The organism is Rhizobium sp. R693, from assembly GCF_002211315.1.
In the GTDB taxonomy this organism is placed as follows: Bacteria; Pseudomonadota; Alphaproteobacteria; order Rhizobiales; family Rhizobiaceae; genus Rhizobium.
Genome location: NZ_LOKY01000049.1, coordinates 115,344 through 171,610, shown reverse-complemented (window position 1 = coordinate 171,610; position 56,267 = coordinate 115,344). Strand labels below are relative to the sequence as shown.

General features: G+C 59.3%; 55 protein-coding genes (2 of these 55 cut by a window edge). 23 read left to right on the top strand and 32 right to left on the bottom strand.

The genetic code is table 11. The features are described 5' to 3' along the window. On the top strand, positions 1-453 hold the final stretch of the coding sequence (locus ATY79_RS29830; protein WP_088705757.1) for a response regulator transcription factor. 459 nt of this gene lie to the left of the window's left edge; 453 of the gene's 912 nt are visible here — the last part of the coding sequence; its start codon lies beyond the left edge, outside the window; its stop codon occupies positions 451-453. Between the two features lie 30 nt (positions 454-483). On the opposite strand, the gene ATY79_RS29825 is transcribed toward ATY79_RS29830, so the two are convergent. The 7 genes from ATY79_RS29825 to ATY79_RS29795 form a co-directional block, all read right to left on the bottom strand. Next, the gene (locus ATY79_RS29825) at positions 484-1,455 is read right to left on the bottom strand and encodes a D-glycerate dehydrogenase (RefSeq protein ID WP_189638099.1); all 972 of its coding nucleotides are present in this window, start codon (positions 1,453-1,455) and stop codon (positions 484-486) included. Between the two features lie 125 nt (positions 1,456-1,580). Beyond that, positions 1,581-2,705, bottom strand: coding sequence for a branched-chain amino acid ABC transporter substrate-binding protein (locus ATY79_RS29820; RefSeq protein ID WP_088695057.1), 1,125 nt, complete (start codon positions 2,703-2,705; stop codon positions 1,581-1,583). Between the two features lie 119 nt (positions 2,706-2,824). After that, a complete protein-coding gene (locus ATY79_RS29815) occupies positions 2,825-3,178 on the bottom strand; it encodes a DUF6867 family protein (protein ID WP_088695058.1) in 354 nt (117 codons plus the stop codon). A 24-nt stretch (positions 3,179-3,202) separates the two neighbouring features. Next, positions 3,203-3,931, bottom strand: coding sequence for an ABC transporter ATP-binding protein (locus tag ATY79_RS29810; RefSeq protein WP_088695059.1), 729 nt, complete (start codon positions 3,929-3,931; stop codon positions 3,203-3,205). After that, positions 3,931-4,785, bottom strand: a complete 855-nt coding sequence (locus tag ATY79_RS29805) for an ABC transporter ATP-binding protein (RefSeq protein WP_007533640.1) — start codon at positions 4,783-4,785, stop codon at positions 3,931-3,933. The genes ATY79_RS29810 and ATY79_RS29805 overlap by 1 nt, the downstream gene beginning before the upstream one ends. A 20-nt stretch (positions 4,786-4,805) precedes the next feature. Then, positions 4,806-6,200, bottom strand: coding sequence for a high-affinity branched-chain amino acid ABC transporter permease LivM (livM, locus tag ATY79_RS29800; protein WP_088695061.1), 1,395 nt, complete (start codon positions 6,198-6,200; stop codon positions 4,806-4,808). Positions 6,201-6,204: 4 nt separating this feature from the next. Beyond that, on the bottom strand, positions 6,205-7,107 hold the full coding sequence (locus ATY79_RS29795; protein ID WP_088695062.1) for a branched-chain amino acid ABC transporter permease LivH: 903 nt from the start codon (positions 7,105-7,107) through the stop codon (positions 6,205-6,207). A gap of 422 nt (positions 7,108-7,529) precedes the next feature. Here ATY79_RS29795 and cysQ point away from each other — a divergent pair, with 422 nt between their 5' ends. The 3 genes from cysQ (at position 7,530) to ATY79_RS31820 (ending at position 9,469) form a co-directional block, all read left to right on the top strand. Then, the gene (gene cysQ / locus ATY79_RS29790; protein WP_088695063.1) at positions 7,530-8,324 is read left to right on the top strand and encodes a 3'(2'),5'-bisphosphate nucleotidase CysQ; all 795 of its coding nucleotides are present in this window, start codon (positions 7,530-7,532) and stop codon (positions 8,322-8,324) included. A 129-nt stretch (positions 8,325-8,453) separates the two neighbouring features. Beyond that, positions 8,454-8,780 (top strand): DUF2793 domain-containing protein, encoded by a 327-nt coding sequence (locus ATY79_RS31825; RefSeq protein WP_245312476.1) that lies wholly within the window; start codon positions 8,454-8,456, stop codon positions 8,778-8,780. 110 nt (positions 8,781-8,890) lie between these two features. Continuing rightward, positions 8,891-9,469, top strand: a complete 579-nt coding sequence (locus tag ATY79_RS31820; protein WP_245312475.1) for a hypothetical protein — start codon at positions 8,891-8,893, stop codon at positions 9,467-9,469. A 16-nt stretch (positions 9,470-9,485) separates the two neighbouring features. Here ATY79_RS31820 and ATY79_RS29780 read toward each other — a convergent pair whose 3' ends face one another. After that, positions 9,486-10,226: a LuxR C-terminal-related transcriptional regulator gene (locus ATY79_RS29780; protein WP_088695064.1), complete on the bottom strand. Its 741-nt coding sequence runs from the start codon at positions 10,224-10,226 to the stop codon at positions 9,486-9,488. A gap of 404 nt (positions 10,227-10,630) precedes the next feature. Between ATY79_RS29780 and ATY79_RS29775 the strand changes: the two genes are divergently transcribed. Then, entirely contained in the window at positions 10,631-10,906 is a 276-nt protein-coding gene (locus tag ATY79_RS29775) for a DUF1153 domain-containing protein (protein WP_007533628.1), read from the top strand. A 321-nt stretch (positions 10,907-11,227) separates the two neighbouring features. Continuing rightward, positions 11,228-11,509, top strand: coding sequence for a GNAT family N-acetyltransferase (locus tag ATY79_RS29770; protein WP_088695065.1), 282 nt, complete (start codon positions 11,228-11,230; stop codon positions 11,507-11,509). 103 nt (positions 11,510-11,612) lie between these two features. On the opposite strand, the gene ATY79_RS29765 is transcribed toward ATY79_RS29770, so the two are convergent. Continuing rightward, entirely contained in the window at positions 11,613-11,963 is a 351-nt protein-coding gene (locus tag ATY79_RS29765; protein ID WP_007790305.1) for a hypothetical protein, read from the bottom strand. A 442-nt stretch (positions 11,964-12,405) separates the two neighbouring features. Here ATY79_RS29765 and ctrA point away from each other — a divergent pair, with 442 nt between their 5' ends. After that, positions 12,406-13,107, top strand: coding sequence for a cell cycle two-component system response regulator CtrA (gene ctrA / locus ATY79_RS29760; RefSeq protein WP_003542362.1), 702 nt, complete (start codon positions 12,406-12,408; stop codon positions 13,105-13,107). A gap of 135 nt (positions 13,108-13,242) precedes the next feature. Here the strand turns inward: ctrA and ATY79_RS29755 are convergent, their stop codons facing one another. Both ATY79_RS29755 and ATY79_RS29750 read right to left on the bottom strand, forming a co-directional pair. After that, the gene (locus ATY79_RS29755; RefSeq protein ID WP_007790307.1) at positions 13,243-13,605 is read right to left on the bottom strand and encodes a response regulator; all 363 of its coding nucleotides are present in this window, start codon (positions 13,603-13,605) and stop codon (positions 13,243-13,245) included. 111 nt (positions 13,606-13,716) lie between these two features. Then, the gene (locus tag ATY79_RS29750) at positions 13,717-14,364 is read right to left on the bottom strand and encodes a histidine phosphotransferase family protein (protein WP_088695197.1); all 648 of its coding nucleotides are present in this window, start codon (positions 14,362-14,364) and stop codon (positions 13,717-13,719) included. A gap of 190 nt (positions 14,365-14,554) precedes the next feature. On the opposite strand from ATY79_RS29750, the gene ATY79_RS29745 reads away from it, so the two are divergent. Both ATY79_RS29745 and ATY79_RS29740 read left to right on the top strand, forming a co-directional pair. Then, a complete protein-coding gene (locus tag ATY79_RS29745) occupies positions 14,555-15,154 on the top strand; it encodes an EipA family protein (protein WP_088695067.1) in 600 nt (199 codons plus the stop codon). 120 nt (positions 15,155-15,274) lie between these two features. Next, on the top strand, positions 15,275-16,435 hold the full coding sequence (locus tag ATY79_RS29740; RefSeq protein ID WP_088695068.1) for a hypothetical protein: 1,161 nt from the start codon (positions 15,275-15,277) through the stop codon (positions 16,433-16,435). Positions 16,436-16,437: 2 nt separating this feature from the next. Here the strand turns inward: ATY79_RS29740 and ATY79_RS29735 are convergent, their stop codons facing one another. Both ATY79_RS29735 and ATY79_RS29730 read right to left on the bottom strand, forming a co-directional pair. Beyond that, positions 16,438-17,256: an RNA methyltransferase gene (locus ATY79_RS29735; RefSeq protein WP_088705756.1), complete on the bottom strand. Its 819-nt coding sequence runs from the start codon at positions 17,254-17,256 to the stop codon at positions 16,438-16,440. Positions 17,257-17,260: 4 nt separating this feature from the next. After that, the gene (locus ATY79_RS29730; RefSeq protein WP_088695070.1) at positions 17,261-17,647 is read right to left on the bottom strand and encodes a hypothetical protein; all 387 of its coding nucleotides are present in this window, start codon (positions 17,645-17,647) and stop codon (positions 17,261-17,263) included. A gap of 42 nt (positions 17,648-17,689) precedes the next feature. Here ATY79_RS29730 and ATY79_RS29725 point away from each other — a divergent pair, with 42 nt between their 5' ends. Then, positions 17,690-18,715, top strand: coding sequence for an RluA family pseudouridine synthase (locus ATY79_RS29725; RefSeq protein WP_088695071.1), 1,026 nt, complete (start codon positions 17,690-17,692; stop codon positions 18,713-18,715). A 169-nt stretch (positions 18,716-18,884) separates the two neighbouring features. Continuing rightward, entirely contained in the window at positions 18,885-19,793 is a 909-nt protein-coding gene (gene rpoH / locus ATY79_RS29720; protein ID WP_088695072.1) for an RNA polymerase sigma factor RpoH, read from the top strand. Positions 19,794-19,868: 75 nt separating this feature from the next. On the opposite strand, the gene ATY79_RS29715 is transcribed toward rpoH, so the two are convergent. Together ATY79_RS29715 and ATY79_RS29710 are read right to left on the bottom strand one after the other, a co-directional pair. Continuing rightward, entirely contained in the window at positions 19,869-22,193 is a 2,325-nt protein-coding gene (locus ATY79_RS29715; RefSeq protein ID WP_088695073.1) for a hypothetical protein, read from the bottom strand. 60 nt (positions 22,194-22,253) lie between these two features. After that, positions 22,254-23,552: an adenylosuccinate synthase gene (locus ATY79_RS29710; RefSeq protein ID WP_088695074.1), complete on the bottom strand. Its 1,299-nt coding sequence runs from the start codon at positions 23,550-23,552 to the stop codon at positions 22,254-22,256. A 197-nt stretch (positions 23,553-23,749) separates the two neighbouring features. Between ATY79_RS29710 and ATY79_RS29705 the strand changes: the two genes are divergently transcribed. After that, complete coding sequence (locus ATY79_RS29705) at positions 23,750-24,667, top strand: DMT family transporter (RefSeq protein WP_088695075.1); 918 nt, start codon at positions 23,750-23,752, stop codon at positions 24,665-24,667. Here the strand turns inward: ATY79_RS29705 and ATY79_RS29700 are convergent. Both ATY79_RS29700 and greA read right to left on the bottom strand, forming a co-directional pair. Next, the gene (locus ATY79_RS29700; protein ID WP_088705755.1) at positions 24,664-25,509 is read right to left on the bottom strand and encodes a GNAT family N-acetyltransferase; all 846 of its coding nucleotides are present in this window, start codon (positions 25,507-25,509) and stop codon (positions 24,664-24,666) included. The two genes, ATY79_RS29705 and ATY79_RS29700, sit on opposite strands and share 4 nt — an antisense overlap. Positions 25,510-25,797: 288 nt before the next feature. Further along, a complete protein-coding gene (gene greA / locus ATY79_RS29695) occupies positions 25,798-26,280 on the bottom strand; it encodes a transcription elongation factor GreA (protein ID WP_088695077.1) in 483 nt (160 codons plus the stop codon). Between the two features lie 327 nt (positions 26,281-26,607). Here greA and ATY79_RS30700 point away from each other — a divergent pair, with 327 nt between their 5' ends. Beyond that, entirely contained in the window at positions 26,608-27,087 is a 480-nt protein-coding gene (locus ATY79_RS30700; protein ID WP_141105776.1) for an SGNH/GDSL hydrolase family protein, read from the top strand. A gap of 390 nt (positions 27,088-27,477) precedes the next feature. Here the strand turns inward: ATY79_RS30700 and ATY79_RS29685 are convergent, their stop codons facing one another. The 4 genes from ATY79_RS29685 to ung all read right to left on the bottom strand — a co-directional run bounded on the left by ATY79_RS29685 (position 27,478) and on the right by ung (position 30,639). Next, a complete protein-coding gene (locus ATY79_RS29685) occupies positions 27,478-28,077 on the bottom strand; it encodes a hypothetical protein (RefSeq protein ID WP_088695079.1) in 600 nt (199 codons plus the stop codon). Positions 28,078-28,246: 169 nt separating this feature from the next. Next, positions 28,247-28,855 carry an alpha/beta hydrolase gene (locus ATY79_RS29680; RefSeq protein ID WP_088695080.1) on the bottom strand — a complete coding sequence of 203 codons (609 nt, stop codon included), beginning with the start codon at positions 28,853-28,855 and terminating at the stop codon, positions 28,247-28,249. 11 nt (positions 28,856-28,866) lie between these two features. Further along, positions 28,867-29,799, bottom strand: coding sequence for a VOC family protein (locus ATY79_RS29675; protein ID WP_088705754.1), 933 nt, complete (start codon positions 29,797-29,799; stop codon positions 28,867-28,869). Between the two features lie 138 nt (positions 29,800-29,937). Beyond that, positions 29,938-30,639 carry a uracil-DNA glycosylase gene (ung, locus tag ATY79_RS29670; RefSeq protein WP_088695082.1) on the bottom strand — a complete coding sequence of 234 codons (702 nt, stop codon included), beginning with the start codon at positions 30,637-30,639 and terminating at the stop codon, positions 29,938-29,940. A 155-nt stretch (positions 30,640-30,794) separates the two neighbouring features. Between ung and ATY79_RS29665 the strand changes: the two genes are divergently transcribed. The 4 genes from ATY79_RS29665 (at position 30,795) to ATY79_RS29650 (ending at position 36,113) form a co-directional block, all read left to right on the top strand. Then, positions 30,795-32,219: a phosphomannomutase gene (locus tag ATY79_RS29665; protein WP_088705753.1), complete on the top strand. Its 1,425-nt coding sequence runs from the start codon at positions 30,795-30,797 to the stop codon at positions 32,217-32,219. Positions 32,220-32,254: 35 nt separating this feature from the next. Continuing rightward, positions 32,255-33,682, top strand: a complete 1,428-nt coding sequence (locus tag ATY79_RS29660; RefSeq protein ID WP_088695084.1) for a mannose-1-phosphate guanylyltransferase/mannose-6-phosphate isomerase — start codon at positions 32,255-32,257, stop codon at positions 33,680-33,682. Positions 33,683-33,777: 95 nt separating this feature from the next. Continuing rightward, the gene (locus ATY79_RS29655) at positions 33,778-35,094 is read left to right on the top strand and encodes a UDP-glucose/GDP-mannose dehydrogenase family protein (protein WP_088695085.1); all 1,317 of its coding nucleotides are present in this window, start codon (positions 33,778-33,780) and stop codon (positions 35,092-35,094) included. Between the two features lie 2 nt (positions 35,095-35,096). Beyond that, positions 35,097-36,113 (top strand): NAD-dependent epimerase, encoded by a 1,017-nt coding sequence (locus ATY79_RS29650; protein ID WP_088695086.1) that lies wholly within the window; start codon positions 35,097-35,099, stop codon positions 36,111-36,113. 15 nt (positions 36,114-36,128) lie between these two features. Here ATY79_RS29650 and ATY79_RS29645 read toward each other — a convergent pair whose 3' ends face one another. The 6 genes from ATY79_RS29645 to ATY79_RS29620 form a co-directional block, all read right to left on the bottom strand. Continuing rightward, positions 36,129-37,910, bottom strand: a complete 1,782-nt coding sequence (locus ATY79_RS29645; protein ID WP_088695087.1) for a GGDEF domain-containing phosphodiesterase — start codon at positions 37,908-37,910, stop codon at positions 36,129-36,131. A 183-nt stretch (positions 37,911-38,093) separates the two neighbouring features. Beyond that, the gene (locus tag ATY79_RS29640; RefSeq protein WP_088705752.1) at positions 38,094-38,990 is read right to left on the bottom strand and encodes an NAD(P)-dependent oxidoreductase; all 897 of its coding nucleotides are present in this window, start codon (positions 38,988-38,990) and stop codon (positions 38,094-38,096) included. After that, on the bottom strand, positions 38,987-39,970 hold the full coding sequence (denD, locus tag ATY79_RS29635; protein WP_088695089.1) for a D-erythronate dehydrogenase: 984 nt from the start codon (positions 39,968-39,970) through the stop codon (positions 38,987-38,989). The genes ATY79_RS29640 and denD overlap by 4 nt, the downstream gene beginning before the upstream one ends. A gap of 142 nt (positions 39,971-40,112) precedes the next feature. Beyond that, positions 40,113-43,313, bottom strand: coding sequence for an efflux RND transporter permease subunit (locus tag ATY79_RS29630; RefSeq protein ID WP_088695090.1), 3,201 nt, complete (start codon positions 43,311-43,313; stop codon positions 40,113-40,115). A gap of 122 nt (positions 43,314-43,435) precedes the next feature. Beyond that, positions 43,436-44,626, bottom strand: a complete 1,191-nt coding sequence (locus ATY79_RS29625; protein ID WP_088705751.1) for an efflux RND transporter periplasmic adaptor subunit — start codon at positions 44,624-44,626, stop codon at positions 43,436-43,438. Between the two features lie 41 nt (positions 44,627-44,667). Beyond that, the gene (locus ATY79_RS29620) at positions 44,668-45,489 is read right to left on the bottom strand and encodes an alpha/beta hydrolase (protein ID WP_088705784.1); all 822 of its coding nucleotides are present in this window, start codon (positions 45,487-45,489) and stop codon (positions 44,668-44,670) included. 168 nt (positions 45,490-45,657) lie between these two features. Here ATY79_RS29620 and ATY79_RS29615 point away from each other — a divergent pair, with 168 nt between their 5' ends. Beyond that, the gene (locus tag ATY79_RS29615) at positions 45,658-46,569 is read left to right on the top strand and encodes a LysR family transcriptional regulator (protein ID WP_007790571.1); all 912 of its coding nucleotides are present in this window, start codon (positions 45,658-45,660) and stop codon (positions 46,567-46,569) included. A 240-nt stretch (positions 46,570-46,809) separates the two neighbouring features. Here ATY79_RS29615 and ATY79_RS29610 read toward each other — a convergent pair whose 3' ends face one another. Together ATY79_RS29610 and ATY79_RS29605 are read right to left on the bottom strand one after the other, a co-directional pair. Further along, positions 46,810-47,709, bottom strand: a complete 900-nt coding sequence (locus tag ATY79_RS29610) for an SDR family oxidoreductase (RefSeq protein ID WP_088705750.1) — start codon at positions 47,707-47,709, stop codon at positions 46,810-46,812. Between the two features lie 45 nt (positions 47,710-47,754). Further along, a complete protein-coding gene (locus tag ATY79_RS29605) occupies positions 47,755-48,492 on the bottom strand; it encodes an SDR family oxidoreductase (RefSeq protein WP_088705749.1) in 738 nt (245 codons plus the stop codon). 122 nt (positions 48,493-48,614) lie between these two features. On the opposite strand from ATY79_RS29605, the gene ATY79_RS29600 reads away from it, so the two are divergent. Genes ATY79_RS29600 through ATY79_RS29590 form a run of 3 tightly spaced genes read left to right on the top strand, consistent with a single transcriptional unit; the run spans position 48,615 to position 50,492 of the window. Further along, on the top strand, positions 48,615-49,505 hold the full coding sequence (locus ATY79_RS29600; protein ID WP_088705748.1) for a LysR family transcriptional regulator: 891 nt from the start codon (positions 48,615-48,617) through the stop codon (positions 49,503-49,505). A gap of 47 nt (positions 49,506-49,552) precedes the next feature. Beyond that, positions 49,553-49,873: a hypothetical protein gene (locus ATY79_RS29595; protein WP_088695095.1), complete on the top strand. Its 321-nt coding sequence runs from the start codon at positions 49,553-49,555 to the stop codon at positions 49,871-49,873. A 28-nt stretch (positions 49,874-49,901) separates the two neighbouring features. Beyond that, on the top strand, positions 49,902-50,492 hold the full coding sequence (locus tag ATY79_RS29590) for a DNA-3-methyladenine glycosylase (protein WP_088705747.1): 591 nt from the start codon (positions 49,902-49,904) through the stop codon (positions 50,490-50,492). A gap of 3 nt (positions 50,493-50,495) precedes the next feature. Here ATY79_RS29590 and ATY79_RS29585 read toward each other — a convergent pair whose 3' ends face one another. The 3 genes from ATY79_RS29585 to ATY79_RS29575 are packed head-to-tail and all read right to left on the bottom strand — an operon-like array spanning position 50,496 to position 53,713. Beyond that, on the bottom strand, positions 50,496-52,037 hold the full coding sequence (locus ATY79_RS29585; RefSeq protein WP_088695097.1) for a DHA2 family efflux MFS transporter permease subunit: 1,542 nt from the start codon (positions 52,035-52,037) through the stop codon (positions 50,496-50,498). Further along, positions 52,030-53,256, bottom strand: a complete 1,227-nt coding sequence (locus tag ATY79_RS29580; RefSeq protein ID WP_088705746.1) for an HlyD family secretion protein — start codon at positions 53,254-53,256, stop codon at positions 52,030-52,032. Before ATY79_RS29580 ends, ATY79_RS29585 begins: the two co-directional genes overlap by 8 nt. Then, entirely contained in the window at positions 53,249-53,713 is a 465-nt protein-coding gene (locus ATY79_RS29575) for a MarR family transcriptional regulator (protein ID WP_088705745.1), read from the bottom strand. Before ATY79_RS29575 ends, ATY79_RS29580 begins: the two co-directional genes overlap by 8 nt. Positions 53,714-54,123: 410 nt before the next feature. Here ATY79_RS29575 and ATY79_RS29570 point away from each other — a divergent pair, with 410 nt between their 5' ends. Continuing rightward, positions 54,124-55,299 (top strand): efflux RND transporter periplasmic adaptor subunit, encoded by a 1,176-nt coding sequence (locus ATY79_RS29570; RefSeq protein WP_088705744.1) that lies wholly within the window; start codon positions 54,124-54,126, stop codon positions 55,297-55,299. Beyond that, a protein-coding gene (locus ATY79_RS29565) for a multidrug efflux RND transporter permease subunit (RefSeq protein ID WP_088695101.1) crosses the window boundary here: on the top strand, positions 55,296-56,267 show its beginning. It continues 2,223 nt past the right edge of the window; only the first 972 of its 3,195 coding nucleotides appear in the window; the start codon lies at positions 55,296-55,298; its stop codon lies beyond the right edge, outside the window. Before ATY79_RS29570 ends, ATY79_RS29565 begins: the two co-directional genes overlap by 4 nt.

The following is a 56,267-nucleotide window of genomic DNA, read 5'->3' as shown; positions in this document are numbered from 1 at the left end:
CACTGGTCAACGCCGCAGGCAACACGTCTCGTCAACGCTGCAATGGACAGAGACGACGCTATGGACACGGTGGTCAGCAAGATTGCCGAATGGATGAAGACCCGCCCGGCTTCAGCCCGCGACGGCGCGATCTCGCTTTCGCATGCCGGCAAGGACGTGCTTCAACTTGCCTTTCTGGGCGCGATCGGTGCTGACGAGTATCTGTTTCGCCTGACAGCAAATAACGCACGCGCCGACGACGAGGTGCTGCGCCGGCATTTCTCGCTGACGCAGAGAGAGTCCGAAGTGCTGTTATGGATTGCGAAAGGCAAGGCCAACCGCGATATCGGCGAGATTCTCGGCCTGTCGGCGCGCACGGTGAACAAGCATCTCGAACAGATCTATGTGAAGCTCGGCGTCGAAAACCGCGCCTCCGCGGCGGTCAAAGCCGCTCATGTCCTGCATGAGACGTGATCCGACCATCCGGCGGATCAAACCGACAGCTCAAACAACGCGATCAGGTGGCGATTTGCCCTCGAAGAAGGCGGTAACATTGTCCACCACCCTCATCCCCATGGCCGTGCGGGTTTCCTCCGTCGCGCTGCCGAGATGAGGTAGCAGAACGACATTCTCCATGGCCCTCAATGCGTCTGGTACGTGCGGCTCGGCCGCATACACGTCAAGCCCGGCACCGCGGATGACGCCGCCCTTCAGGGCCGAAATCAAAGCGACCTCGTCGACAACATCGCCGCGTGCCGTATTGATCAGGAAAGCACCGGGCTTCATTGCCGCAAGCCGCTCTGCATTCATCAGGTGCCGGTTTTCCGCGCCGCCTGGGCAATGCAGGGACACGAAATCGGATTGCGCCAATACGTCCTCGACGGTTGGCAATTGACAGGCGCCATAGCGCGCGGCTTCCGCGCGATCGACGGGAGACCTGTTGTAGAAAATCACGTCCATGCCGAAGCCGAAATGACAACGCTGCGCGAACGCCTTGCCGATGCGCCCAAAGCCGATGATGCCCACCGTTTTGCCGGTGACCTTCGTCCCAATCATATGCGTCGGGCACCACCCGTCCCACTCGCCGGAGCGGACCTGACGCTCTCCCTCGCCGCCCCGCCGGGCAACCGTCAGCAGCAGCAGCATGGCGATGTCAGCCGTGCAATCGGTCAGCACGCCGGGGGTATTTGTCACCACGATCCCGCGATCCCTGGCGGCATTAGTGTCGATATGATTGTAACCGACGCCGAAATTGCCGAGTATGCGTGTGCGCGGTGTCACCGCATCAAAAACAGCTGCGGGCAACTTGTCCGAGACCGTCGGCAGAATTGCATCGTACTCTCCGATCGTCCGGGCCAGCGCCTCCACACTCATCGCCTGATCGTCCAGATTCAATGTTGCATCGAACCGTTCCGAAAGAATGCGTTCGACGGCTGACGGCCAGCGGCGTGTGACGAGAATGCGTGGCTTGGACATGGTCACCTGTTCAGGATGCTGTGATTGGCCTTCTAGCCAGTAGCGCAAAAAGACCGACGGGCCAAACGGAAGAAGCCCGGTCTTGCGACCGGGCTTCCAAAATCCGCACAAGCGGGAATGAACCCTTACTTGGCTTCCTGCGGGAAGTAGCTGTACTTGCCGTCCGGACCCTTCTTCCACTCGTACATGATGTAGCCGGGAAGCTTCGGGTCGCCCTTTTCGTCGAACGACATGTCGCCGAGAACGGTCGGGAACGGGCCCTTTGCCTTCAGTGCAGCGGCAACGGCTTCTGCATCCGTCGAACCAGCAGCCTTCGCACCGCCAGCGATCGACTGGAGTGCAGCGTAGGAGTAGAGCGTATACGCTTCCGGGTTGAAGCCGGCGGCCTTGAACTTCGCAACGAGGTCCTTGTTGGCCGGGTTAAGCGTCGGATCGGGACCGAAGGTGTTCAGCGTGCCGGCAACTGCATCGCCAGCGATCGATGCCAGTTCGTTCGAAACGATACCATCACCGGAAACCAGCGTAGCCTTGAGGCCCTGGTCTGCAGCCTGACGGATGATCAGACCAGCTTCGGTGTGGAGACCACCCCAATAGATGATCGACACGCCGGCTTCCTTCATCTTGGCGATGAGGGCCGAGAAGTCCTTGTCACCAACGTTGATGCCTTCGTAGAGGGCTTCGGTAACGCCAGCAGCGTTCAGAGACTTCTTGGTTTCGTCAGCGAGACCCTGGCCGTAAGGCGTCTTGTCGTGAACGACAGCGATCTTGGCGTCCTTGAAGTGGTCAGCAAGATACTTGCCGGCGATTGCACCCTGCTGGTCGTCACGACCGCAGGTACGGAACGTGTTCCAGAGACCGCGCTCGGTGAACTTCGGGTTCGTAGCGGCCGGGGTGATTTCGAGCATGCCGTTTTCAGCGTAGACTTCGGAAGCCGGGATCGAAACGCCCGAGTTGAAGTGGCCGATAACGAACTTGACGCCGTCAGCAGCGAATTTGTTCGCAACCGAGATGCCCTGCTTCGGGTCGGAAACGTCGTCGCCGAGTACGATCTTGACCTGCTCGCCGTTGATGCCGCCAGCAGCGTTGATGTCAGCGGCCGCCTGCTCTGCGCCCTTCTGGAGCTGAGCGCCGAACGCGGCGTTCGGGCCGGTCAGCGGACCAGCAACGCCAACGATAATGTCGGCCCATGCGTTGCCACTGAAGGCGACCATCGCCGTCAGAGCTACAGCCGACAGGAGAGACTTTTTCATTCTATTACTCCCAATTTTTTAGCGGGTTCTGTTCCACTACCCAGCGCATTACCCACTTTACTGCGCCAGGAAACTTGTTCCACTCGAAGGGGCAATCTGTCCCTAGATTCAACCGGCTGTCAATGTTTTGCCTTCCAGGAGAAGGGGGACGTCTTTTGGTATAGCCAGTAGTAGTTATTGACCATCTGATTGGTCCGGCGATAGCGATAGCCAGCCGTCGAGAAGATCAAAAGAAGGACGAAGTCGATCACATAGTAAAAGAGGCTGAGGACCGGACCATCGAACAGTGCGTGATGCAGGAATTGCATCGCGCCGGCGAGCAGAACCGTATAGGCGATCACCAGAGGATAGCCGCTCCAGCTCTCGGCCGCGGCTCTGCCGGCCCGCCACGCCGTCCAGAACCCGATCAGCACGACAAAAAGCCGAATGGCGCTGCGCACACCCGTATCGCCTTCAAAGAAAAGTCCCTGCATATCAAAGTCTCCTCTTCGTCATGCTCAATGACGCCCGCCTTCAAGATAGGCGGCACGAACTTCCGGATTAGCCAGCAGCTCCGTACCGGAACCGCTCATAGTGACCTTGCCGTTGACCATGACATAGGCGCGGTCCGACAAACGCAGTGCTGCAAAAGCGTTCTGCTCCACGAGGAAGACGGTCAGCCCCTCTTCCTTGTTCAACTTCTTGATCGCCTCGAAAATGCCCTTGACGATCAGCGGAGCAAGACCAAGCGATGGCTCGTCGAGGAGCAGCAGCTTCGGACGCGCCATCAGCGCACGACCGATCGAAAGCATCTGCTGCTCGCCGCCCGAGAGCGTGCCGCCGCGCTGGCCCTGCCGCTCCTTAAGGCGCGGAAACATCGCAAAGACTTTCTCGACGTCCTCTTTGAAGTATTTCAGATTGTCGAGGCCGGCACCCATCTGGAGGTTTTCCATGACGGTCATGCGCGGGAAAATGCGCCGCCCCTCCGGCGACTGGGCGATGCGCAGCCGTGCAATCTCGTGCGTGGGCAAACGCGTGATGTTTTGCCCATCGAAGATTACCGAGCCGACGCGTGCCTGCGGGCTTCCGCAAATCGTCATCATCAGCGTCGACTTGCCGGCGCCGTTGGCACCGATCAGGCTGACGATCTCGCCCCGATGGACCTCGACGTCGATTCCGGCCAGGGCCCGGATGTTGCCGTAATAGGTTTCAACGCCCTGAACGTTTAGAAGTGGCTGACCAGTCATTAGTGCGAGCCTCCTTCGAGGTTCTCTACGGCTGCAATCACTTCTTCCACTTCCTCGTCCTCGACACCGAGATAGGCCGCGATAACCCGCGGATCGTGCTTCACTTCTTCAGGCGTGCCGTCGGAAATCTTCTGGCCGTATTCCAGCACGACGACATGGTCGGAAATTTCCATGACCACCGACATGTCGTGCTCAATCAGAAGGATCGACGTGCCGCTGTCCGTACGGATGCTGCGCAGCAGCGCGTTCAGCGCAGCCGACTCGCGGGGATTGAGGCCAGCGGCGGGCTCGTCGAGGCACAGAAGCTCCGGTTCGGTACACATGGCGCGCGCGATCTCGAGCCGGCGCTGAGCGCCGTAAGGCAGATCACCAGCCGGGTCATCGGCGCGATCGATGAGATCAGCCTTCTGAAGCCAGTGGCGCGCCAGTTCGATGGCGTTCTTCGCCTCGGTCCGATACGGCCCGATGCCCACGAGACCCATCACGGTGAATCCGGACGCCTTCATCAGCTTGTTGTGCTGGGCGACGAGTAGATTTTCGAGAACCGTCAGGCCGGAAAACAGCCGAATGTTCTGGAACGTGCGGGCGACCTTAGCTTCTTTGGTGATTCGGAAGTCCGGAAGGCGTTCCAGCAAGAACTCCTTGCCGCCCTTCTGCTTCAGCGTGATCATCCCCATCGTTGGCTTGTAAAAGCCGGTGATACAATTGAAGACCGTCGTCTTGCCGGCGCCGTTCGGGCCGATGAGTGCGGTAATGTCGCCGCGCTTAGCTTCAAATGAGAAGTCGTTAATCGCCATCAGGCCGCCGAACTTCATCGACAGGTGCTCGACCTTGAGCAGAGTATCGCTGGTCATATTGATTTCCTGAGAGCTCATCAACCGTGGCCCTCCTTGGTGAAGCTTCCGGATACGGCCTTGCGCTCCTTGAGGAAGGCTGTCGGTTCACGCGATCCCACGAAACCGCGCGGCTTGATCAGCATCACGACGACCATCGCCAGACCGAACAGCAGCATGCGATAGAGCTCAGGTGTGAAGTCCGGTCCGAAAATCGCTTTCAGGAAATCCATCTCACGCAGCAGTTCCGTGCCGCCGACCATGACGATTGCGGCAATCGCAATACCCGTCAGCGAACCCATGCCGCCGAGAACGACGATGGCGAGGATGACAGCCGATTCCAGGAAGACAAACGATTCTGGAGAAACGAAGCCTTGGCGGGCAGCAAAGAAGGAGCCCGCGAAGCCGCCAAACATGGCGCCTGTTGCAAAGGCCGTGAGCTTCGTCGTCGTCGTGTTGATGCCAAGGGAGCGGCAGGCGATTTCATCCTCGCGCAGGGCTTCCCATGCGCGGCCAATCGGCATCCGGCGCAGGCGGATCGTCACATAGGCGGTCAGCATGCAAAGGGCCAGGATCAGGTAGAACAGAAAGATCTTGTAGTAGGCCGAGGACATCGGCAGATGGAAGAGCTTCGCAAAGCCGCCGGCGCTCGCATCGAAGGGAATGCCGAAAAGCGTTGCCTTTGGAATACCCGAGATGCCGAACGTGCCCTTGGTGAGATCCGTCCAGTTGATAATCACGAGACGAATGATTTCACCGAAGGCCAGCGTTACGATCGCGAGGTAGTCACCACGCAGGCGCAGGACAGGGAAGCCCAGAATGACACCCCACAGCGCTGCCAAAATACCGGACAGAGGCAGCAGCACCCAGAACGACAGTCCGAAATAGCTGGATAGAAGCGCGTAAGAATACGCTCCGATTGCGTAGAACGCGACGTAACCGAGATCGAGTAGGCCGGCGAGACCGACAACGATGTTCAGCCCCCAGGCCAGCATCACGTAGATCAGGATCTGGATACCAAAGTTATCCACCCACTTCAGCGAACCCTGCGGGCCAGCAACAGCGTAGATGAACGGGGGATAGAGCAGCAGCGCCACGAGCGCGATCTTCAGAAAATGCGTGTGAAAAAAGCCCTTCTCGGTCGAGATGTCCAGCTCGCCACTGCGTGCCTTTTTCAGCTTGCGGGCATCCAGATGCGGCTTCACAAAAACGACCATCAGGAAGCGGCCGACGGCAGCAATCGCGACGAAGATGGCCAGCAGGCCCCAGCGCTGGATGATAATGAGCTCGTTGCTGATGTTCTGATCGGTCTTCAGACCGACATACAGCACGAACATGCCGAACGCGATCAGGGCTGCGAACAGGGCTTCTTTAATACCCGTCTGGACAAGTCCGGCTTTGGCGGGCTTGTCAGCGGAACGTACAACATTTTCCATGACGTTAAACCTTCTCGACTTCCGGCCGGCCCAGGATACCCGTCGGCTTGAAGATCAGCACGAAAGCGAGGATGGCGAATGTCGCCACATCCTTGTACGCGATGGTGAAGTAAGCCGACCACAGCGACTCGATCAGGCCAATCATCAACCCGCCCAGAACAGCGCCCGGAAGCGAACCGATGCCGCCGAGAACGGCCGCGGTGAACGCCTTCACACCCGGTACGAAGCCATCGTTGAAGTTCACGACACCATAATACATCAGATACATCGTGCCTGCGACCGCAGCGAGCGCCGCACCCATGATGAAGGTGATGGAAATCGTCTGATCGACATTGACGCCCAAAAGAGCCGCCATCTTGCGGTCCTGCTCGGTTGCGCGCTGGGCACGGCCGAGAGACGTGTGATTGACAAGATACCAGAACACCGTCAGCAGCACGACCGTAATGAGGATAATGACGATCTGCTTCAGCGAAATGGAAATGCCGGCAATGTTGTAGACGGTGCTGACCAGCGGCGGAATCGGCTTGTTGCGCGGACCCTGCGTGACCTGAATGAAGTTCGACAGCGTGATCGACATGCCAATCGCGGTGATCAGCGGCGCGAGACGGAAGGATCCGCGCAGCGGACGATAAGCAACACGCTCAATCGTCCAGTTCCACAAACTCGTCATCAGCATCGCAATGAGCAGCATGACCAGGAGCAGAACTGCAACCGGAAGGCCCGCGAACATGGAAGTGAGGACGAGAAAGACAATAAGGCCGGCAAAACCGCCAAGCATGAAGATATCGCCATGGGCGAAGTTGATCATGCCGATAATGCCGTAAACCATCGTATAGCCAATAGCCACAAGGCCATAGATGGATCCAAGAGTCAGCCCATTAACGAGCTGCTGGACAAAATATTCCATATGTCATTTCCCCTGGATGCAGACCGCTTCAGCCAGCATCTCTTGTTATTAGAGCCTTTGATGAGCCCTTGTTTTAGGATTTCATACCGCTTTCAAACCAAAAGGGAAGTGCAAAATCGCAAAGCTCCAAAGTTCTTTGCCGTTTTAGTGAAAATGACTTTTTTACGGTCAGGAATTCGCTTTTTTTGGCACGCAGAGCTCAAGAAAGCGCTTTTTGACTGTAAACGGCACAGATGCCGGAGGCCAGTCGCTGCCAGCGTAGCTGGAATTCTCTTCATGGAAGCATCGCTTCGCATTTTTGAAACGCGACCAAATGCACACGGCGAACTTACGCGGGATACGATTCCCATCGCCGGAAGAATTGCCTATATAGAGCAAAGCGCTTTACACAGGCGCGACATGTGACATCCGGAAGGCGAGCAATGCTCGAAACATTTGAGCGCGCCGCTCTCGAAGCGGGCAAGGAAATCATGCAGGTGTACCTTGAGGGATGCCCGTCGGCCAGGAAGGCTGACAACAGCCCGGTCACCATCGCCGACGAGCGGGCCGAGCGCATTATCATCGCACAGCTTGAAGCAGCCTTCCCCAACACGCCGATTATCGCGGAAGAATCGGTGGCGGCTGGCAACACCCCTGTGATCGGCAGGTCGTTCTTCCTTGTGGACCCGCTGGACGGCACTCGGGAATTCATCGACAAGCGGCCCGAATTCACCGTGAATATCGCCTTCATCAGCGACGGACGCCCTCTTGCCGGGATCGTCTACGCCCCTGCCCTTGGCGTCGCCTTTGCCGGCGAGAACGACAGGGCCGAGAAGCTCTTGGTCGATGAGCATTTTCAGGTGAGCCGGCGGACAGCTATCCAGGTGCGCTCGCAACCGTCCGACCGGACGGCGTTGGCAAGCAGATCCCACAATAGCCCCGAGACGGACGTCTTTCTTGCGGCAAACGCCATCTCGCGATGCACCAACATCGGTTCTTCCCTGAAATTCTGCATGCTGGCCGAAGGGCTGGCTGACGTCTATCCGCGCTTCACGCGCACGATGGAGTGGGATACGGCTGCCGGCGACGCCGTGTTGCGCGCCGCGGGTGGCTCGACGGTCACGCTGGACGGATTGCCGCTGACCTACGGCAAGACCTCACAGGCGCATGACAGCGACTTCGCCAACCCGAGCTTCATTTCCTGGGGCAGCACCAAATCCGCGCTGCAGCGGGCGTAACCCCGTCGAAAAACCAAGCAAAATCAGCAGGACGCGCGCCTCGCGGTCCACGCCCCGTTCACGGCATCTAGGATTCTCGGTGAATGAAACCACGCCGGACAGCACCGGCGATTCCGGGAGCGGCAAGCCGTGTCTGACCAGACGAACAATCTCGCCCTGCCCTACATCCTACCGTCCCAGGCACAAAAGCACGTGACCCACAACGAGGCGCTGCAACGTCTCGATGCCATTGTCCAACTCTCGATCGCGGGCGAGCCCTCCCTTCCACCGTCCGACGCTTCCGAGGGGCAATGCTATCTCGTTGCCGAAGGAGCCGGTGGCGCATGGTCCGGAAAGGACGCGCCAGGACGGCGCCTGAATCTACATCGAGCCGAAGACGGGCTGGCGAGCCTTTTTCATGACGCAAGGCCAACTCCGTGCCCTCAGCAACGACGCGTGGCGGGCGATATCGCTTGATGACGACGGTTCCGTTCCTGTGATCGGCGTCAACGCATCGCCCGATGCCGTCAACCGCGTGTTCGGACGCAAGTCTCTTCACTCATTCTGGCACTGGACACCAGTTGAAGGTGAACAAGTCCGCCACCGCGGAAACTGGCACCCTGCTGTTTCAGACTGCATGGTCGGGTCGGGCGGAAATGGGTCTCACCGGAAGCGACGAGTTTTCCGTTAAGGTCAGCGGCGACGGCAGCGATTGGCTGACTGCTCTGACAATTTCACCCCGAGGTGCCGTGAGAACTCCAGCAAGGCCGATCGCGCGGGTGTCCTTGGCCGCAGGAACATCCACACCGGCATCCGGCAGCCGAACCGGTTTCAGCGATTTTCATGTGCTGCAGGGCGGCTTCACCCTCGGCCCGGTCGTTCCGTCCGGCGTCGGCGATCGCCTGCTTATTCCGGAGACCGGTCTCTACATCCTGCTGCTGACAGCAAGCACATTATCTTCTTACGGGCACGCGGCAGTGGTAGAAGCAAACCGCACAACGGCACTTGCATCCGCTGTTGGCCCGGCTTCGGCTGGCGCGGCGCGCCATACTGCGTGCGCGCTGGTGTCACTGACTGAAGGGGATTGGCTGGCCCTCCTGCATGACGGCAGTGCGCAATATGAGTTTGGAGCCACGAAGACCGAACTCTCAGCAATCATGCTGTAAATTAGATCGATGATGCCTAGAGCAGGCGATAGCGGAATGCGCGGGCAATTGCCTGCATGCGATTGACGGAATCGAGCTTTCGCATCGCACTCTTCAAATAGCCGACGACTGTATGGGCGGAGAGATCAAGAATAATCGCGATCTCTTCACTGCTCTTTCCCGCGGCCGACCAGCGCAGGCATTCGACTTCCCGGTTGCTGAGGCTTTCCGTGGGCTGCTCCGGAGGGTTCTGCTGTCCGTATAACTCTAGGAATTCCATCGCACGAAAAACGTGCTCCATCGCCTCCGCACGGGTTAGGCGCACGCGATCCCCCGAGAACACAAAAACGTACTGCCGCAAATGCATGTCATGCAAAGCAAACGCAAAGGTGCTTTTCAGGCCATGCACCCTGAAGAGTGTCGTCAGCTGCTGGTTCTCTTGATTTGCCGCCGCGCTCTCGAAAGGCGGGTTATCGCAAAAGACCGGCATCGCCGTCCTTTTGAGAGCAGCGATAAGCTTGCAGCAATAGAAGAGGTCTGCTTCCTCATAGAAATTGACGAGCTCTTGTGGCCAATTGCCGACAAGATAGTTGCTGACGAAGCCGCTGCGGTCTCCGCGCGGAAATTCGGCCAGCAAGTAGTGATTGAATCCAGCCTCTGTTGCTATTTCGGCGACGTAGTCGCTGAATCGTTCCATGGACATTTTCTGCCCAGACGCGATCCGCGAAAAAACAGTATCGCCCGCGCCGCCGCGGACGGCACGTTCTTGTCTCTTCATTCTCTTGTCCCTCGGCGGCAACCTTCGGCTCAACTTCTTCATCTGCCGACCCTAGAGAGGTCGCACAGCATCCGAGAAAAGCAAAAGCCTCCGTATCAAAAGGATACGAAGCAAACAGCCTTGGTCATTCCGGACACTACAGTAAGAACGGAGACGAATTCTTGCGCTCACAACTATGTTGCAGCGCTTATAAATTGGCGATTATCAATTGCCCACCGACCATTACGCATGGCTCCTATGCGCTCACCACAAATTTACGCTGGGGAAGTCTGCAACGGACGCAAATCGCTTCTTGGCCGGTCGACGCCTAAATTTCTTATCAAAGTGTTACGATGCGCTTAGGCAATTCTTAAATGTGACAAGCTAGAGTGGCTGCCGTGGTCTTGAGTTGTGTAGAGAGTCCAATGACCGAAATGATACGTCCCCGAGTAAAATATGTCATCGGCCCCGATGGCAGCCCGCTGACGATTGCGGATTTGCCGCCGCCGAACACAAGGCGCTGGGTTATCCGCCGCAAAGCAGAGGTTGTAGCGGCGGTTCGTGGTGGCCTGTTGAGCTTGGAAGAAGCCTGCGAGCGTTACACGTTGACTGTCGAAGAGTTTCTGTCCTGGCAGTCTTCCATTAACAGCCACGGCCTTGCCGGTTTGCGCACAACGCGCATCCAGCAGTATCGTCACTGACAAGCCCTTCCGGGCAACGAATTCTACGTTTCGGGCCGATCGGATCTCCTGAGGAGGATCCACAGACGGCCCGAAATCATTAACGCAGCCAGATGATGCCCTGCTTCCATCAGCTGCTAGAAGCCTCACCATAGCTTTTCTGCCCCATGGACCACTCGGCAGGAACTCGATCGGTGACCAGAAATCGCTGCCGGCCTAGTACCGGCAGCAATCTCCCCTACCGCGCGTCTCATCGAACACAGTGTCCTTGTCGGCCGGCTTGGCGCGGCTGAGACGACATGCCAATTTCCACCAATAGCGAAATATTGATGAGGAATGGCAATGGACATCAAGAACGAAGAGAATGCTTCCGGCGGCCGCTACGTCGCAGAGGTGGAAGGCCACCAGGCCGAAATGACCTACTCCCGGACTTCGCCCAAACTCGTCATCATTGACCACACCGGCGTTCCCGATGCGTTGCGCGGCAAAGGCGTTGGCCAGGCACTTGCGCTGCATGCAGTCGAGGAAGCACGCAAAGGCGGATGGAAGATCTTTCCGCTATGCCCTTTCTTCAAGGCGCAAGCACAACGTCACGAGGAATGGCGCGACGTCGTCAACGGCTAGCATTGCAAACAGGAAAAGCCATGTATGACGGACGCGACAGCCCATCATGCATGGCTTTTTTCGAGGCGATGCCCAAGCGCCAAGTAGCGCCCGTTTCCTGCCTTCAGGCTCTTGCCCGGACTGCGCCGTCGCGCTCTTCCAGCGCGGCTGCACGTGCATATTCCGCCTGCATCTCTTCGAGCGCCTGTTCCAGCGACTCTTCCTGCATCTTCAGCTCCTTGATCGAGACCTGAAGATTATCCGCGCGTTGGCGAGCTGCCTTCGCGAAAGTCGGATAGGCGAAGTGATTCGGGTCGGAAATGCCGGACTTTTTTTCTTCGACGACGATCTGGCTCTCCAGATCCTTCGTCATCCGCTCAAATTCGGACATCATCATCTGCAATTGCTGCAGTTGGCGACGTTTTTCGTTCACCTGAAATTCCTTCAGGCGAACTAGGCTCTCACGCGACTTCATACGCATTACTCCAGTGATGCGAGACCCCTGCTCCACTTTAAATCGCCCCGGCGGGCCGCTTTGACACGGACTGCCGAAAAAATTTCCGTCGGTATTAACAAAAACCTACCGCTGGTAACCTTTCGTTTACGGGCATCGTTAATGATAGTACCGATGATTTAAGGGTCGGTAAACACAACTACGCGATTTCCGATACCGTTTCATTGGTGAGTCGAATGAATCGCTTACCAGCCGTTCTTAATGTAAAAGTTAAGGATTTGGCTTTGCGAATTCTCGTTGGAAAACAGCGGAATGGACAAATTATTTAATAAATTGATTACCTCTTGCCAGAGTGAATCAGAATTTGTTAACCATTTCGTGGCAGCTTCCAAATCACGCAGTGACATATTCGGTATCGCGTAGGGGGCCAGACCACCTTTCGGCGGCGGTAAAGGGGATAAGAATGCGGGTACTACTCATCGAAGATGATAGCGCGACAGCGCAGAGCATCGAATTGATGCTCAAATCAGAAAGTTTTAACGTCTACACCACCGATCTCGGTGAAGAAGGCGTCGACCTCGGGAAGTTGTATGATTACGACATCATCCTTCTCGATTTGAACCTTCCCGACATGTCCGGATATGAAGTGCTTCGCACTCTGCGCCTGTCCAAGGTCAAGACACCGATCCTGATTCTGTCCGGCATGGCCGGCATTGAAGACAAGGTTCGCGGCCTTGGTTTCGGCGCTGACGACTACATGACCAAGCCTTTCCACAAGGACGAGCTGGTCGCGCGCATTCATGCGATTGTCCGCCGTTCCAAGGGCCACGCCCAGTCCGTCATTATGACCGGCGAGCTGATCGTCAACCTCGATGCAAAGACCGTCGAAGTCGGCGGCCAGCGCGTCCACCTGACGGGCAAGGAATACCAGATGCTGGAGCTGCTTTCGCTCCGCAAGGGCACCACGCTCACCAAGGAAATGTTCCTGAACCACCTCTACGGCGGTATGGACGAGCCGGAACTGAAGATCATCGACGTCTTTATCTGCAAGCTGCGCAAGAAGCTCGCAAATGCTGCCGGCGGCGCAAATTATATCGAAACTGTCTGGGGCCGCGGCTACGTTCTGCGCGAGCCGGATGGTGCCGAGTACGCCGAAACCGCCTGACGTTTCATCCCCTTTGCCAAGCTTAAAGAAATCCCGTCCGTTGTGGCGGGATTTCTGTTTTTGGCATGCAAGCCGTTTTGGATACATGGAGAAGCCGCCCGGAGGCGGCTTCGGTCGGTTGAGAGATCTTGGAAACTATGCGGCGATCGCACGGTTGCCGAAAACGGCCGTGAGAATCTTGCGGTCGAACGGCTTGAGTAGAAAATCGGTCGCCCCTGCCCGCTTGCCCATCATCAGCTTCTTGAGATCGGCCTCGACCACGCAATAGTAGATCTTGACCTCCTTGCCGCCTTCCATGCCGCGAATGGTCGAAATCAGCTCGAGTGCATTGTCCATACCGGAATCGACGATGAGGTATTCGGGGAGTTGAACCTGGCAGTTGGCGAGAGCTTCAACGGCACTCGAGGCTTCACTGACCATAAAGTCGAGCTCGGAAAGGATGCGCTTTCCCACCTTCCGAACGACATCCGACGAGTCGGCGATCATAAACCTCTGCATGGCTGCTCCTTGCCCCAGCTTCTGTCCCGGCTGGCGTCTTACCAGCCAAGGATAGAAACATTAGGCTAAGGATTTATTACCTCGACGAGCCGAAACGGGCCGAGGTCTTCATCAAACAGCGACAACGTCAGCGGTAAATGTCAGCTCTTCCGTGGTTGCGCCGTGGCCGAGCGCCATGCCGCATTCGTCAGCGAGCAGCACCGTATAATACGGCTGGATCGAATGGGCATCGATGGCTTCCTCGATTTCCCCGGTCGAAATCTCCACGAATTTCGGCGGCAGGCGCATCAGCTTGCCCTTCGCGACGATCTTGAATTTTGCGTCAAGCTCGGGGTTCTCAAGCGTGACTTCGATGACGCCGCCGCGTGGAATCGACGAATAGGCCACCAGGAAGAGATTGAGCAGCAACTTGACGCGGTTCTTGGCGATGATCGCACGCGGACCAGTCCAGACAACCTCGGTCTTCTTCTCGGCGGCTGCGAAGTCCTTTGCCGCGCGTTCGGCTTCACCGGTATCGATCGAAGCCCCGACCGATCCGGAAGCACCAAAGGCGAGCCGGGCGAACTTCAGACGGACAGAGGCGTTGAGCGCGCTTGTCCTGATAAGATCCATCGCGTCGGCATCGGCGCCGCCCTCGTCCAGAAGCTCCAGACCGTTGTTGATTGCACCGACCGGCGAGATAACGTCATGGCAGACGCGACTGCACAGAAGCGCTGCCAGGTCCGGGCCGGTCAGGGTGAGGTTTGGATTCTTCGACATCATCGTCTCCAGGGGCGGCAAGATCATTCCGCCGTCTATCTTGCATCATCAAAATTGCGCGAAGTTTGCGGCCGCACTCGGCGCCATAATGACACCATATTTGGTAAACCGATTGTTAAGACCATACGCGCAAAATGAATCAAACGCCGGAAACGGCTCATCGTACCGACCATGATGAACGGATGACACCATGCGCTCCCATTTCCTCGGAAGATTTTCCGCCATCTGCCGACTCTTTGTTGCGCTGACCCTTTCGCCCCTCATCCTTGTTCCGACCAAGGCAACGGCACAGCAACAGTCCAACGGTGGCCAGTATTCGATGCAGGAAATCGTCGACGCCGGGCACTCGTTTTTCGGCTCGACGAGTGGCGGGCTGGCCAAGGTGATCGAAGCGGCCTTTCAGAAATACGGCCTTCCGAACGGCTACATTCTCGGCCAGGAAGGCTCTGGCGCCTTCATCGCCGGCCTCACATACGGCGAGGGCCAGTTGAACACAAAGAATGCTGGCGAACATCCGCTCTACTGGCAGGGTCCGTCGCTCGGCATTGATTACGGCGGTCAGGGCACGCGAGTCATGATGCTGGTCTATGACCTGCCCTCGACAGACGCCATATACGCGCGCTTCGGCGGCGTCAGCGGTCAGGCCTTCGTGATCGCTGGCTTCGGCATGACTCTTCTCAAGAACGATAACGTGCTTGTCGTGCCGATCCGCACCGGCGTCGGCGCGCGCCTCGGACTGAATGTCGGCTACCTCAAGGTGACGCCGAACCCAACCTGGAATCCTTTCTGATTTCCATCCGCGCCAGCGAACTCTCGCTCGCCGTTACCTTTCCGCCACTTGCCCTACGCGTCAGGTCCGCTTAATCATTGGTCCTGACGCAAATCAACCCCTGGAAGCCGTGGCGACGCCGTGATCGAATATGCTCTCTTGTTCGGATTGGGCTTCCTGACGGCAGCGTTCCTCGTTTTCCTGGTGTCGCCTGCTGTTCACCGCCGCATTGTCTGGTACACGGAAAATCGGATGCGCGCGACGATGCCGCTCAGCCCGCAGGAAGTGCGGGCACAGAAGGATATGGTCCGGGCCCTTTATGCCGCGGAAAATGCCAAGACCACACAGGACCTCGTGCGCGAGCGCGAAAAGTCGCTGGCGCTGCAACTGAAGCATGACGCGCTGGCGCTCGATGCGGGACGGTTTGCCGCCGAGATCGGTGGGCTGCAGGCCCAAATCAGCGACATGAGTGTCGAAGCTGCGGAACAGCGCTCGCACCTGCGCAAGGACGAGAACTATATCAGCCAGCTGAAGACCAGCCTTCACATTGCCGAGCAGGCAAGCGCCGCCAAGGAAGGCGAGCTAGACGTTCTTCGCATGCGCCTCAACAAGCTTGCAGAGCAGACCGACAATCTCAAGATCGATTTGGCGGCGCGCGAGACCGAAATCGAGAGTGTGACATTCAAAGCAAACGCGATCCGCGTCGAGCGGGACAATCTTCGCCAGGACGTGAGCCTGTTGCAGAAGCGCGCGAAGGATGCGGAGCAGGCGCTCGCCCAGCACGAGCACGCAGTCATCCGGCTCAAGGACCAGGCGGACCGCGATGCGGCATCGGTGGCCGACAAGGATGCACTCCTCCGACGCCGCCAGCAGGAAATTGCCAAGCTGAAGGAACAGGTCAAGGCCGTGAACGCTGAACTGCGCAAAGCAAACCGCGCGCTCCGCGGCGCAGGCCTCCCGCCTGTAATCGCAGATTCGGTTTCGCAGGAGCGGGCAACAGAGGAAACGATGACAACCGAACTCGATACCGCAGCGATTGCAGCGCGCCTGAGCGACGAAGTGCGCAAGCGCAGTGCCGCCGTCTCAGAACAACTTCTGAAAGCGAAATCCGACTCTGGCCACGACGGCGCGATACGCGAGGAGATCGCCGGCATCGCTGCAAGCATGGTTGCGTTGACCGCCATCAACGAAGGCCCCTCCTCGCCGATCCGCGACCTTCTGCCGGACGCCACCGACGCTCAGGATGGCGAGCGCATCAACCTCGCGCAGCGCGCGGCCACGATCTTGTCCGAGCCGGGCTGAAATCAGATCAGTGCTGCAGCCGATGACATGGCGAAGAGAGCAATGCCCGTTGCCGTCGCCACGTTCAAGCTGTCCAATCCTTGCGATTGTGGGATGCGCGCGCTGCGGAAGCGCTCCAGCACCGCGGGAGGTAACCCCTCGCCTTCTGTACCCACAACCAGTGCCATGCGCTCCGCCGGTGGTATGGCCCGAATGTCGGTCTCGCCGCGGGGCGAAAGCGTCCAGATTGAAAAGCCGTTCGCCGCAAGCCGTGTCAGCACGTCAAGCGCCGTGCCCTTCCGTTCGTAAGGAACGCTGAGCACGGAGCCGACGGACACGCGCAGTGCCTTCCGGTAGAGCGGGTCACACGACGTCTCGTCTAGAAAGACACCGTCCGCCTTAAAGGCGGCCGCATTGCGGAACATGGACCCGGCATTGTCATGGTTGGAAATGCCGCATCCCACGAGAACCAACGAACGCGCCGGCAGTCGGTCGATAAGATCGAATTCAGCCACCTCGCGCCTGCCGAGCGCCAGCACGCCGCGATGCAGATGAAATCCGACGATCCGGTCCAGAACCTCCGCCTCGGCGACATAAACCGGCACATTGTCCGGTAACCTCTCGAGGATTGGAGCGACGCCATCGACACGGTTCTTGAGCAACAGCACTTTTTCAGTAGCAAAGCTGCCGCTGCGGCTCGCCTCCGCCAGCAGCCGAAGCACCACCGTACCCTCCGCGATGAAGCGGTTATGCCGGCCGGTGAGATCGCGCTCGCGAATGTCACGAAAGTCGGTGATGCGCGGATCGTCGGCACTCTCGATGGCTATGAGGCGAGAAGGCATCGCCCTAGCCGCCGTTAATCGTCACATCGGCAACAATGTGCCCCGACAGGATGTCGACGACAAGCGACTTCTTAATTCCGTTGGCTGTGGCCCCGAAGAACATGATCTGGCCTCCCGAGAGCGACGAGGACTGGATGACAAAACCCGGCGGCAGCGTTGCCGTCACATGCACCGGCGCATCGGAGGGAACGGCCGTGGATGTTGCGGCCACGGGTTCCTTCGCAGGAGCCCGCATCGTCTTGTAGACAACGGCGCCGAAGACAGCCATAAGGCTCACGAACATGATGATGCCTGAGACGATCTGCAGGCGGATCATCTTGCGCCGGACACGTTCCATCGCCGGATCAAGGGGCTTTTCGTCCTGATCGTCGTCTGGCTGGATATTCGTCATATGTGGCGTTCCGTTCTATAAATCATTCGGAGAAGAAGCGTCTTGAGCGACCCCTTTAAACAAGCATCCGGCATTAGAAAAGTCCTCACCGCTGACGAGAACGCTGAAGGCCGTCTGGACGCGTGGATGACGGCACAGCTTGGCGAAGAGTTTTCGCGCAGCCGCGTGAAGGTGCTGATCAAGGAAGGCCAGGTCTCGGTGGCCGGTAAGGTCGTCGCCGATCCGCAGAAAAAGGTGCGTCCGGGCGATACCTTTGAGATCCTGCTGCCTGAGCCTGAGGATCCGACGCCGCAGGGTGAGAATATCCCGCTCGATATTCTGTACGAAGACGACGACGTCATCGTCATCTCCAAACCGGCTGGCCTGGTGGTGCACCCCGCGGCTGGCAACTGGACGGGCACACTCGTCAACGCGCTAATCTATCATTGCGGGGACAGTCTGTCGGGCATCGGCGGCGTGCGTCGTCCGGGCATCGTCCACCGGCTGGACAAGGACACCACGGGCGTAATGGTCGTCGCCAAGAACGATATCTCTCATCGCCACCTGTCGCTTCAGTTTGCCGATCACGGGCGGACCATGCCGCTGGAGCGTGCCTACCAGGCGATCGTCTGGGGCCGTCCTCGCTCGTTGACCGGAACCATCAATGCCCCGCTCGGCCGCTCCGTCGGCGACCGTACGCGCCGGGCCGTGAAGCGGCCCGAAACGCAGGATGCCGACGAGGCAATCACGCACTACGAAGTTCTCGAGCGCTTCCATGAGAACCCCGACGCGACATCACTTGCCTCGCTTGTCGAGTGCCACCTCGAAACCGGCCGCACCCATCAGATCCGCGTGCACATGGCACATATCGGCCACCCGCTGCTCGGCGATACGGTCTACGGAGCAGGTTTCAAAACCAAGGCAAACCTGCTTCCGGATGCTGCCAGGAAGACTGTGAACGCCTTCGGAAGACAGGCGCTCCACGCCTACCTGCTGCAATTCGAGCACCCGCGCACCGGCGAGGTTATGCACTTCGAAGTGCAACTGCCAGAGGACATGGAGGAACTGGCAAACGCCCTAAGGGCCTAGCCGGAGTAACGCCTTCGTGAAAGGGCGTGCGGCCTTGAACCCCTGTTCCGCCATACTTATCTGTACATTGACTTAGTGCGGGCTTGGATAAAGCCGCACGTCCCGGTTTGCCTTTCGACGCAGGGGCGCGTTCCATCGGGAACCGGAATTCAGATAGGAGGGTGCTTTTATGGCCCGAAATAACTTGCCGTCCATTACCGCCGGCGAAGCCGGTCTCAATCGTTATCTCGACGAGATTCGCAAGTTCCCGATGCTGGAGCCGCAGCAGGAATATATGCTCGCGAAGCGCTATGCGGAACACGGCGATCGCGAAGCCGCACACAAACTCGTCACCAGCCACCTGCGCCTCGTTGCGAAGATCGCGATGGGCTATCGCGGCTATGGCTTGCCGATCGGCGAAGTCGTCTCCGAAGGGAACGTCGGCCTGATGCAGGCCGTCAAGAAGTTCGATCCGGAACGCGGTTTCCGTCTTGCCACCTATGCCATGTGGTGGATCAAGGCCTCGATCCAGGAATACATCCTGCGTTCCTGGTCCCTGGTGAAGATGGGTACGACCGCCAATCAGAAGCGACTGTTCTTCAATCTGCGTCGCCTCAAGGGCCGTATCCAGGCCATTGACGACGGTGACTTGAAGCCGGAACACGTCGCTGAGATTGCCACCAAGCTGAACGTCTCCGAGGAGGAGGTCGTCTCGATGAACCGCCGCCTGTCGGGCGACGCGTCGCTGAACGCACCGATCAAGGCCTCGGAAGGCGAGTCCGGCCAATGGCAGGATTGGCTCGTCGACGACCATGACAGTCAGGAAGAGGTTCTGATCGAGCAGGACGAACTCGACACCCGTCGCCGTATGCTGGCGAAGGCGATGAGCGTTCTGAACGACCGTGAACGCCGTATCTTCGAGGCGCGTCGTCTCGCTGAAGATCCGGTAACGCTGGAAGACCTCTCGTCGGAGTTCGACATCAGCCGCGAGCGCGTTCGTCAGATCGAAGTCCGCGCATTCGAGAAGGTTCAGGACGCCGTTCGCAAGGAAGCTCTCGAACGCGCCAAGGCCGTTCGGGTGGTGGAAGCGACGGCGTAACGCTCGATCGTAGTTTAAACAGAAAGGGCGGGACCATTTGGTCCCGCCCTTTCTTTTTGTCGATTCGATAGTCGCCTACTGACTGGTCGATACATCGCCGAAAGCGGCCCATTCCTTAATCGCGGCGTTGAACGCCTCAGCGCCCGTAGTGCCCTTCTGCATTGTCAGAAGTGCACGGCGACCGTTGCGATACGTGATCGGAATATCGATCCAGTCGCGGCTTGAAAGGAGATCGAGGTTCGCCTTGCGCGCGTCCGGATAGTCGTTAAGGGCGATCATGTGGAAATCGTCGGTAATCTTTGCAGGCACAGCAATCAGGGCGTCGCCGCGATCCTGTTCGGTGCGCTTCATCGAAATACGCTGAACGCTTTCGATGGCGCCGCCTTCAAAATTCGGCGGCAGCGAGAAGACCACCTCGACGATATGGCTGGCCGGCAGCGACGGATCGGAGTTGCGCTTGAACGTCAGCTGTGCCGACAGATTGCGTTCCGGAACGGTTACAGTCGCCTGTACCGTCGCTTCCTGCCTGCCGTCGGAACCTGCCTCGTGCTGGAGACTCCAGACGACGGACCCCTGGATGGCGGTCGGCGAACTCTGACCGATCCGCTCCTCGTATAGGAACATCTTCTCGGTGGAACCTACCGGCGCAGCTTGCGTAGCTCCAGGCGCCGCTGGCGCAGTCGCAGGCGGGGCATTCGTTGCGGGCGTCGTCGAGGTCACTGGCGGGGTCGTATCCGCCGCTGCAACGTTCTGCTCGGCTACCGACTTTCCTTCGGCCGTCGGCGTTCCCGGAACGGAAGCGGGGCCGCTGTCCACCTCTGTACCATCGACAAGAAGCCGCTGGTTGAACTTGTTGTTGACGGAAGCGCCATCATTCAAGGAAGCAACTTCCTTGTTTGCCTCAGCCGGCTTTGCCTCGCTGGTCTGCGGCGTTGTCGCACCGGGCTTGGTGGGCGTCTGCTCGTTCTTCGTGCCCTGCGAAGGAGCCGCGCTCACGAGGTTCTTCACCATTGACGACAGCGCGTCCTTATTGGTCCAGGCGGCATATCCGCCACCACCGACCACGCCCAGCGCAATGAGAATCGTAACGATGGAGCCGATGCCAAAACGGCGGCGCTTCGGCTCCATACGGAGGTTTTTGCCCTGGAACTTGGCAGCAACCGCACTGTCAAGATCGGCCGCCGGAATGCCGTCATCATCCTCGGCAACGACGCCACGATTGTCGTATCCGCGAAGTGGCTTTGCCTCCTGCCAGGCCGGATTGGTTTCCGAGGCAGATTTTGCTGCCGGCGCCCCATGAATTTCCGAGAAGAGATCGCCGTCGTCAAAATGGGCGTTGATCGGAACCTTCTTGCCGCTTTCAATCGGCGGCAAGTCGTCGAAGGCCGCGGACTCCCAGGAGAAGCCCTCATTCGCGGCGGGCATCTTCACGCCGCCTGGCGTATGGTCGATCCCTGCGATGACGTCTTCGAACGCACGTGCCGCTTCATTTGCGGGAGCAACTGGCGCTGCTTCCGAAAACTGCCTGAGTTCCTCGAGTGCCCAATCCGTCTGCGCATCCTTGGCGGGAGGCGCCGGTGTTTCCTCCACGGGCTCTGCCCACACCGGATCGAAATGCCCGGCGGCATCTGCCTGGAGCGGCTCCTCCTGGCTGCGATCCACGAATTCCTCCGGAGGACGGTCCAGCCCAAGGACCGGTTCGACCAGACGGTTGGTCAGATCGTAGTCACGCGCAATCGGCTGCGCCGATTCAGCATAGGTTGGCTCGACCGGTTCGAGCAGCGGCTCCTCGGGCGCGACAACATGCTCTTCTTGACCGCGCCGATCCTCGTAGACAACCTCTTCGGAATGAGCAGCCTGCCAATGCTCTACAGGCTCGGCTTCCTCGACGGGAGCCGCCTGCTCCTCATTCGCCCAAGGTTCCTCCTGCTGCGCCGTATGCTCCGGCTCGGCAGCGACAGGTTCCTCATAGTGAGGCGCAGGCTCGTCGGCCGGCTCTTCGTAGCCAGGTGCTGCCAATTCTTCGGCTTCCACGTGATCTTCGTGGACCGGCGTCGCATGCAACGGCTCCTCGACTACGGCTTCGTCGGCAAGCGATTCAGGCGCGGCAGCTTCCGGCTCAGGGGCGGCATCGACGCTTGACCCAACGGCAGTCTCATCTGCGAGCGAGGCACCATCGACCGGAACGGCTTCGGCATGTTCCGCTTCGACTTCGCGGATTGCAGCTTCGAGCTTTTCAAGCTGCCGTTGCAACATCGCTTCCGGTGGGCGCGGCTTCATATTCTCGAGCTGCCGCTGAACAGCACCGCGAGCACGCTCGTAGACTTTCACCCGCATCTCGGGAGTATTTTCAGACAGGCCGTCAACCGCCCGCCGGATAACTGCGATAAAATCCGCCATTCGTACTTTCTCTAAGAGTGCGGCTCGCCCTGCGAACCGCACAAATAATGACCCACGACCTTAGTCCTCAAACGGATCGGTCACAAGTATCGTGTCGTCTCGCTCAGGACTTGTAGACAAGAGAGCGACAGGCGCCCCGATCAACTCTTCGACCTGGCGGACATACTTGATTGCCTGGGCCGGCAGATCGGCCCAGCTGCGCGCGCCGACAGTCGATTCCTTCCAGCCTTCAAGTGTAACATAGATCGGCTCAACGCGTGCCTGCGCGCCCTGGCTGGCCGGAAGATGATCGATTTCTTCACCGTCGAGCTTGTAGCCGACGCAGATCTTCAATTCGTCCAGGCCGTCGAGAACATCGAGCTTCGTCAACGCGATCCCGGTAATGCCGTTGGTTGCAACCGACTGGCGCACCAGCGCCGCATCGAACCAGCCGCAGCGACGCTTACGGCCGGTTACCGTGCCGAATTCGTGGCCCTTTTCACCGAGGAACTGGCCAATGTCATCATGCAGCTCGGTCGGGAACGGCCCCTCGCCAACGCGCGTCGTGTAGGCCTTTGTGATGCCGAGGATATAGCCGAGCGATCCTGGGCCCATGCCCGAACCGGCCGCAGCCTGACCGGCAACCGTGTTCGAAGATGTTACGAACGGGTACGTGCCATGGTCGATGTCGAGCAGGCTTCCCTGCGCGCCTTCGAACAGAATGCGGGCGCCCTTGCGGCGCTCCTTGTCAAGGAAAAGCCAAACGGTATCGCGGTAGGGAAGCACGCGATCGGCGATCGACGTCAGTTCGGTCATGATCGTGTCGTGGCTGACCTCGACGACGCCAAGGCCGCGACGCAATGCATTGTGATGCGTCAGAATACGGTCGACCTTACCAGGCAGCGTGTCCAGATCAGCGAGATCCATCACGCGGATGGCGCGGCGGCCGACCTTGTCTTCATAGGCCGGACCAATGCCGCGGCGCGTGGTGCCGATTTTCGTACCGCTGTTGGACGCGGCGTCTTCGCGGTAGGCGTCGAGCTCGCGGTGCAGCGAAAGAATAAGCGTTGCGTTGTCGGCAATGCGCAGGTTCTCGGGAGAGATTTTTACGCCCTGCTTCTCCAGCTTCTCGATCTCGGCGATCAGCGCATGCGGATCGACGACGACGCCGTTGCCGATCACGGCCATCTTGCCGGGACGCACGACGCCGGATGGCAAAAGCGACAGCTTGTAGCTGGTTCCGTCGATAACCAGCGTATGGCCTGCATTGTGTCCGCCCTGATAGCGCACAACGATGTCCGCACGTTCCGAAAGCCAATCGACAATCTTGCCCTTGCCTTCGTCACCCCATTGCGAACCGACCACGACTACGTTCGTCATTCACGTCTTCCTGTTAAAGGCGGATTTAACCGCACCCTTCTCAAACCCGCGCATCTATAAAGCTTTGTCACGGGGAAAGCGACCCTGTTGTGCCGCCGGAATCGGCTTTTTACGTGACAAATCAGCCATCATCGGGCTATTGGCCAATCATACTCTGAGGTTGAGAACCGCATCGCCGTCATCTGGAAGAATCGCCTGTGCAGGTCGCCGCCTATATTTCTCTCGTCGTCGCAGCACTCTGCTGGGGCGGAAACGCGGTGGCGGGCAAGCTCGCGCTTGGTCACGTTAGCCCGATGATGCTGACGTTTCTGCGCTGGTTCCTTGCGACAGCGCTCATAGCCGCCGTTTCGGTCCCGCAGTTGAAACGCGACTGGCCGATCGTCCGCAGGAATCTGCCGCTGCTCTTCTTTTACGGCGTCATCGGCTACACGCTTTTCAACGCGATGCTTTACTCGGCCGTCAAGTATACGACCGTGATCAATGTTGCGATCGAGCAGGCCGGCATTCCGATGCTGATCTTCCTCTTGAATTTCGTCTTCTTCCGCACAGGCGTTTCTGCCGCGCAAATCGTCGGCTTCGCCATGACACTAGGCGGCGTCGCATTGACCGCAGCGCATGGCGACCTGACAACCCTGCTGCAACTTGGCCTCAACCACGGCGACGGCCTGATGCTGATCGCTGTCGCCGCCTACTCGGTCTACACCATCTTCCTGCGCTGGAAGCCGCGGCTCGATTGGCGCACCCTGATGGCTATCCCCGCGCTCGGTGCGACGCTGACCGCAGTGCCGCTTCTTGTTTGGGAGAGCACACAGGGCGCTGTTCGGCTACCTGACAACAAGGGCTGGCTGATTGCCTTCTACACAGCAATCTTCGCCTCCTTGCTTGCGCAGATCCTCTATATCAAGGGCGTCGAGGCAATCGGCGCAAATCGCGCCGGGCTCTTCATCAACCTTGTGCCGGTGTTCGGAACGCTGTTATCCGTAGCGCTGCTTGGCGAGCGCCTTCAGCCTTTCCATTTGATTGCGCTTTCGCTCGCCTTGGGCGGCATTGCCATCGCCGAAAAAGGTCGCCCCCAAAAGGCCGCCTCAACCGCCCCCGCCTCGCCTATGGACTAGCCGAGTTCCAGCGTCGTGACGCCGAAGATATTCTTCAGCGGAACGACGGGCGCTGTTCCCCGATACATCCGCGCCGTTTCGAAGACCGGCGCCAAGCCCATGCTCTCGGCAAGCTCAACCGCCTCGCCATTGCTGGTCGGAATGTCAATGAAGACCTTGGCCCCTTTGGCGTGTGGCGTGAGGGCTGAAAGCAAGGCTCCAGCGCTATCCCTGTCGGCGGCAAACAGCGGACCGATCTTGTAGCCGTCGTAACAACGACGGATAGTTCCGTACCCACGAATCTTGCCGCTCTTGCGCACCACCGCCGAATGCCGGTCCCTGCGCGCCGCACACCATGACGCCACAAACGCCGGCCGCGGTGCGGGAAAGATCGTTGCGTCGTAGCGCAGCAATCCGTCGAGTTTATCCGATACAGCCTGAGCGGCCAGTGTTGACCCAGGCACGGCCGATATCACGCCGCCGTAGCGAACCGTCCGGTAAGCCTCTTCGAAGCCGGCCTTGCGGTAATTGTCCTGCTGCGCGGGGACACCGTCCAGCCCAATGCTGCGGCCTTCCGCGGACGCCACGCCGGCATTCCAGATGGCCCTGCCATAGCCCTTACCCCGAAAATCGGGATGGACGATATAAAGCCCCAGGAAAGCGAAATCTTCGCCATATTTGACGACGGAAATCGAGGCGACCGGCACCTCCCCTAGCACGCCAACGAAAAATCCGGACGGGTCCGCATCGTGGAAAGCAACCGAGTCGTCGAGGCCGGGATTCCATCCCTCCTGACGTGCCCACTCGAGCACTAGCTCTAACTCACCGGGTCGCATCGGGCGAACGGCAAACTCCGAATTCATGCAACGTCCCTAAATCAGATCGACCGCAAGTTCGCACTTGCGGGACAAATAAAGATCAAAGTCTAACAGCCGTAAACCAACCGACGGCGAAGAAACATGTTCACGGCTAAGGCGATCTGCAGCGATCGTCATGAAGCACGACCCGAAAATTCTTCGCATCGCAACCATCATGGAACAGGGAGATTACAATCTCAAGATAATTACTTAAGAGAACATGAAGATGCGCCCAGCTTCAGAGTTCAGAGAAGCTTAAGCTGCTCGAAAATCGTACGAGCGTCATGTTCGCATCTACGCGATGGCGATGACCTCAAGCTCTTGACCACCGAGACTGACGACATCTCCGATCGTCTTGCCGATGAGAGTTCTCGCCACCGGAGATACAAAGGAAATCGATCCGGCTTTGGGATCGGCTTCATCCTCTCCCACGACCCGATATGTCTGCACGCGCCCGTCGTCCCGGCTGAAGGTCACGGTGCTTCCAAAGGCAACGGTATCAAATGAAATCGGATCAGGCATAACCTGCGCCGTGCGGACGCGCGTAGTAAAGTAGCGTAGATCCCGTAACGGGTTCGCTGCTTGCCGCCGCCGCTCATTTACATCTTCGATCGTGCTCGCGGCATCATAGGCCTCGCGCGCTTGCTGCAGTTGCAATTCCAGAGCCTTCAGGCCCGCTTCCGTAACGAGGTTCGGATGCGACGAAATTGGACGGTCAGGCAAAAGTGTCTCCGAAGCAGCTTCGGCACTTTCCTCTTTGACGAAGGCAACACTCAATTTCGAAACTCCGCTCTTTGGTCTCTGATTTCGCAACGCTCAGCCGATGGGTCGCGATTGATCGAAACAACGCATATTCCGCAATGGCGTGACACCGGTTGTTAGGCTGTCGCCGTTGCAGTCGATCTTATACCATCTCGTCCAATGGTCACAGCCGGGCAAGAACAACGACCGCACCTCCCGTTCCGAACGAACCGCCTGAGCGGCCCGATTGCCGCAAGCCGCCATGGCTAGTTTCGGCAAATGGGTTTGGCTACCCGGCTGATTTTCCCCGCTTGCTCCAATCGAAATAGGATCACATTCCCATTCATCGCTGTGGAGCCTTTCATGTTTCTCGGTCTCAGTGTCAGTCCAATTCAGCCAGCGCATCGCGCCATGCCGAAACAACGTTCCGCTGTCGCCTTCGGAGATAGCCTGACAGCGGGCGCCGGCGCATCGTCCCCCTACCACTCCTACCCCGCGTTGGCGGCCTCTTTGTTCGACCCGCCTCGTATTATCCTCAATCGCGGCATGGGTGGCCAGACGTCCACCCAGATCGCCGCTCGTCAGGGAGGCAAGCCGTTGCTGCTCGCGGTGCAGGGTCCCGAATCCAAGAACCTGTTTCCGCGTACCCGCGACTGGATGGCTTCCTTTGACGCCGGTGTCATCAACGGACTGGCTCACGAGTTGGTAGCCCTCGGGCATCGACGACGCCGGGCTCCCCTACGGCGACGTTCGCATTCATGGAACAGCGACCGCCACGTTCACGGATGTCGGACGACAGATATATGGCTCCATAGCCGCAAACCGCGAAGTCGAACCAGGTAGCCACTGGACCATATCGGGCGAGGCTCAACTCAGCGGCGGCTCGACCAGCGGCGTGAACGGCTTCAATCTCCCACTCATTCAGGCGGACGAACCCGGAGGATATCTCAACGAGATTGCATCCTTTAGCTTCCCGCTCGACGGCACGCGCAATAGCATGTCCGGAAGCGGCGAAACAACCCACACTTATATTCGATCGACATTTCTGCTGAGCGTCACGACCGGCAGCGCCATCGACATAAAGCTCCGCATTTTCCCCGGTCAATTCGAGGCTGGCCCGCTGCGCACATCGCTGGAGCCCACACCCGGTGACGGCACAATCGCGCCCTACAGCCCCCCATTCTCGATGAAATCTCGTTTCGTCAACGGCACGGAGGGTTGGGCCCCTCGCCTTCAGGATGGCAACGCGACGCCACTGCGGATACCGGCCGAAACAGCGCTCGCCACTTTGGCTTCAACCTGCTTCTTGATGTAAACGGCCGTCACAAGATTCGCGAGCCGCGCGGCTTTCTCCGCATCGTCCGATGCTACTCCCACGCCGATGAGGTAGGTCAAGCCTTCGCCGCGAACCCGAACGGCGTCCTTGAAAGTCGACAATACCTCCCCAGCCGCCGTGTCGCCTGAGGCCGCGTTAGCACCGAATCCAATCCTGGACAGTAGCCGGTCCTTGAAGCGGTTGGATGCGAACTCCGGGTCAGCAAGCAGATTGCCGTCCTTGATCGCCTCCACCAACGCCGCATCGGATTGAATGATACGAACCTCGCCTTCCACTCGGGAGTTGTCGGTAAGCCCGTTTGTGGTGGCGGCGTCCAGGTCGAGGAGATTCTTTGAACTTGTATCGACAAGAACCACGACTGCGCGGTGTAGCGAGGCGTGAGCGAGAAGACCAGGGTGATGCTCACCAGGAAGATTGGTAGTCCCACTAGCAATATTGTCCGAGCTTGCCGGTGGGCCAATCCAAATCAGTATTCGGAGGTCTGCGACATCGTTCATGCGAATGCAAACCCTCAACAAGCTACAGCTGAATACTCGCTTAGGTTTTATCGCGCAAACAACTACCACAACAGAAACGCTTCACAACCAGAGATAAGCCTATTGGATTATCACCCTCCGCATTCGAATGGGGCCAGTGGGATGGCAATAACCAGCCCACTGGATTCGCTTATTGATACGGCTCGAAGAACCTGTGAATGGCGTCGATCTCGTTCTGCCTGATATCGTGCCCGCCTGCATGCCATTCCGTCGCGACGGAAGCGCGCTGTCCTTCGAAGTAGTCCGCCAAGGCCTTTGTCACGGGCGCCGGGCTGATCGGGTCGCGCTCGCCGGCCGTGATCAGTATCTTGCGCCCGATCAAGGCGGGATTTGCCTTCGGCTGAAACGGAATCAGCGGATGCATCAGAACCGAAGCATCGAATAGCCCCTTCTCGATCGACACGTTGGCGAGGATGTTTGCTCCGTTCGAAAAACCAAGACCGAGCACAGCGCTCGCCTCGTGTTGCTTGGCCAGCGTTGCGACAAAGGACGCCAACTTCTCCGTTGCCCGGCCAAGGTCCGCCATGTCGTAGACGCCCTCGCCGGTACGCTTGAAGAAGCGTGCGGCACCAAACTCCGAGACGTCCCCTCGCGGCGAGACAATCGTCGCTTCCGGCAGTAGGCGCCGCCCGAAATCGAAGAACTGGTTTTCGTCGCCCCCCGTTCCGTGCAGCATGAAGAGGATGGGCTTTCCGGGTGCACCGGCCTGCAGCCGGTGCACATAGCTATTATCGGTCATTGTGCGTCCCCTTAAGCTTCCAGTGGTTGCAAGTGCTGTTCAAGAAGGGCACGCAGGTGCTGATGTTGCTGTGGCAGCTTCAGTGCCTCGCCGAGATGTGCAGTGTCTTCGTCCCGGTTGAAGCCAGGCTCGTTGGTCGCAATCTCGAACAGGATGCCGCCCGGGGTCCGGAAATAAATCGCCCAGAAGTAATCACGGTCGATCACTGGGGTGACTTGGTAGCCGGTATCCATCAACGCCTTGCGGACCTCGAGCTGCTTCTCGCGATTTTCTACGGCAAAGGCCACGTGATGTACGGACCCAGCACCCGGCAGAGCGCGAGAGACATTTGGCATGGTTTCGAGATCGACGAGATGCGCGCCATTCCCACCTGGAATGGTCAGGCGCTTGACGCCATCGCGTTCTTCCTGAACTTCGTAGCCCATGAACTTGAGTAGTTCTGACGTGGCGCCATCATCGCGCAAACGCATCGCGACCGAGTGGAACCCGCGGATCGCATGATCCTCGCTGATGCCACCATGCGTCCAGGGCAGACGACTGTCATCCTTGACTTCAACCAGGGCAAAGCCATCACCATCGGGACCGGCAAAATTCAGACGCTTCTCGCCGAATGTTTCCTCGGTCTTCAGGCCGGTGACATTCAACTTGTTCAGGCGATCGCTCCAGAAGCCGATCGAGCCCTGCGGGACCGAGAAAACAGTCGTGCCGACTTCGCCGGTTCCCGGCCGACCTTGCGCCATTTTCGGGAATGGGAAGTAAGTCATGATCGTGCCGGGTGCACCGGTTTCGTCCCCATAATAGAGGTGATAGACATCGGGTGCGTCGAAGTTCACAGTCTTCTTGACGCGGCGCAGACCCAGCGTGTTGGTGAAGAACTGGTTGTTTGTGCGGGCATCCTCCGCCATTGATGTGACGTGGTGCAGACCCTTGATTTGATCAAGCATTTGAGACCCCTTTCTTGCCCGCCCAGCGGGCTTCGGATGGGGTATAGATGATCGCTGGGGACCGATTGGAATAGCCCCGACGACCGGAACGCATTGTCTCTTTTTGGTGAACGACAAAACGCAATCGTTCAGAGATGATTAGACGTCTCCCGGATTCACCGGCAATTGCCAGTCAATCGACGCCCGACCATGCGCCTGCAAAAAGGCATTGGCCTTGGAGAAATGGCTGCAGCCAAAAAAACCGTTGTGAGCGGAGAGCGGCGATGGATGCGGCGCCTTTAGCACGAGGTGACGCCTTGAATCGACGAAGGCCGCTTTGCGCTGAGCATAGGAGCCCCAGAGCATGAAGACGACGGCATCGCATTCGTCATTGATCTTACGAATGACCGCGTCGGTAAAACGCTCCCAGCCTTTGCCCTGATGTGACGCAGCCTGCGCCTCCTCAACTGTCAGCACGCTGTTCAGCAACAGGACGCCCTGCCGCGCCCAATGCTCCAGAAACCCGTGTCGCGCTGGCGTAATCCCCAGATCACTCTGCATTTCCTTGTAGATATTGACGAGCGAAGGCGGAATGCGAACGCCGGGTCGAACGCTGAAACAAAGTCCATGCGCCTGCCCTAGCCCGTGATAGGGATCCTGCCCCAGGATCACGACCTTGACATCCGCCAGTGGTGTCAGGTCGAGAGCACGGAAATATTCGGAACCCTTGGGAAATATCCGTTTGCCACCCTGCTTCTGGGCGAGGAGGAACGCCTTGAGTTGCTGCATATAAGGGCTGGTGAATTCGCCGGCGAGAGCGTTCCGCCAGCTCTCTTCCAATGCGATCGATTGTTCATTCATCGACGGTCCTCGCCCGCTCACACGCGCTTTCAGCTTGCCACGAGGCGGGAATTGGCAGACATTTTATTGTTCGCCGGGGTTCACTATTTACAAACGCTGAGTAGATTGCGGTCAAATCGTTGGCGAATTCAAGCGCATCCGGGGGCTTATTCAAAATGAAATTCGGAACGAGTGGGCTTCGCGGCCTGTCTGTCGACCTCAAGGGCCGGGCTTCGGCGCTTTATGCTACAGCCTTTGGCCGCTATCTACTCGACAGTGGGAGAGCCCACGGAGGCGATATTATCCTGATTGGCCAGGACTTCAGGGATTCCAGCCCGGAGATCGCAGCAAATTGCGCCGAAGCGCTTGATGGCCTCGGCTTCGACGTCCGCGACTGCGGCACCGTGCCAACGCCGGCGCTGGCCCTTTACGGCCTTCAAGAAAAGGCCGCCTGCCTGATGGTCACGGGCTCACACATTCCAGCCGATCGCAATGGCATAAAGTTCTACCGGCCGGACGGCGAGATCGACAAGGCAGACGAGGTTGCGATTACGACCGTGGCAACGGAACTCGATCGTGCCGGCTTTGCGTTTGCGCCTCGCAAGACAGAACCACAGGACGTTTCCGCCGAATGCCTGGCTGTTTTCCGCGAGCGAAATTACAACCTCCTTCCTGCCGACGCGCTCGTCGGCGTGAAGGTCGGCGTCTACCAGCACAGCACCGTCGCCCGTGACCTGCTGGTGGAGTTCCTTGAGCATTTCGGCGCAACGGTCGTGCCGTTTGGCCGTTCGGAAATGTTCATACCCGTGGACACCGAAGCCGTTTCGGACAAGACGATTGCCAAACTCAAGGAAGTCGCAAGACAGCATGGCCTCGATGCGGTTGTTTCTGCGGATGGTGATGGCGATCGTCCTTTGGTGGCAGACGAAACCGGCATGCCATTGCGTGGCGACCTGCTCGGACTGATCGCTGCAAACTTTCTCGGTGCAAGATCAATCGTGACGCCCGTGACTTCAAATTCCGGCATAGAAACTGCTGGTCGCTTCAGCGTCATTCGCACCCGCGTCGGTTCTCCCTTTGTCATATCGGGGATGCAGGACACAGTAGCGGCTGGCCAGACCCATGTCGCCGGCTTCGAAGCAAACGGAGGCGTGCTGACCGCGAGCGACTTCGAGGTCAATGGTCAGGTACTGCGCGCCCTGCCGACGCGCGATTGCTTCGTACCGATAGTGGCGGCGCTCGCTCTTGCCGCATCCAGACGCCAACCGCTTTCGACGATCGCCGCATCGTACAATCTGCCGTTTGCCTCGGCCGACCGTCTTGAGAATTTCCCGGTGGAGACCAGTGCCCGATTGATGACCTATCTTCGCGCCGGCCCCGCCAATCTCGCGGTGTTTCTGCAGCCGATCGGTGAGGTCGGCAGCGTCAGGGACATTGACGGGCTTCGTATCACACTGGCGGATCGGCGCATCATTCATTTCCGCCCCTCGGGTAATGCTCCCGAAATGCGCTGCTACGCCGAGGCGGAAAGTGAAGCTGCCGCGGCGACGCTGCTGCGTTCCGGTCTGGAGCGAATCCGCTGGTGGGCGCAGGCGAATTGATTAGCGAAGCAAGTAAATATTCAAGGACACTCCAAATGACACAGAAAATCGTTCCCGTGATCATGGCCGGCGGCAAGGGGACTCGCCTCTGGCCTCTGTCGCGTGCCGCAGCGCCGAAGCAGTTCATACAGTTCATCGGCGATAAGACGCTTTTCCAGGAAACGTTGCTGCGCGTGTCCGATCCATCGCTTTACGAGGCGCCCATCGTTCTCACGAACGAGGAATTCCGTTTTCTCGTCGCCGAGCAGGCACGTGAACTGGATATTGACCTCGCCGCCATCCTGCTCGAGCCGGTTGCCCGCAACACCGCCGCCGCTGTCGCAGCGGCAGCGACGGTCGTGAGCAAGCGCTTTAACGAAGACACGATCATGCATGTGCTCGGCTCCGACTATGAGATCGTCGCCGACGACAGCTATTTTGACTGCGTCCGCATCGCTGCCGCCACAGCCGCCCAAGGCAAGCTCGTGACCTTCGGCATCCAGCCAACCGAACCGGCAACCGGCTACGGCTATATCGAAGGCGGAGAAACGTTGGCGACCGGTGCACGGGTTGTGGCGCGCTTCATCGAAAAACCGCCACTCGCCAATGCGGAAGAGATGCTCGCCGCAGGCGGCTTCTACTGGAACTCCGGCATGTTCATGTTCTCGGTTTCATGTCTGCTCGATGAGTTGCGCACCCATGCTCCGGAGACGATCAACGCTGCCGGAGAGGCCGTTGCAAATGCAAAGACAGATCTCGATTTCACGCGCCTCGACAAGGCGACGTTCGCCACAAGCCCGAACATTTCGATCGACTACGCCATCATGGAGAAGACGAGCAACGCCGCCGTCGTCCCCTCGCCCTTCAAATGGTCGGACCTTGGCAGCTGGGATTCCGTCTGGAAGAGCGGCAGCCGCGACGAATATGGCAATGTGGCAGCCGGCAACACGACGGTCGTCAACACGAAGAACTCGCTCATCATGACTCATGGCGTGCATCTCGCCGTCCAGGGCATGGACGACATCGCTGTCATCGCCAGCGAGGACGCCGTCTATGTCGGGCGGTTGCAGGATAGCCAGGACGTCGGAAACCTGGTGAAAATGCTCGCTGCCGCCCCGTCGACATCGCAGCTGACAGAGACACACCCGACTTCCTACCGCCCGTGGGGCGGTTATACATCGGTGCTGAACGGCGACCGCTTCCAGGTCAAGCGCATCTTCGTCACGCCGGGTAAGAAGCTGTCGCTACAAAAGCACCATCACCGCTCCGAGCACTGGATCGTCGTCAAGGGCACGGCCGAAGTGACGATCGGCGAAAACGTGCAAATGCTCAGGGAAAACGAATCCGTTTACATCCCGCTCGGCGAAATCCATCGCCTCGCCAATCCGGGCAAGATCATGCTTGAACTGATCGAAGTCCAGACCGGGTCCTATCTCGGAGAGGACGATATCATCCGCATCGTCGATGAGTTCGGACGCAGCTGATCACTGTTGTCTTGAACTTATAAACTTCCGCCTGTAACACGATCGCGGTCCCGCCAACCGGCCGGGCCGCGATCGCTATCTCAGGGAATGAATCCATGCGTATTGTGATGATTGGCTCGGGTTATGTCGGCCTCGTCTCGGGTGCCTGCCTTGCCGATTTCGGCCATCATGTCACTTGTGTCGACAAGTCCGCCGCGAAGATCGACGCCCTGGAAGCCGGCAAAGTTCCGATTTTCGAACCCGGTCTCGACAACATCATTGAGCATAACCGCACCGCTGGTCGCCTGGATTTTTCGAAAGAGCTGGCGACATCTGTTGCGAAAGCGGACGTCGTCTTCATCGCCGTCGGCACACCATCGCGCCGTGGCGATGGCCATGCGGACCTGAGTTACGTCTATGCCGCCGCCCGCGAGATAGCAGCTGCTGTCTCCGGGTTCACCGTCGTCGTCACCAAGTCGACCGTTCCTGTCGGCACCGGCGACGAGATCGAGCGCATCTTCCGCGAGGAATTCCCCGAGAAAGACATTTCTGTCGTTTCTAACCCGGAATTCCTGCGCGAGGGCGCGGCAATCACCGACTTTAAGCGCCCTGATCGCATCGTTCTCGGCACCGAGGAGCCGCGCGCAGTCGAAATCATGCGCGAGGTCTACCGCCCCCTCTATCTCAACGAAGCGCCGCTCTATTTCTGCGAACGCCGCACCTCCGAGCTGATTAAGTACGCGGCCAACGCCTTCCTCGCCATGAAGATCACCTTCATCAACGAGATCGCTGACCTTTGTGAACAGATCGGCGCCGACGTACAGAAGGTGGCCAAGGGCATCGGCATGGACAAGCGCATCGGCGACAAGTTCCTGCATGCCGGCCCCGGCTACGGCGGTTCCTGCTTCCCCAAGGACACACTGGCGCTGGTCAAGACTGCCCAGGATCACGACAGCCCGGTTCGCCTCATCGAGACCACCGTTGCGATCAACGACAACCGCAAGCGTGCCATGGGCCGCAAGGTGATCGCCGCCTGCGACGGCAATGTTCGGGGCAAGAAGATCGCTATCCTCGGTCTGACCTTCAAGCCGAACACCGACGACATGCGCGACGCACCGTCGATCACCGTCATCCAGGCGCTGCTGGACGGCGGCGCCAACGTTCATGCCTACGATCCGGAAGGCATGGAAATGGCGAAAGAGGTCATCGGCCCGATCACCTACGGCAACGACCCATATGAGATTGCCGAAGGCGCGGACGCCATCGTCATCGTGACGGAATGGGATGAATTCCGGGCGCTCGATCTCAAGCGGATGAAATCGCTCGTCAAGACACCAACGATCGTTGACCTGCGCAACATCTATCCTGTCGCCGAAGTCACAAAGCACGGCTTCAGCTATTTCGCTGTCGGAAAGAAGAACGAGAAGAAGTAGAGATGCGTTATTTCATCACCGGCACTGCGGGCTTTATCGGCTTTCATCTCGCCCGCCGCTTGCTGCAGGATGGCCACGAAGTCGTCGGCTTCGACGGCATGACGCACTACTACAATATCAAGCTGAAGCACATGCGCAACGCGGCGCTGGCCCAGTTTCCGGCCTTTCGCCCGGTGACAGCGATGCTGGAAGATCGCAAGGCCCTGGAAGAGGCCGTGGCGAGCGCTGCGCCCGATGTCATCGTGCATCTCGCAGCCCAGGCCGGCGTACGCTATAGCCTCGAAAATCCGAAAGCCTATCTGACGTCCAACCTGGAAGGCTCCTGGAATATCCTCGAGATCGCCAAGGACGTCGGGGTCAACCATCTTATGCTGGCTTCGACCTCATCGATCTACGGTGCCAACCCGTCCATTCCGTTCCGCGAGATAGACCGGGCGGACGAGCCGCTGACCTTCTATGCGGCGACAAAAAAATCGATGGAACTGATGGCGCACAGCTATGCCCATCTCCATAAGGTCCCGACAACAGCCTTCCGTTTCTTTACCGTCTACGGCCCCTGGGGCCGTCCTGACATGGCTCTCTTCAAGTTCGTCAAGAACATGCTGGAGGATCAGCCGATCGAGATTTATGGCGAAGGCCAGATGAGCCGCGACTTCACCTATATCGACGACCTCGTGGAGGCGATCGTTCGACTGTCGTCCGTCGTCCCGTCGGAAGCCAATCGCGTGGCCGACGAACAGGTGGAGACGCTCTCGCATCAGGCGCCGTTCCGTGTCGTGAACATCGGTGGCGGTCAGCCGGAGAATCTGATGACCTTCGTCGAAACCGTCGAAAAAGCGGTCGGCCAGCCGGCAAAGCGGAAGATGCTGCCAATGCAAAAGGGCGACGTGCCGCGCACCTTTGCCAGCCCTGACTTGCTGGTGGCCCTGACTGGATACAAGCCGGAGACGACGCTGGATGTCGGCGTGAAGGCCTTCGTCGACTGGTATCTGGAAGCACGCGACGAACTCGAGCCATAGAGACACTGCAACCGGCTAGCGGCGAAGATTGGCGGCCTGCGTCGCCTTTTTCGAAACGAAAATGCTGTCGATCTCTGATGCCGGTAGCGGATGACCGAGCGCGAAGCCCTGCAGCGTTTGGCAGCCAAGCTTGGCGAGCGTCACGGCATGGTTTTCAGTCTCCACACCCTCAGCGATCACGTCGACACCGAGCGCCTTGCCGATCTCGACAATCGACTTGACGACGCGACGCTGCTCGGAGGAAGTATCCACTTCGTTGACCAATTGCCGATCGATCTTGAGCCGAGCCGGGCGCAGCCGCACGAGGCCGATGAGCGACGCGTGGCCCGAGCCGAAATCATCGATCTCGATCTCGATCCCCATTTGCTTGATGCGGTCGACCGTCTGCAGAAGTTCATCGTCGCAGTCATCCAGAAAGATGGTCTCGACCAATTCGAAAACCAGGGCACCTTCCGGTATCTCGAGCGTCTCCAGATCGTCGATCAATTGCGGATCATAGAGGCGCTGTCCCGAAATATTGACCGATATCCGAGGCAAGGTTGTACCGTGCTGCTCCCACGTCAGGCGGTCCGCGAGCACGCGTCGCAGGATCGAAGCATCGATCTCGGACGACAAGCCGAACTCGTCGGCGATCTTCAGGAATATGCCGGGCGAGAGCGTGCCGCGCTCGCTGTGATGCCAGCGCGCCAATGCCTCGATGCCCACGACATCGCGAGTGTTGGCATCGAGCTGCAACTGGTAAAACGGAATGATATCGCCCTGTTCCAGCGCAAGCTTCAGCTCTTCGGCAAGGCGCCGCTTGCCCATCAGATCGTCTTTGAGCTGCTGCGAGAAGAACTCGATGCGGTCGCGCCCTGATGTCTTTGCCTGATAGAGCGCGATATCAGACTCGGCGAGCAGATTGGAGCCAGAGCGATCTGCCGACCAGGAAATGCCGATCGACGCTCCCGATTGCAGCATTTCGTGGCCAAAGCGGATCTTCTTCTTCAGGCGCCGCTGCACGTCACGCGCCATCCGGTTCAGTTCCGTCAACCCTCCGAAATTGACGAGCAGAATAACGAATTCGTCGCCACCGATACGTGCCGCCATTGTGGCTTTCGGAATGGCAGCCTCAATCCGCAAGGCTGCGGCACGCAATACGGTGTCGCCCGCCGCATGGCCATGACTGTCGTTGATCTGCTTAAACTCGTCGAGGTCGAGATGCAGGACCGCGAGTGTGGAGACTGAGGCGTCTTCGGCCAGTTCCGCCAGGCGCTTGTCGAAAAGGCGGCGGTTGGGAAGGCCCGTCAGATAGTCGTGCTCCGCCGCATATTCGATGCGTGCGCTGCTCTGTTCCAAAGCGAGGGCCCGTGCCTCGGCGACCGCGCGCTGCCGCGCCGCCTCGTTCGCAAGGAGTACATCAGAGGTAACATCCCACTCAGCACCGATGAAGGAGGGAGACCCTTCCTCGTTCACGTAGAAATGAGCGCGCGATCGGATATGTCTTATCTCTCCGCTCGGCCAGACGATCCGGAATTCCGAATTATATTGCCCGCCTCTGGCAGCAGCGTCGTCGAACTCTTTCTCGGCGCGTTCTCGATCGTCGGGGTGAATCGCGTTTGACCAGACGGCGGTCGGAACCGGACCGTTCTGCATTCCGGTCTGGTAAAGTCGATGCATCTGGACATCCCAGGAGATCTCATTCTGATCGAGGTTGTGCTCCCATACGCCAATCTGTGACGCATCGAGTGCAAGCTCAAGGCGCCGCAGGATGTCCTGGAACTCTCGTTCGGACCGTGTGGGACTGCTCGATACCAACGCCGTCCTAGCCTCACGTAACTTCAAGTTACAGTATGGTGTCAGACCTCCAATGAGGAAGTTCATTATGCGTGCCGAACCAACCTTTTGGCGAGAGATTAATTAGAACGCACTAAAAATCCATCAACAATTGCAGGCCGAATGCGTCACCAATCTTGTCAGAGACCCGAGTGTCTAGGCAATTCAGCCTTTCGAGGAACGACCGTTCTTTTCCTCGAGCTGCAACAACAGACCACTGTGATCGGTCTCACCGCCACTGTGCTCGACAAACTCGGCAAACTCGGCACGGACCGCTTCCGTCAGAGGTAGAGTCAAAGCGAGACTTCCTGCCGTCGCCATAATGTTGTTCAGGTCCTTCAGCTGCAGTTTTGAAGGGCCGGCGGTGCCAAAGTCACGATCGACCATTCGCTGGCCGTGGACATCAAGAATACGACTTTCGGCAAAGCCGCCCCGGATCGCCCGGCGGAACGCCTCGCGCGAACCGCCACCCGCCTCAACGAGCAGCATCGCCTCGGCCACGGCACCTATCGTTATTGCAACAATCTGCTGGTTCCCGAGCTTTGCAAGCTGGCCGCAACCGCTGGGTCCAACATGGGTAACCCGGCCAAGTGGCGCAAAGACGTCAGCCAGCTCGTCGATCAAAGCGGCATCGCCGCCCGCCATGATCGCGAGCGTACCGGCAGTCGCCCCAACCACGCCGCCCGAGACCGGCGCATCGAGATGACTGATGCCACGCTCGGCGAGCTTCAACGCATGTTCGCGCGCCGCGTCCGGGGAAATGGAACTGGAATCGATGACGACCGCGCCTGCGTCAAGCGCCTCTGCGGCACCCTGTTTGAACAGTACGTCCTCCACTGCCTTTCCATCAGTCAGCATGGTGAGCACCACAGATGCCCTTCTGACAGCTTCAGCGGGCGTATCGGCCACAACCGCGCCATCGCGAACAAGGTCTTGCGCCTTCGCGCGATTGCGGTTCCAGACCGTGACGGCAAAGCCCGAGCGCAGCAGCCTACGAGCCATCGGCGCTCCCATCAGCCCGGTTCCCAGAAACGCAATACTGCGCGATTTTCCGGTCGTCATAGCCGCCCTCCCAGTTCATCCTCGATATGCACGCGAATAATGTCGTCGAACGAAGCATCGGCGACGAAACCCAGCTTCTTCGCGCGCTCGGCCTCGAATGCCTGCGGCCAGCCGGACACGATCTTCATGACCAACTCGTCGGGTTCGCGTCGGATGAGGCCGACGGCCTTCTCCCCTGCGATCTTGCGCAACGCCTCAATCTGTTCTCCGACGGTAGCGCTGACACCTGGCATCGTCAGGCTGCGGCGTGCGCCGAGTGGCTGGAGGTCGATGCTGGCGGCATGGATCAGAAAGCCGACCGCCGAACGCGGCGACGCATGCCAATGGCGGACAGTTTCGGGCACCGGCAGGATCGCCTCCTGCCCGATCAACGGCTCGCGCACAATGCCGGAGAAGAAGCCGGAGGCAGCCTTATTCGGTTTGCCGGGACGGACGCAGATCGTCGGCAACCGGATGCCAATGCCGTCGATGAAGCCTCGGCGCGTGTAGTCCGCCAGCAGCAATTCGCCCATCGCCTTCTGGGTGCCGTAGCTCGTCAGTGGCGTGAGATTGAAATCGTCAGGAATTACCTCGGGGAAAGGCGCTCCGAAGACCGCAATGGACGAGGTGAAGACGACGCAGGGCCGATAACTGTCCTGCAGATGCGCAGCACGGATCGCCTCAAGAAGAGCACGCGTGCCCTCGAGGTTGATTCCGTAGCCTTTTTCGAAATCCAGCTCAGCCTCGCCGGACACGATCGCAGCCAGATGAAACACCACATCCGGCCGCGAGGCGACAATTCGCGCGGCCTGCCCTGGGGCAGAAACGTCGGCAGCGCTCGTCTCCACACGGCCGGCAAAGCCGTCCGTGGCGGCCGGTGTGACGACGTCGACAAGGGAAAGGCGAGTGATGGCCTGGCCTGCGAGACGCCCGTCCGCGACGAGTCGCGCCGTCAATTTGCGCCCGATCATTCCCGCTGCACCGATAATCGCGATATGCATTGGCCGCCTCCATCAGTCCTTGCAGCGCGCGACTCCCCTCGCCCGCGCATGCTCTTCGAGACATAGCCGCATGGCCGGTTCATGAAAACAGGAAAGGCGGAGCAATGCTCCGCCTTTCCACGTCTCGCCGCCTGAGTGGGGGCTATTCGGCAGCGAGTCGTATGATTTCGGCTTCCTCTGCGTCGTGCTCGTGCTCTTTGTGCTGGATCAGCGGGCGGTTGCCCGACAGTTTGCGAACCAGCACGTAGAAGACAGGCGTCATGAAGATGCCGAAGAAGGTAACGCCGATCATGCCCGAGAACACCGCGACACCCATGGCGGCGCGCATCTCGGCACCAGCACCGGTTGAGACGACCAGCGGCACGACACCCATGATGAAGGCCATGGAAGTCATCAGGATCGGACGCAGACGCAACCTACTTGCCTCGATGGCAGCCTGAACCGGAGTCCGTCCTTCGAATTCCAGCTCGCGGGCGAATTCCACTATCAGGATCGCGTTTTTCGCCGAGAGGCCGACAAGAACCACCAGACCGATCTGCGTGAAGATGTTGTTGTCTCCACCGGTCAGCCAGACGCCTGTCAACGCAGCCAGCACGCCCATCGGCACGATCATGATGATCGCGATCGGAAGGGCAAGGCTCTCGTACTGTGCAGCGAGCACCAGGAATACGAGCAGCAGTGCCAGCGGGAAGACGATCACGCCGGAGTTGCCCGCCAGGATCTGCTGATAGGTCAGATCCGTCCATTCGAAGCTGATGCCCTTCGGCAAGGTCTCGTCGGCGATCTTTTCGATCGCTGCCTGAGCCTGGCCGGAGGAGAAGCCCGGAGCTGGACCGCCGTTGATATCGGCGGAGAGGAAACCGTTATAACGGTTGGTCCGCTCCGGCCCGGTTGTCGCGTTCACCTTCAGGAGCGCAGACAGCGGGATCATCTGGCCCGATGCCGAACGAACCTTCAGCTTGCCGATATCCTCGGGCTGGGCCCGGAACTTGGCATCGGCCTGGACACGCACGCTGTAGGTACGGCCGAAGGCGTTGAAGTCGTTGACATAGAGCGAACCGAGATAGATCTGCAGCGTCTCGAAAACATCGGTTACCGGGACGCCCAGCTGTTCCGCCTTCTCACGGTCGAGATCGGCATAGAGCTGCGGAACATTGATCTGGTATGCGGAGAAGATGCCCGTCAGCTCCGGCGTCTGGTAGGCCTTGGCGATCATCGCCTTGTTGGCCTCGTCGAGCACCTGATAGCCGAGACCAGCGCGGTCTTCGAGCTGCATCTTGAAGCCACCCGTCGTGCCGAGACCGTTGACCGGCGGCGGCGGGAACATCGCGATGAAGGCATCCTGGATCGCCCCGAACTTCTGGTTCAGGGACATGGCGATCGCACCGCCCGAAAGCGCCGGCGACTTGCGCTCCTCGAAATCCTTCAGCGTCACGAAGACGATGCCGGCGTTCGACGAATTGGTGAAGCCGTTGATCGACAGGCCCGGGAAGGCAATCGCATGGGCAACACCAGGCTCGGCCATGGCGATGTCGCTCATCCGCTTGATGACGTCTTCGGTGCGGTCGAGGCTCGCGGCATCCGGCAGCTGGGCAAAGCCGATCAGATACTGCTTGTCCTGCGCCGGCACGAAGCCACCCGGCACCGCATTGAATAGCCCGTAGGTCGCGCCCGCAAGCACCACATAAACAAGCATGACGATGCTCTTGCGCGACAGCAGACCGCCGACGCCCTTGCCATAGCCCCGCGAACCAGCGCCGAAGGCTTTGTTGAAGCCACGGAAGAACCAGCCGAAAACCGCGTCCATAGCGCGTGTCAGCCAGTCACGCTTGGCGTGATGGTCCTGCAATAGCAGCGAAGCCAGAGCAGGAGACAGCGTCAGGGAGTTGAAGGCCGAAATGACCGTCGAGATCGCGATCGTCAGCGCGAACTGACGATAGAACTGTCCGGAGAGACCACTAATGAAGGCGAGCGGCACGAAAACAGCGACGAGCACCAGCGCGATCGCGATGATCGGGCCAGACACTTCCTTCATGGCCTTGTAGGTGGCAGCCCGCGGGCTGAGGCCGTTTTCGATGTTTCGCTCGACGTTTTCGACCACGACGATCGCGTCGTCCACCACGATACCAATCGCCAGCACGAGGCCGAAGAGACTGAGCGCATTGATGGAGAAGCCGAAGACATACATCACCGCGAACGTGCCGATGATCGAGACCGGAACGGCAATCAGCGGGATGATCGAGGCGCGCCAAGTCTGCAGGAACAGAATGACGACGATAACGACGAGCGCGATGGCTTCGAGCAACGTGTCGACGACCTTCTCGATCGATGAACGAACGAACTTCGTCGTGTCATAGACGATCTCGTAGCTGACGCCGTCAGGCATGGCGGTCTTCAGCTCTTCCATCGTCTTCTGGACTTCGTCCGAGATGGTGATGGCGTTCGAACCCGGAGACTGGAAGACCGGGATGGCGACTGCCGGCTTGCCATCGAGGATCGAGCGCAGCGAGTAATCGGCGGCACCGAGTTCGATGCGGGCGACGTCGCGCAGGCGGGTGATCTCGCCGTTCGTGCCGGTCTTGACGATGATGTTGCCGAATTGCTCAGGCGTCTGAAGACGGCCCTGCGCATTGACGTTGAGCTGCAGGTCTACACCCGACAGGCTTGGCGAAGCGCCGATGGTGCCGGCTGCGGCCTGCACGTTCTGGCCGCGGATCGCATTGGTGACGTCGCTGGCGGCAAGCCCATGTTCGGCAGCCTTCTGCGGGTCGATCCAGACGCGCATCGAATAGTCGCCCGAACCGAAGACCTGTACCTGGCCGACACCATCGATGCGCGCCAGCCGGTCCTTGATGTTGAGGACGCCGTAGTTGCGAAGATAGGTGATGTCGTATCGGTTGTCAGGCGAGATCAGGTTCACGACCATCATCAGGTCGGGAGAGCTCTTGACCGTCGTGATACCGATAGTCTTCACCTCTTCCGGCAGGCGCGGTTCGGCCTGCGACACGCGGTTCTGAACGAGCTGCTGTGCCTTGTCGGGGTCGGTGCCAAGCTTGAAGGTGACCGTCAGCGTCATGACGCCATCCGATGTCGCCTGGCTGGACATGTAGAGCATGCCCTCGACGCCATTGATCTGCTCTTCGAGCGGCGTGGCAACGGTCTGCGCGATAACCTCCGGGTTTGCGCCGGGATAGGTAGCGCGCACGACGATTGATGGCGGAACGACCTCCGGATATTCGGAAATCGGCAATGATCGCAGACCAAGCAGACCGGCGACCACGATGAGGACCGATAGGACTCCGGCGAACACCGGACGGTCGACAAAGAATCTGGAGAAATTCATTTCAAAGCCCTCTCCGGGATGAAACTATGATGCAACGACCCTCTCCGGCGGTTGGGAGGCCGCCGGTGGATCACGTCATTTCGGATTTCCGCGGAGCGCCGAAACGCCCCGGATGCTTCGGCTTACTGAGCCGTCGCCACTTTCTCTTCCGCCTGCGGTGCAACCATGGCGCCGGGACGGATACGCTGCAGGCCATTGACGACGATCTTGTCGCCAACGGTCAGCCCGCTTTCGACGATACGCTGACCGTCGGCTGTCGCGCCGAGCTGGACCGGTCGGTAGCTGACCTTGTTTTCGGCATCGACGACGAACACGAACTTTTTGTCCTGGTCCGTGCCGATTGCGCGGTCACTGATCAGGATCTTGTTCTCGGCCTTCGGCTCGCCCATACGGACGCGAACGAACTGGCCGGGGATCAGCTTGCCGCCGGGATTGTCGAAGACAGCGCGAACACCGATGGTGCCGCTTGCCGCGTCAACCTGATTGTCGATCAGTTGCAGCTTACCCTTGATCGGGGTTCCCTGATCCGCCAGTGTGCCGACCTCGACCGGGATCTGCTCGACCGCCGGAACGGCGCCATCACCCGCCGGCAGCTCAGCGAGCGCCTTGGTGACCATTTCCTCACTGGCGTTGAAGCTCGCGTAAATCGGATCGACCGACACGAGCGTCGTCAAGGCCGGTGATGTAGAGCCGGCGGCAACAAGGTTACCGACGGTGATCTCGATCTTGCCGACACGACCGGCAACCGGTGCGCGGACTTCGGTGTAGCCGAGCTCCAACTGTGCTGAACGAAGGGCTGCCTGAGCGGTGCGAAGGCCGGCCTGCGCTTCGGTGAAGGCATTCTGACGCTGGTCGAGATCACTTTGCGAAATCGTCCTGTTGTCAGAAAGCCTGCGGCCACGCTCCAGTTCGATCTGAGCGATATTGACCTTCGCATCGGCGGAAGCAACCTGGCCTTCGGCCTGGGAAACAGCCGCCTGATAGGGCTCGGGATCGATGGAGAAGAGCGGGTCACCCGCCTTCACCAGCGCGCCTTCGCGGAAGTGCACGGATTGGACCGCCCCGGCGACGCGTGAACGGATCTGGACACGGTCGACGGCCTCGAGCCGCCCCGAAAACTCCTGCCATGTCGTTACATCACGGCTGGCGACGACGGCAACCGTCACCGGCACAGAGGGAGCCTGCGCAGGTGTGGATGCAGCCGTGGCGGTCGTGCTCATCGGCAGTTCGAAAAAGATGGCCGCGGCCGAAACGGACGCGACAAGCCCTAAGCCGGCGCCCACGAGGGCCCAGCGCTTCTTACTGGACGTCATTGGTACTCTCCTTACGGCCCTCTCTCAGTGGCCGAATTCAATCAGTTCGTCTTCAATGCAATAGGTTGGCTGCTAATATCCCGAACGAAGCTTTCGAATTGGTCCGTGATCGTCTGTTCCCAATTCGGTGCCTGTTCGCATTTCCCGCCATAAAGCAATGGCCAGCCTGCCCCGGCGGGTAGGACATTCCGGCGAACTGCAACGCCTGCCTGCTTCAGGCGGTCGGCATAACCCAGCGTCTCGTCACGAAGAGGATCATCCTCGGCCGTCAAAACGAGTGCCGGCGCCACCCCTGCAATACGCGAACACAAGCAAGGTGCCGCGTAGGGATGACAGCCGCCGCCACTGAGATAGTGGCTCCAGCCCTCGGCCCAACGCTGGCGCATGCCGATACCATCCGCCTTGCGGATCGACGACGTGCCCATGAATGGATCAAGCAGCGGCGAAATCAGCACCTGGCCATTGAGCGCATCCGCATAGTGGTCGCGCGCCTTGAAAGCGACGCCGGCAGCGATGTTCCCACCAGCCTCTTCACCGGCGACGATCAGCAGCGAATTGCGGTCGCCGATACCGGAGGCGCGCTTGTTGGCAAGATAAGAAAAGATAGAATAGCCAACTTCGAGCGGCTTCGGAAAGACATTGCCCAGCGGTGCATTGTAATCCGGGACGGCAACAATCGCGCCGGCCTTCGCCAAGCTCTCCGCAACCAGGCTATCCCTGACACCCGACTGCAGAAAAGCGCCGCCGTGAAAAAACAGTACGATCGGCGAACCCTTGCCAAACTCGGCGCCCTGATAGACGCGTGCGGAAACGGGGCCGGTGGCCACCTTCTCCATCACTATGTCTTTCACCTGCACCGTCATCGTTTCGGCTCTCGTTTTCACCGACATAACGTGTTGCGAGCCGCGACGGCTTGCAATTTCTGTAAAAAAGATATTGTTATTCCTCTGACGGAATAAGAAGCTTCAGAGCGATTACACTGTTCCGAATTTCGAACAATACTGCAGTGCAACCTGCTTAGGTGATTTCCGATGGACCAGCTCTCGGCAATGCGCGCTTTCATCCGCGTCGTAGAGACGGGCAATTTCACACGGGCCGCCGACACGCTCGCCATGCCCAAGGCGACGGTGACCAATCTCATCCAGGGGCTTGAAGCGCATCTGCACACCAAGCTTCTTAACCGCACCACGCGCCGCGTCATGGTGACGACCGATGGCGCGCTCTATTATGAACGAGCGGCACAGATCGTCTCCGAACTCGAGGAACTGGATGGCAGCCTTTCGAACTCGCAGGGCCTGCCGACCGGCCGTTTGCGCGTCGAAATGGCGGGCGCCTTCGCCGACTGGATCGTCGTGCCCGCGCTCTGCGACTTCTACCAGAAATACCCGGATATCCGGGTTGATCTTGGCGTCGGCGACCGCACCGTCGACTACCTCGCGGAGAACGTCGACTGCGCGCTTCGCGGCGGCACGCCCGCCGACCAATCGCTGATCGCAAGGCGCGTCTCGGAAGTAGAAATGCTCACCTGTGCCGCACCGCTCTACATCGAAAAATTCGGCATTCCGACCCGCCCCGAAGAGCTGGAAAACGACCATTATTCAGTAAGTTATTTCCGCGCACAGACCAACCGGACGCTTCCCTTCGAATTCCGCAAGGACAATGAAGATCTGGAGATCAATCCTCGTTACCTGCTATCGGTCAATGACAGCCGAACTTTCGTCAATGCGGCATTGAACGGCCTTGGCATTGCTCAGCTGCCGCGCTTCATGATCCGCGACGCTTTGGCCAAGGGCGACCTCGTGGAAATCCTGCCGGAATGGAGCCGTGAACCCTTCCCGCTCTACATCGTCTATCCGCCGAACCGGCACCTCAGCAATAAGGTTCGCGTCTTCGTCGACTGGCTGGTGAAACTGCTCTCGGATGCGAAACTGAACGACCCATGACGCAGTCGCGGCCCGGAAGGAGTTCCTTCAACGGGCCGCAACAGTCTGTCATCGAATTCCTTTCAGACCCTGCCGCGTCACCAGGGAAATGGCTCGACCGGTATCTGAGGTTGGCGCCAGGAGTTGGAGGTCTTCCAGTCGCCGTTACTGAAGTTATATAATCCTGCTTCTTGCCGTTTGTTAAGTGCTGATTCGTGCACAGCAGGTTCGCGAAAACGGAACAATGGGAACCATCACGGTTTAGTGAACAGCCGGCTTGAGGAGATCCTCCAGCCCGATCCGCCGGAACATTTCGGCGCGAACCCGATCGGCAACGCCGTTGACCACCTCGGCACCGTCTTCCGACGGATCGACATGCGTACGGAATGGACGCTTGCCGAAGGGCATCGCGATGACCTCCGCGATCGCCGTCGCGACTGAACCGGCATCCGCGTCGACAGGTTCCAGCGCTGCAAGTCCCTGCAGTGCCTGTTCCGGCACACCTTTGTAGGGTCCGTCGTTGTATTCGGCTGCGCGCGCCGTATCCGCCGGCGAGCCGGAATGTGCGAAGTGATTGGTGCCTTTGGTGAAAGCACCCGGCACGATGATCGCGGTTTCGATACCCCAGCGGGCAAGCTCGGACGCATAGGAGACCGCAACCGAGTCCATCGCTGCCTTGGCCGCGAAATAGGGGGCGAGATAGAGTGGCGTGCCGCCCCGCGTGCTGGACGATGGCACCCAGACGACGAGCCCCTTGCCCCGCTTGCGCATATGGGGAAGCACGGCGCGGTTCACCCGCTGCGTCGACAGCACATTGATGTCGAACAGCTCCGCGTATTGCTCCGGCGTGAATGCTTCGGCGGGTCCGAAGGACATATGACCGGCATTATGGATGATCACGTCGAGCCTGCCCGCCTCTTCGAGGACTTCGGCAACGCCGGCTTCAATGGAGGCTTCCGAGACAACGTCAAGTTCGACCGAACGGAGGTCGGCATTGTTGTCCCGGCGGAATGCAGCGATATCAGCGACAGCCTTTGCGTTGCGACCCGCTGTATCGCGAATGCCGGCGTAGACGATATGCCCTTCCCTGGCGAGTGTGCGGGCGGTGAGAGCGCCGAAGCCACTGGATGCTCCGGTAATGACGATGACCTGCTTTTCCATTGTCCTATTCCTTCTAAGGTGACTGTTGACGTCTAGTGTTGGAGATCAGACCATGCCGCCATTGGCGCGCAGCACCTGGCCGTTGATCCAGGAGCCGTCCGGGCCGGCCAGGAAGGAAACGGACGCGGCGATATCTTCTGGCGTTCCCAGGCGCTCCAGTGGGTTCATCTTGGCCATGCGGGCGATCAGCTCATCTGATTTCCCATCGAGGAAAAGGTCGGTTGCTGTCGGCCCGGGGGCCACGGCATTCACCGTGATTTCGCGACCGCGCATTTCCTTCGACATGATCGCCGTCAGCGTTTCGACGGCAGCCTTGGTCGCGGCGTAAACGCCGTAGTTTTCGAGCTTCAGACCGACGACGCTCGTCGAGAAGTTGATGATGCGGCCACCCTTACGCAGACGCTTTGCGGCTTCGCGCAGGGTGTTGAAGGTGCCCTTCAGGTTGACGCTGACCTGACGGTCGAAATTGGCATCGTCGGCATCGGCAATCGACGAGAGCTGCATGATACCTGCATTGTTGACCAGCACATCGATGCCGCCGAAGGCTGCTTCCGCAGCATCGAACATCCGGCGGACGGCTTCGGGGTTGCTGACATCGGCCTGCGCCGTCAGCGCCTTACCTCCGCTCTGCTCGATCCTCTGCACAAGCTCCTCGGCGAGCGCCACGTTTCCTGAGTAGTTGACGACGACGGTGAAACCGTCCCTAGCCAAACGTTCCGCGATTGCGGCGCCGATGCCCCTCGATGCACCAGTGACCAGTGCGACCTTGTTCTCGTTGCTCATTGCCTTTCTCCTTCATCGTGTGCGGCTCGCCGCGTTTTCGATGAGAAGAAGATGCCGCTTTTCGAAGCGCGGATAATCAGCCATTATTGGGCATCACTATCCGGATATGGCGAACAAACAAAATGGACAGATTCGATGCTATGCGGGTATTTTCCCGCGTTGTGGAGAGACGCAGTTTCACGCTCGCAGCAGAGGATACCGGCCTTCCGCGCTCCACGGTCACGGATGCGGTCAAGCAGTTGGAAGCCCGACTCGGCGTGCGCCTGCTGCAGAGAACCACGCGCCATGTCAGCCCGACGCTCGATGGTGAAGCCTACTATCAACGCTGCCTCGCCATACTCGCCGACATCGAGGACGCGGAAGGTGCCTTCGCCGGCGCCAAGCCGAAGGGCATGCTGCGCGTCGACGTGCACGGTACGCTTGCCCGCCACTTCGTGCTGCCGAGCCTTCCGTCCTTCCTCGAAACCTACCCTGACATCGAGTTTTACATGAGCGAGGGCGACCGGCTGGTCGATCTCGTCCGCGAAGGCATCGATTGCGTGCTGCGGGTCGGCGTGCCTGGTGACAACGACATGGTGGCGCGACGCGTCGCCATGTTGGAGGAAGTTACCCTTGCTGCTCCCCGCTACATCGAGAAACATGGCCTCCCCGAACATCCCGACCGGCTCCACGGTCATCGGATGGTAGGCTTCCGTTCAAGCGCAACAGGCGGTGTTCTGCCTCTGGAATTCCTGGTCGGCGGCAGCATCCGCAACGTCACCCTGCCCGCAACGGTAACCGTCAACGCCGCCGAGAGCTTCAAGTCGGCAGCACGGCTCGGCCTCGGCCTGATACAAGTGCCGCGATATCATGCGGAAAAGGATTTGGCCGATGGCACGCTCGTTCACGTGCTGCCGGATTTCCCACTGACGGAGACGCCGGTTTCTCTCCTTTATCCCCGCAACCGACAGCTTTCTCCGCGCGTTCGCGTTTTCATCGACTGGCTGGTGAAGGTCTTTGCTCGACAATCCTAGCGAAAAGCGTTTCACTTGGAGCAACTGTAAGAACCAGGAGACTTTCCATGGCTATCACAGACGTCACCGTGCACCCGAAGGAAGGCTCTTTCGCCGTCATTTTCACGGATCAGTCCGGCAATAACATATCGGTCACGCTCTATGCCGCTGCCTCTCCCGGCCTGACGAGCGACAATGCAATCACCCGTGCAAGGGCGTTGCTGGCAACAACACTGCAGAGTTCGCAGGCAGATGGCGCACGCGGCAAGGATGCTGCGCTTCTCGAAGAAGAACTGGAAGAAGGTCTCGAGGATACTTTCCCGGCAAGCGATCCCGTATCGGTGACGGGCTCCTCAATCCCGGCGCATGACCCGAAGGTCGGCCATTAGAACCTCACGGACCGGAAGCCTGAAACAGATGACAGATGCCGTCGGTGCGATCGGCGCCGCTCCCCTCGCCGGTCCTGATCTCACGCGCTTTTTCGCGCGTGATACGGTTGCCGTCGCCCGGGATTTGCTCGGCTGCCACCTGCGAGTCGGCGATGTCGGCGGACGGATAACCGAGACCGAAGCCTACTTCCCTGATGATGAAGCCTCGCACAGCTTTCGCGGTCCCACGCCGCGAAACGGTGCGATGTTCGGTCGGCCAGGCAATGTCTACATTTACCGCATCTACGGCATGCATTGGTGCCTGAATTTCGTCTGCACGCCCGGCTCCGCCGTGCTAATCCGCGCAATGGAGCCGGAAGCCGGCATCGCGACCATGATTGAGCGCCGCCGCAACGACGCACTGACGCAGCTCTGCAGCGGTCCAGGCAAACTCTGCCAGGCGCTCGGTATCGATCTCACGCTGAACGACAAGCTGCTCGATCGCCCACCCTTCTCGATCGCCCCATCCGCTCCTGTCGAAATCGTTACCGGCAAAAGGATCGGCATAACAAAAAATGCCGAAGCACCATGGCGCTTCGGCATTTCTGGCTCTCGTTATCTCAGCAAACCGTTCCGCTGAGCATCACTCCATGACGGCGCTGTGATCCATGACAGGGGCGACCTTCGGCTTGCGCAGCAGCAGCGCCAGCGGAATGACCGCGAGCGACATCAGCATCAACAGCTTGAAATTGTCCATGTAGGCAATGATCGTCGATTGCAGGGTGATCACCTCGTTGAGCGAGGCGCGACCGGCGGCTGTCAACGGACTCATTGCCTGCGCCGCCGACGCCTCGAAGGCCCGGTTGAACGGCGTCACATAGGCAGCGATGTTCTCGTGATTCACCTGGGCGTTCTCGACAAGAAGCGCTGATACGATCGAGATACCGACGCTTGAGCCGATGTTGCGCGACAGGTTGTAGAGGCCGGTCCCGTCGCCGCGCATGTGCGCGGGCAGCGTCGAGAAGGCGATCGTCGTCAACGGCACGAAGAGGAAGCCGAGCCCGGCGCCCTGAACGAAGCCGACGGAAACGATTGTCCACTGCGAAACATCGGGCGTCCAGCCGGTCATGTCGTACATCGCCCAGGCCGTCAGGCCGAGGCCCGATACCAGCAGCAAGCGCGTATCGACCTTGCCGATCAGCCGGCCGACGATAAACATGCAGAGCATCGTGCCGAGCCCACGTGGCCCCATGACGATGCCCGCGGTGATGACGGGATAGCCCATCAGCGTCTGCAGGTATGGCGTCATCAGCGCCAGTGAGGCGAGATAGGTGATGCCGATCACGAAGATGAAAAGCATGCTGACCGAGAAGTTCCGATCGAGAAACAGCCTCGGGTTCACGAAGGACTTCTCCGCCGTCAGCGTATGCGCGATCAGCAGATAGAACGCGGCGGCGCAGACAATCGCTTCGATCATGATCTCGCCGGATGCGAACCAGTTCAGCTGTTCGCCGCGATCGAGGAAGAGCTGCAGCGATGCGATGCCGAGACTCATCATCCCGAAACCGAACCAGTCGAGCTTCGCCAGCGCATCGAGCTTCGTCTCGGTGACGTAGATCACGATGCCGGCAAACGCCAGCGCGCCGATCGGCACGTTGATGTAGAACACCCAGCGCCAGCTGATGTTATCGGTCAGCCACCCGCCGATGACGGGTCCCAGGACCGGCCCGACCATGACCGAGACGCCAAATAAGGCCATGGCCGAGCCGCGCTCCTCGGCACTATAAATGTCGAGGAGGATGCCCTGAGAGAGTGGAACCAGAGATGCGCCAAAGAGGCCCTGCAGCAGGCGGAAGGCCACGATCTGGTTGAGTGATTGCGCTAGACCGCAGAGGACAGAGGCAACGACGAAGCCGGCAATTGCCGCCAAAAGCACGCGCTTGCGCCCGAACTTGGCGGCCAGAAAACCGGACGGCGGCGTCATGATTGCAGCCGCCACGATATAGGAGGTCAGCACCCAGTTGATTTGGTCGGCGCTCGCCGAGACGCTGCCCTGGATATAGGGCAGCGCGACGTTTGCAATCGTCGTGTCCAGCGCCTGCATGATCACCGCCAGGATGACGCAGGCCGTTATCCAACCGCGGTTGGCAACCGGGGTGGCCGGAGATGATGCAGCGTTACTCATGATCCTTGCCGCCGGAGCGGCCCAAAAGCTTGGAAACGAAATCCGGAAGACCACGGGCACGACCCGTATCGACGTCGACGACCGTGCTCATGCCGACACGAAGCGGTGGCTTGCCTGCCGCGTCATCGATGCTGACGCGCATCGGAATGCGCTGCACGACCTTGACCCAGTTGCCTGTCGTGTTCTGCGCCGGCAGCAGTGAGAAGCTGGAACCGGAGGCCGGGCTGATGCTCTCGACCTTGCCCTTCCATTCCACGCCCGGATAGGTGTCGACATAGATCGTCACCGGCTGGCCGGGCTTCACAGAGGTCAGTTCCGTTTCCTTCGGGCTCGCGGCAATCCAGAGATTGTTGTCCGAAACCAGCGAGAAAGCCTGCGTGGACGCCTGCAGGTAGGAGCCCGGCTGCAGCGAATTGACGTTCGTCGCGATGCCATCGAAGGGCGCCCTGACGACGCTGTGGTCAAGTTCGCGCTCTGCATCATCCACCTTCGCCTTCGCTTCGAGATAGAGCGGGTTCTGCTCAACTGGCTGGTCGGCATTGCCACCCAACTGTGCCAGCGTTGCGGCAGCCTCGGCCTTCGCGACGGCGACCTTCTGGTGGCCAGCATCGAGATTGTGCTTGGCCTGATCGTAGGCAGTGCGCGTCGCAGCCGAGCTGTTCAGCAGGTTCTGCTGTCGATCAAACTCGGTCTGATAATAGGGAATATCGGCTTCGGCTTGCGTGATCTCGGCAAGCGACTGCTGATAGCTGGCCTTCAGATTGAGGATCTGGTTGCGCACGGCGCCAAGCTGCGCCTCAGCACCGTCGAGAGCGATCTTGAAAGAGTCCTGCCGCAAGCTGAAGAGAAGCTGGCCCTTCTTTACCGCTTCGTTCTCATGCACGTTGATCCGCTCGACGATACCGGAAACGTCGGTTGTCAGCCCCACCATGTCAGCCTGGATATAGGCATTGTCGGTCGACATGATCTGACCGCCGTTGACGTAGTAGTACCCGCCGACGACGAGCGCGACCGGCAACAACGCGAACAGAACGGGACGCGTGAGACTGCGCCGGCGGCGGACCTGAGTGCCGCCGGGCGCAGCCACTGCAGTAGCGGGCGCTGAATTGGATGAAGGCGCCTCAGCTACCGTTTCCTCGCGAGGGGAAGCGTCGTTTTCTTCAACTGGGTTCTTGGCATTTGCGTCTGCAACGACGCGCAGGGAGGACTTCTCAGCCATGTTTTGTCTCATTTTCGGCTACCGGGGTTCGGCAGGCCTGCACTAGGTTTGTTTTCATCGCGGTTAGAATGCCGAACAGCTGATCGCACTGTTTGGTAGGGATGCCATCGAATGCTTCGCCGCGTGTCAGATCACCAAGCTCGCGCATCTCGGCCAGAAGCGGATGGGCCTCGTCGCGCACATAGAGAAGCCAGACACGGCGATCAGTCGGATGTTGCCGGCGCTCGATAAGACCGCGATCGGCGAGCTTGTCGAGAATGCGGACAAGTGTGATCGGCTCTATCTCCAGGATCTCGGCAAGCCCGCCCTGATGAACCCCCTCATTGCTGCGCAGGTAAGTAAGCGTCTGCCACTGCGACCGCGTCAGCCCAAGGCAGCGCGCACGCTGCTCGAACCGCTTGCGAAGCAGCCGTGCGACGTCGTGCAACAAGAAGCCGAGAGTAGGATTTCCGTTCATGGGAACCAGTGTCGATAATCAATAGCGCACTTATTATACGCTCAGATATATTAAGCGTGTTCAGGGCACAATAGGCGCCGTTCCAGATTCCGCATTCTGCGGCCAAAATGCCGCATAAGGATACGCGCGGAGATTTCGAAGGCCTTTCGAAATTGCAACCGGTTGGCATTTGCAATTTCGACCAGCAGCCGTTTAAAGTAGAAATCCAGAGGGTTATCGGAAATGCCGTGGTCTTTGGTCGATCACCTTTTCTTGATGACGAGTGCGCGGCCGACCGCCGTGATCATGATTTGCAATAGCATAGGTGAATAAGGGCCAGAGCCCTTGTTCAGAGACATCAAAGACATGAATCGCATCACATCAGCATAAGCGACGGCAGCGCTTGCGGCCGTCCGGATAAGGAAACCGCCATGCCTTCCTCCTTTCGACGTCTGCTGACTATTGGCACCCTGGCTCTCCTGCCGTTCACCGCGGCGATGGCACAGCAGCCAGGCTCTCCCCCTCCCGTTTCTGTCGCCAAACCTGTCGTGCGCGATGTCGTCGACAATGACGAATTCATTGGCCGCTTCGAACCGGTCGATCAGGTATCCGTGCGCTCGCGTATCGGCGGTTACCTGCAGGAAGTGCACTTCACCGACGGCGCGCTCGTCAAGCAGGGTGACCTGCTCTTCGTGATCGACCAAAGGCCGTTCATCACCGCGCTGAACGAAGCGAACGCGGCGCTGGAAGTCGCCAAATCCACGCTCGTCTACGCGGAAGCACAGTTCAAGCGGGCCGAGAGCCTTGCGACGAGCGGCAGCCAGTCGATTTCGATCCTTGATGACCGCCGGCGCGAATGGGTCTCGGCGCAGGCGAACGTCCGCGGCGCGCAAGCGACAGCCGATCGCGCGGCACTCGACCTCGAATATACGAAGATCACAGCTCCGATCAGCGGCCGCATCGACCGCCGGCTGATCTCCGTTGGTAACCTTGTTCAGGCTGACCAATCGATTCTGACGACCATCGTTTCGGTCGATCCGATCGACTTCTACTTCGACGTCGATGAACGCCGCCTTCTCAACTTCGCACAGACGGCCCGCGACCGCGGGGTCGATCTGCAGCAGGGCGGTGGCGGCGTCGAGGTCGAGGTCAAGATCACGGATTCGAACGAAAAGCCGTTCAAGGGAAAGCTCGACTTCGCTGAAAACCGCATCGACAGCGAGACCGGCACCAAGCGCATACGGGCTCGCTTCGACAATCCGAATTACGTGTTGCAGCCAGGGCTTTTCGGTCGCGTTTCCGTTGAAGCGTCGAATGTCTACAAGGCGATCCTCGTCCCCGACGAGGCTATCGGCTCGGACCAGAACCAGCGCGTCGTTTATGTCGTCGGAGATGATGGAACGGTCACGGCAAAACCGGTCCGTCCGGGTCCACGCCTGTACGGCTATCGTGTCATCCGCGAAGGCATGGACGGCAGCGAGACGATCGTCATCAACGGCCTTCTTCGCGCCCGCCCCGGCTCGAAGGTCACGCCGCAGGTGGTCGAGCTCCCGCAAAGCCGCGAGGAGATTGCGCCTGAAGCCGCCGGCCTGGAGCTCAGCCGATGAGATTTGCACACTTCTTCGTCGACCGGCCGATCTTCGCGTCGGTGCTCTCCATTGTGCTGTTGATCGTCGGCGGCATCGCTTATTTCCAGCTGCCCGTAGCGCAATACCCGGAGATTGCGCCGCCGACCATAGTTATCCGTACCTCCTATCCCGGCGCTGACGCCGAGACGATCGCCAACACTGTGGCGACCCCGATCGAGCAGGAGGTCAACGGCGTCGAAGACATGCTTTACATGTCTTCCTATTCTACTGCCGATGGTTCGATGGCACTGACCGTCACCTTCAAGCTCGGTACGGACCTCGACAAGGCACAAGTGCTTGTCCAGAACCGCGTTGCCATCGCCGAACCACGCCTTCCCGAGGAAGTTCGGCGCATCGGCATCACGACGGCGAAGAGTTCGCCCGACCTGATGATGGTCGTGCATCTGCTGTCACCGAACTCTCGGTATGATCAGCTCTACGTCTCCAACTACGCACGCACGCGCATCCGCGACACGCTTGTTCGGCTCGATGGCGTTGGCGACGTCATTCTGTTCGGTGAGCGCGAATATTCGCTGCGTATCTGGCTCGATCCGCAAAAACTGTCGGCCTATGGCATGACCTCCAGCGACGTCGTCGATGCGCTGCGCGAGCAGAACGTGCAGGTCTCCGGCGGCTCCATCGGCGGACCACCGGCGGCCGGCACCAACGCCTTCCAGTATACGGTGACGACCCAAGGGCGTTTCTCGGATGCAAGACAATTCCGCTACGTCATCGTCAAAGCGACCGCGGAAGGGCGTCTCGTCCAACTGCAGGATATCGCCCGCATCGAACTCGGCGCCAAGGACTACGTCACAAACAGCTATCTGAACGGCAAACCGGCCGTCGCGCTCGGCATTTTCGCGCGTCCCGGCACAAACGCTCTGGCGGCAGCAGCGGAAATCAAGAAGACGATGGAAACCGTCTCTCAGGATTTCCCGCAGGGTCTC

What these genes read in the sequence shown, in the direction of transcription:
- ATY79_RS29825 (WP_189638099.1), bottom strand. Translation starts at nt 1,455, where the DNA reads ATGTCCAAGCCACGCATTCTCGTCACACGCCGCTGGCCGTCAGCCGTC.
- ATY79_RS29820 (WP_088695057.1), bottom strand. Translation starts at nt 2,705, where the DNA reads ATGAAAAAGTCTCTCCTGTCGGCTGTAGCTCTGACGGCGATGGTCGCC.
- ATY79_RS29815 (WP_088695058.1), bottom strand. Translation starts at nt 3,178, where the DNA reads ATGCAGGGACTTTTCTTTGAAGGCGATACGGGTGTGCGCAGCGCCATT.
- ATY79_RS29810 (WP_088695059.1), bottom strand. Translation starts at nt 3,931, where the DNA reads ATGACTGGTCAGCCACTTCTAAACGTTCAGGGCGTTGAAACCTATTAC.
- ATY79_RS29805 (WP_007533640.1), bottom strand. Translation starts at nt 4,785, where the DNA reads ATGACCAGCGATACTCTGCTCAAGGTCGAGCACCTGTCGATGAAGTTC.
- livM (WP_088695061.1), bottom strand. Translation starts at nt 6,200, where the DNA reads ATGGAAAATGTTGTACGTTCCGCTGACAAGCCCGCCAAAGCCGGACTT.
- ATY79_RS29795 (WP_088695062.1), bottom strand. Translation starts at nt 7,107, where the DNA reads ATGGAATATTTTGTCCAGCAGCTCGTTAATGGGCTGACTCTTGGATCC.
- cysQ (WP_088695063.1), top strand. Translation starts at nt 7,530, where the DNA reads ATGCTCGAAACATTTGAGCGCGCCGCTCTCGAAGCGGGCAAGGAAATC.
- ATY79_RS29780 (WP_088695064.1), bottom strand. Translation starts at nt 10,226, where the DNA reads ATGAAGAGACAAGAACGTGCCGTCCGCGGCGGCGCGGGCGATACTGTT.
- ATY79_RS29775 (WP_007533628.1), top strand. Translation starts at nt 10,631, where the DNA reads ATGACCGAAATGATACGTCCCCGAGTAAAATATGTCATCGGCCCCGAT.
- ATY79_RS29770 (WP_088695065.1), top strand. Translation starts at nt 11,228, where the DNA reads ATGGACATCAAGAACGAAGAGAATGCTTCCGGCGGCCGCTACGTCGCA.
- ATY79_RS29765 (WP_007790305.1), bottom strand. Translation starts at nt 11,963, where the DNA reads ATGAAGTCGCGTGAGAGCCTAGTTCGCCTGAAGGAATTTCAGGTGAAC.
- ctrA (WP_003542362.1), top strand. Translation starts at nt 12,406, where the DNA reads ATGCGGGTACTACTCATCGAAGATGATAGCGCGACAGCGCAGAGCATC.
- ATY79_RS29755 (WP_007790307.1), bottom strand. Translation starts at nt 13,605, where the DNA reads ATGCAGAGGTTTATGATCGCCGACTCGTCGGATGTCGTTCGGAAGGTG.
- ATY79_RS29750 (WP_088695197.1), bottom strand. Translation starts at nt 14,364, where the DNA reads ATGTCGAAGAATCCAAACCTCACCCTGACCGGCCCGGACCTGGCAGCG.
- ATY79_RS29745 (WP_088695067.1), top strand. Translation starts at nt 14,555, where the DNA reads ATGCGCTCCCATTTCCTCGGAAGATTTTCCGCCATCTGCCGACTCTTT.
- ATY79_RS29735 (WP_088705756.1), bottom strand. Translation starts at nt 17,256, where the DNA reads ATGCCTTCTCGCCTCATAGCCATCGAGAGTGCCGACGATCCGCGCATC.
- ATY79_RS29730 (WP_088695070.1), bottom strand. Translation starts at nt 17,647, where the DNA reads ATGACGAATATCCAGCCAGACGACGATCAGGACGAAAAGCCCCTTGAT.
- rpoH (WP_088695072.1), top strand. Translation starts at nt 18,885, where the DNA reads ATGGCCCGAAATAACTTGCCGTCCATTACCGCCGGCGAAGCCGGTCTC.
- ATY79_RS29715 (WP_088695073.1), bottom strand. Translation starts at nt 22,193, where the DNA reads ATGGCGGATTTTATCGCAGTTATCCGGCGGGCGGTTGACGGCCTGTCT.
- ATY79_RS29710 (WP_088695074.1), bottom strand. Translation starts at nt 23,552, where the DNA reads ATGACGAACGTAGTCGTGGTCGGTTCGCAATGGGGTGACGAAGGCAAG.
- ATY79_RS29700 (WP_088705755.1), bottom strand. Translation starts at nt 25,509, where the DNA reads ATGAATTCGGAGTTTGCCGTTCGCCCGATGCGACCCGGTGAGTTAGAG.
- ATY79_RS30700 (WP_141105776.1), top strand. Translation starts at nt 26,608, where the DNA reads ATGTTTCTCGGTCTCAGTGTCAGTCCAATTCAGCCAGCGCATCGCGCC.
- ATY79_RS29685 (WP_088695079.1), bottom strand. Translation starts at nt 28,077, where the DNA reads ATGAACGATGTCGCAGACCTCCGAATACTGATTTGGATTGGCCCACCG.
- ATY79_RS29680 (WP_088695080.1), bottom strand. Translation starts at nt 28,855, where the DNA reads ATGACCGATAATAGCTATGTGCACCGGCTGCAGGCCGGTGCACCCGGA.
- ATY79_RS29675 (WP_088705754.1), bottom strand. Translation starts at nt 29,799, where the DNA reads ATGCTTGATCAAATCAAGGGTCTGCACCACGTCACATCAATGGCGGAG.
- ung (WP_088695082.1), bottom strand. Translation starts at nt 30,639, where the DNA reads ATGAATGAACAATCGATCGCATTGGAAGAGAGCTGGCGGAACGCTCTC.
- ATY79_RS29665 (WP_088705753.1), top strand. Translation starts at nt 30,795, where the DNA reads ATGAAATTCGGAACGAGTGGGCTTCGCGGCCTGTCTGTCGACCTCAAG.
- ATY79_RS29660 (WP_088695084.1), top strand. Translation starts at nt 32,255, where the DNA reads ATGACACAGAAAATCGTTCCCGTGATCATGGCCGGCGGCAAGGGGACT.
- ATY79_RS29655 (WP_088695085.1), top strand. Translation starts at nt 33,778, where the DNA reads ATGCGTATTGTGATGATTGGCTCGGGTTATGTCGGCCTCGTCTCGGGT.
- ATY79_RS29650 (WP_088695086.1), top strand. Translation starts at nt 35,097, where the DNA reads ATGCGTTATTTCATCACCGGCACTGCGGGCTTTATCGGCTTTCATCTC.
- ATY79_RS29640 (WP_088705752.1), bottom strand. Translation starts at nt 38,990, where the DNA reads ATGACGACCGGAAAATCGCGCAGTATTGCGTTTCTGGGAACCGGGCTG.
- denD (WP_088695089.1), bottom strand. Translation starts at nt 39,970, where the DNA reads ATGCATATCGCGATTATCGGTGCAGCGGGAATGATCGGGCGCAAATTG.
- ATY79_RS29630 (WP_088695090.1), bottom strand. Translation starts at nt 43,313, where the DNA reads ATGAATTTCTCCAGATTCTTTGTCGACCGTCCGGTGTTCGCCGGAGTC.
- ATY79_RS29625 (WP_088705751.1), bottom strand. Translation starts at nt 44,626, where the DNA reads ATGACGTCCAGTAAGAAGCGCTGGGCCCTCGTGGGCGCCGGCTTAGGG.
- ATY79_RS29620 (WP_088705784.1), bottom strand. Translation starts at nt 45,489, where the DNA reads ATGACGGTGCAGGTGAAAGACATAGTGATGGAGAAGGTGGCCACCGGC.
- ATY79_RS29615 (WP_007790571.1), top strand. Translation starts at nt 45,658, where the DNA reads ATGGACCAGCTCTCGGCAATGCGCGCTTTCATCCGCGTCGTAGAGACG.
- ATY79_RS29610 (WP_088705750.1), bottom strand. Translation starts at nt 47,709, where the DNA reads ATGGAAAAGCAGGTCATCGTCATTACCGGAGCATCCAGTGGCTTCGGC.
- ATY79_RS29605 (WP_088705749.1), bottom strand. Translation starts at nt 48,492, where the DNA reads ATGAGCAACGAGAACAAGGTCGCACTGGTCACTGGTGCATCGAGGGGC.
- ATY79_RS29600 (WP_088705748.1), top strand. Translation starts at nt 48,615, where the DNA reads ATGGACAGATTCGATGCTATGCGGGTATTTTCCCGCGTTGTGGAGAGA.
- ATY79_RS29595 (WP_088695095.1), top strand. Translation starts at nt 49,553, where the DNA reads ATGGCTATCACAGACGTCACCGTGCACCCGAAGGAAGGCTCTTTCGCC.
- ATY79_RS29590 (WP_088705747.1), top strand. Translation starts at nt 49,902, where the DNA reads ATGACAGATGCCGTCGGTGCGATCGGCGCCGCTCCCCTCGCCGGTCCT.
- ATY79_RS29585 (WP_088695097.1), bottom strand. Translation starts at nt 52,037, where the DNA reads ATGAGTAACGCTGCATCATCTCCGGCCACCCCGGTTGCCAACCGCGGT.
- ATY79_RS29580 (WP_088705746.1), bottom strand. Translation starts at nt 53,256, where the DNA reads ATGGCTGAGAAGTCCTCCCTGCGCGTCGTTGCAGACGCAAATGCCAAG.
- ATY79_RS29575 (WP_088705745.1), bottom strand. Translation starts at nt 53,713, where the DNA reads ATGAACGGAAATCCTACTCTCGGCTTCTTGTTGCACGACGTCGCACGG.
- ATY79_RS29570 (WP_088705744.1), top strand. Translation starts at nt 54,124, where the DNA reads ATGCCTTCCTCCTTTCGACGTCTGCTGACTATTGGCACCCTGGCTCTC.